The sequence below is a fragment of the Serratia sp. CY56464 genome (genome assembly GCF_052168435.1).
GTDB lineage: Bacteria > Pseudomonadota > Gammaproteobacteria > Enterobacterales > Enterobacteriaceae > Serratia > Serratia marcescens.
Map to the genome: position 1 here is coordinate 282,169 of NZ_JBJNMV010000003.1, position 56,365 is coordinate 338,533.

Consider the following 56,365-nt stretch of genomic DNA (forward strand, 5'->3'; position numbering starts at 1 on the left):
CGCCAGATCACCAGCATGGCGCCCAGCAGGCCGACGAACAGCAGCAGCAGCGGCAGCAGCATCAGGCCGGTCATCACCTGGCTTTCATAGCGTTTCACCAGAGGGATTTGGCTGAACGCGTAGCCGAGGCCGACCAGCGCGCAGACCCAGATCGCCGCGCTCAGCCAGTTGAACACCTGGAAGCGCGAGCTGTTGAGCCCGGAAATGCCGGCCATGGTCGGCAGCAGGGTGCGCACGAAACCGAGGAAGCGGCCGATCAGCAGCGCCGTCAGCCCGTGGCGGTTGAACAGGTTGTGCGCGCGCTGGTGGTACTGTGCCGGCAGTTGCAGCAGCCAGCTCTTCACCAGGCCGGTGTGGCCCAGCCAGCGGCCCTGGATATAGCTCAGCCAGCAGCCGAGGCCGGCGGCGGCGGTCAGTATCAGCAGAGTGGGGGCAAAGCCCATCACGCCTTTGGCGATCAGCGCGCCCGACAGCAGCAGCAGGCTGTCACCGGGAAGGAAGGAGGCGGGCAGCAGTCCGTTTTCCAAAAACAGAGTGGTGAAAAGTACGGCGTAAACCACCCAAATTACGCTTGGATCGGCGAGGGCGATGAAGTCCTGCTGCCAAAGCGCATGAATAATCTCTCGTAATACATCCATTTTATGTCCTGTTGCATGCCGGTTGCGCCCGGGGTCACGTTCTCCAGGATGCGGCGGTTACCGTATCTGACAGTTACCCGGTTAGTGTACCGCTAATAGCTTAAGCCGACATTAAACGAGACGAAGAAAATTATCGGAATCCGCCTTAGCGCACGCCGTTGAGGCGATCGAAGCCGGCCGCCAGATCGGCGATCAGGTCTTCGACGTTCTCCAGACCGATATGCAACCGCACCAGCGTGCCGGAAAAATCGACGCCGCCCGCCGGGCGGATCGCTTCCAGTTCTTCCGGCTGATTGGCCAGGATCAGCGACTCGAAGCCGCCCCAGGAGTAGGCCATGCTGAAGTGGCTGAAGTTGTCCAGGTAGGCGGCCAACTGCGCATCATCCAGCCGCTCTTTCAGCACGAAGGAGAACAGCCCGTTGCAGCCGCTGAAGTCGCGGCGATAGAACTCGTGGCCCTTGCAGCTGGGCAGGGCCGGGTGATTGACCGTCGCCACCTCCGGCCGTTCGGCCAGCCAGTTGGCGACCTCAATGCTGCTGCGTTCGTGCTGCTTCAGGCGCACGCTCAGGGTACGCAGGCCGCGGCTCGCCATGTAGGCGGTGTCGGCATCCACCATCTGCCCCATCAGATAGGAGTACTCGCGCAGTTGATCCCAACAGCGCGCGTTGGCGACGGCGGTGCCGAGCATGTAATCGGAATGGCCGATCAGGTATTTGGTGCCGGCCTGAATGGAGATATCGATGTCGAAATCCAACGCCTTGAACAGCACGCCCGCCGCCCAGGTATTGTCGATCATGATCACCACCTCCGGCGCCACGGCGCGAATGGACTGCACCATCGCCGGAATGTCCTGCACTTCCAGGGTGATGGAGCCGGGGGATTCCAGGAACACCACGCGGGTGTTGGGTTGGATCAACGTGGCGATATCGGCGCCGATCAGCGGATCGAAATAAGTGGTGCTGACGTTCATGCGGCCGAGGATATGGGTGCAGAAATCCTGGGTCGGTTCGTACGCCGAACCAGTGACCAGCAGGTGATCGCCGGCGCCGACGAACGACAGGATCGCATTGGCCACCGCCGCCGCGCCGCAGGGGTACAGCACGCAGCCGGCGCCGCCCTCCAGCTCCACCATCGCATCCTGCAGGGCGAAGTGGGTCAGGGTGCCGCGTCGGCCGTAAAACAGCTCGCCGTGGGCGCGTTGCGCGGTGGCGTGTTTTTTGGCAGCGACGGAGTCGAAGACCAAAGAAGAGGCGCGTTGCGTGACGGGATTGACGGAGCCCTGGGTGTAACGCTGGCTGCGGCCGGCGCCGATCAGCGTGGTTTCGATATGTTTTGACGTCATGGTACCTGGCTCACCTCTGGTTGCTCTGCACGTGCCCGTTTGCGATAGCCCTTACGTTAACATGAGTTAATATAGCCATCCAGACGTTTTAACTTCCAGATATAGAAACGGCTATAATTGTCTGTCGGGCGCGCATTTCTCGCCTCATCCTTCTGCCGTGGTGCGAGAGAGAAGCCCATTCATCGGTCAAGACGCCGTTCGGCAGCGCGGCGTTGTTGCGTCGTTGTGGGAGAAAAGTAACGAAATAACCCTATAAAAGGGGCAGTTGGCGGTGAACGGACGCAGATTGGCGCTTTATGGCGGGGCTGGCTAAAATTTTCTCGTTTATTTGGTAAATAATAATGAGAACTACTATCAATCCCCGGTTGGTTTGATATGATCGCACGCTGAATTATTCCTTAATTTTGATCGGTAATGGGTGGAGGCACAGCGTGAAAACGGCTGGCAAGAATTTAAATCAAGGATCGTTCGGCCAGGGCCGGGCGCAGTGGGGCAAGGCCTTCGGCCGCAGCCTGATGGCTTCTATGGTGCTGGTCGTGGGGCTGGCCGGCAGCGCGCAGGCCGCGCCGGCGAGCAATCCGGCCGTTGCCGAAAGCGTTGCGCCGACCACCGCGCCTGCACCTGCGGCAGCCGCCGCGCCGGAGAGCATCACGCCGGTGAATCCGGCGCCAACGATCCAGCCACCGGAAACCCGCGGCATGGACCTGTCCGTTTGGGGCATGTACCAGCACGCCGACGCGGTGGTGAAAGCGGTAATGATCGGCCTGGTGCTGGCCTCGATCGTGACCTGGACCATTCTGTTCTCCAAAGGCAGCGAACTGCTGCGCGCCAAGCGCCGTCTGCGCCGCGAGCAGTTGGCGCTGGCCGAAGCGCGCTCGCTGGATGAAGCCTCCGAGCTGGCGCAAAACTTCGCCCCGGAGAGCGTCAGCGCGGTATTGCTGAACGATGCGCAAAACGAGCTGGAGCTGTCTGCGGAATCCAACGACAACAACGGCATCAAAGAGCGCACCGGCTTCCGCCTCGAGCGCCGCGTGGCGGCCTACAGCCGCAACATGGGCCGCGGCAACGGCTTCCTCGCCACCATCGGCGCCATCTCGCCGTTCGTCGGCCTGTTCGGCACCGTGTGGGGCATCATGAACAGCTTCATCGGCATTGCCCATTCGCAGACCACCAACCTGGCGGTTGTGGCGCCGGGCATCGCGGAAGCGCTGCTGGCGACCGCGCTGGGCCTGGTGGCGGCGATCCCTGCCGTCGTTATCTACAACATCTTCGCCCGCGTCATCAGCGGCCATCGCGCCCAGGTGGGCGACGTGGCGGCGCAGGTCATGCTGCTGCAGGGCCGCGATCTGGATCTGGCCGCGACGGCGGAAGCCAAGCGCTCACAGCACGCGCACCAACTGCGGGCGGGGTGAGTCATGGCGATGCGCTTAAATGAAGATCTGGACGACAGCGGCGAACTGCATGAAATCAACGTGACGCCGTTTATCGACGTCATGTTGGTGCTGTTGATCATCTTTATGGTGGCCGCGCCGCTGGCAACGGTAGATATCCGCGTCGATCTGCCGGCTTCTTCCGCCAAGCCGCAGCCGCGGCCGGAAAAACCGGTGTTCCTGTCGGTGAAGGCCGACAAGCAGCTCTACGTCGGCGATCAGCCGGTGAATGCCGATCAGCTGACTTCGGTGCTGGATCAACGTACCCAGGCTAACAAAGAAACCACCATCTTCTTCCAGGCGGACAAGAGCGTGGACTATGAAACGCTGATGAGCGTGATGGACACCCTGCGTAAAGCCGGCTACCTGAAAGTGGGGCTGGTGGGCATGGAGGGCGCCGCCAAGTAGCGGCAGCAAAACGATAAAGGGCGCTCAGGCGCCCTTTTTTATTGATTCTGAGATATCACTCCCCGGCTAACAAAGCCCGGGAACCGGCATGACGCCAGTGGATACGGCCCGGCAGATAAAGCGCGCTCTGTTCCAGCGGCCGTTCGTCGATAAGCGCGGTGACTTGGTCGAAGCTATGTTGCGCCAGTGCCAGGCAGTCTTGCGCGACCGTGTCTATCTTCAGCGTCATGCAGTCGAACAGGTAGTGATCGTCGAAGCTGCACAGGTGAATGTCGCTCTCCATCAGCTGATGCTGAGTCAGATAACGCAATACGCCTTCCAGCAGGCCGCAGGCGGCGGTAAACAGCGCTTTAGGCGGACGCCCCAGCTGTGCGCACAGCTGAGCAAACATCTCATAACCTGAGCTGGGGTGATAGTTGCCGTTGATGATCCATTCCGGTTTGCATGTGATGCCGGCGCGCTCCAGGCCAAGCTGGAAGCCGGCGAGGCGATCGCGGGTCGGCGAAATGCGCGGCTGCCCGCCGAGAAAATAGATCTCATCCGGATGTTGGCGCGCGACCTTTTCCACCAGGTCAGCAGTCGAATTGACCGAATCGGTGATCACCAGCGGCAGTTCAGAGCCGGCGATCAGACGGTCCATCTGCACCACCGGCAGCCCGGCGTTGATCTTCTGGTATTCCGCGTCGTTCAACTGGCTGGAGGCGACGATCAAGCCATCCACCTGCCGCTGCACCAGACTGTTCACCGCCATCATCTCCTGCGCCGGGTTTTCATCGGTGCAGGCGATCAGCAGCTGCAGACCGGCTTCACGGCACAGCGTTTCCAGCTCGCGCGAAATCACCGCAAAGCCGTAGTTGGTCATCTCCGGCACCACCAGCCCCAGCGTGTGGCTGCGGTTGGAGCGCAAAGAGCGGGCGTGGATGCTGGGCTGATAATGGTGTTCGTGCGCCAGCGCCAGAACGCGATCGCGGGTGTCGTCGGACACCCGATATTCCTTGCTGCGGCCGTTCAGCACCAGGCTGGCGGTCGATTTCGACACCCCGGCCAGCGTGGCGATGTCACTGATGGTAATGCGTTTATTTTTTTTCACTGACGCCATCTGAAGTCATCGGAGGATGCGTCATTCTAGCATGCATGGCGTCAGCGGCCAGTATTCCAACGCCAGCGGCGCGCTCCCGCACAGCCGCAGTTGCGGCTCACCAGCCGGGAAGTAGCGCGCGCTCATCACCGCCTCGCCGCGGTTGATGAAAATTTCCACGCTGGAACGATCGAACAGCAGTTGCAGATGCGTGACCGAGCCGCGCCAGTAACGGTGCTCCGGCCGGCCGTCGGTCAGGGAAGTGCGCGTCAGCTGCAGCCTTTCGCCGTCCCAGTTCAGCGTCATCGCGTCGCCAAAGGTTGCGCTGAACGCGCCCTGCGGCGTCATTTGCAACTCCGCGGCCCCCAGCGCATAGGCGGGGGCGTCATCGGCGCGGCCTTGCCAGCCAGCTCGCTCACCGCGCAGCTGTTGCAGCTCGCGCGCCGGGCGCTGGTGGAGGCGGCCATGCCGCAGCGACAGCTCGCGCGGGCAGGTCATGGTGTGGATCCAGCCGTAACGGCGCGTCGGATGGGCTTCTTCATCTTGATCGGGCACGCCCATCCAGCCGAACAGCAGGCGGCGGCCATCTTCCGCCAGCGTCGTCTGCGGCGCGTAGAACTCGAAGCCGGCGTCCAGCTCGCGGAATTCGCCGTGGCTGAAGGCCGCCTGCCGGTAATCCAGCTTGCCGAGCAGATAGCCGGCCTGATAACGGTTGAGATAGCGTTCCGGCTGCGGCGCCAGCCCCTGCGGGCAGCAGATCAACACATCGGCGCCGTCCAGCGTGAACAGATCCGGGCACTCCCACATGTAGCCGAATTCCTCTAAGCCGTTCAGACCGGAACCGGCGATCTCGCCCAGCGATTGCCAGTCACGCAGATTGCTGGAACGAAACAGCAGCACCTTACCGCGATCCTGCAAGTCACGCGCGCCGAGCACCATGTACCAGTCATTTTGATGACGCCACACTTTCGGATCGCGTACGTGACCGCTGTAGCCCTCCGGCAGCGGCAGCACCGGCCCGAGCTTGCGGTATTCGCCCCGTTCGCTTTCCTGAGCCAGGCATTGGTAAGCGGTGCGTGAGCCGTCTGGGAATTTCACGTTGCCGGTGTAGATCAGCGTGATTTTGCCTTCCGCCGCCACCGCCGAGCCGGAGTAACAGCCGTGGCTGTCGTAACAGGCGCTGGGCGCCAGGGCGATTGGCTGGTGCTCCCAACGCAGCAAATCGGCCGACTGCCAGTGTCCCCAGCATTTGTTGCGATGATCGCAACCCAGCGGATTCCACTGATAAAACAGATGATAAACGCCGTTGTGCTGGATAAAGCCGTTGGGATCGTTCAGCAGGCCAACGCTGGGCGCCAGATGCCAGGCCGGGCGGTGCGGATCGCGCAGCGCGAGCGGCTGGCCGTTCATGACCGCCCGCATTGCCTGTTTGATTAAGCTGAGTTCTTCCATCATTGCGCGTCCGTTTTGTATTTCAGCAGCAGAGAGAGGACAAAGGCGCTGCCAAACGCGATCGCCAGACCGATGATATAGCTGACCAGAGAACTGGCCTGCACGATCGCCATGCCGGGGATCGCCGTCAGCCCGACCGCGTTCATGCCGACATGGTTGGCCACCACCCAGGCCCCGCCGAGCGCGCCGCCCGCCAGCGCCGCCAGAAACGGTTTCACGAAGCGCAGATTGATGCCGAACAGCGCCGCCTCGGTGATGCCGAGCATGGCGGAAAAGGCCGAAGGCACCGCAATGGCTTTGATTTTGGCGTCGCGGGTTTTGAAATAGACCGCCAGGCAGGCGCCGCCCTGAGCGATGTTGGCCATCGACCAGATCGGCAGCAGGAAGTTGACGCCGATAGTGGGGTTGCCGAGCAGCCCGGCCTCTACCGCGTGGAAACTGTGGTGGATGCCGGTAATGACGATAGCGGAATAGAGGCCGCCGAACAGCAACCCGGCGAACCACCCCGCATGAGCGATCAGCGTGCTGAGCACGAAGGAGATGCCGTCGCCCAGCGCACGGCCGGCGGGGCCGATAAACAGCAGGGCGACAAAGCCTGAGATCACCACCGTCAGGAACGGCGTCAGGATCAGATCGAGCGCGTTGGGGATCACCTTACGCAGACGTTTTTCCAACAGGCTCATGAACCACACCGTCAGCAGCACCGGAAATACCGTGCCCTGGTAGCCGATCATGGCGATGTCCAGACCGAAGAAATTCATGGTGTGGAACCCGCCGGCGACGCCCCAGGCATTGGTCAGCGCCGGATGCGTCAAAATGCCGCCGAGCGTGGCGCCCAGATAGGGATTGCCGCCGAATTCGCGTGCGGCGGTGAAACCGATCAGAATCGGCAGGATAATGAACGCCGCCGAGCTGAACATATCCAGCATGATGAACAGCGCGCTGTTGGCATCGGCCCAGCCGTAGGTTTTCACCATGCCGAGCAGCCCCATCAACAGGCCGGAAGCGACGATCGCCGGGATGATTGGCACGAAGATGTTCGACAGCAGGCGCGCGATGCGCTGCAGCGGGTTGAGCTTTTTCGCCGCGATATCGGCGGCTTCGGCCTTGCTGGATTCGCTGACGCCCGCCGCCTTGATGAATTCCGCATGCACCTTGTTGACCAGTCCGGTGCCGAAGATCACCTGGATCTGACCGGCGTTGCTGAAGCAGCCTTTAACGCCGTCCAGTTTGCCGATGGCCTCTTTGTCCACCTTGCTGTCGTCCACCAGCACCAGGCGCAGGCGCGTGGCGCAGTGGGCGGCGCTGGCGATGTTCTCTTTACCGCCGAGCAGCGGCAACAGCGCGTTGGCGGTTGCGGTAATGTCCATGTTGTCCCCTTGCTAAATAAAAATGCCGCCGCGCAGTTTGCGGCGCAGCGCCGTGAATCGATGTCAGAAGAAATACTTGAATCTGGCGCGCATGCCGTAACGCTGGTCGTTGTCGCCGTTGGCGATCTTGTTGGCGGCGTTGGCTTCCAGCAGCGACACATAGGCGCCTAAATACAGGTTGAAATTCTTCATATTCATAATGTTAGGTATCTGATACGACGCGTGAACGGTGTGGATGTCGTAGTTGCCCGGTTCGCTGAGCGGGTTGTGGATATCGGCGGCGATCCCGGCGGTATTGAACTCTTTGATATTGTTATGGGCATAGATATAACCCAGTTCGAAGCGCCGCCACAGCACGTTGACGCCGGCGGTGAAGTCTTGCTCGCCTGAGGCATCCAGATAGGCGGTGCTCAGGTTGGCCACCACGCCGTTATCCGGGTTGGCGGCGCTGTTGTTCCAACTCATCGTCATGCCGTAGCCGTTGCGCTTGGATTGGTCGACGAAGCGGCCCTGACTGTCCTGATAGCCGTAAGCGTTATTCACCACGTTGCTTTCCATCGCCGCCGCGATGCTGAAGGCGTCTTTCTTCCAGGCGATCACCGGGCGCAAATAGGCGACGTTTTTCTTATTTTCCAGCGCATTGCCGTGGTAGCTGTTGTCCTGGAACAGCGAGGTGCCGTCTTCCACCAGCGTGTTCAGTTCGAAATAGACATCCCCGGCGTATTTGCTCAGCATCAGGTTGCCGCCGCTGCTGCTGCGGCCGCGGCCTTCTTTCATCATGTAGATATAGCCGAAGCCGTCGGCGTACAGGTCGTTGGCGGTATTGCCGGAGTATTGAATGAAGGTGTCCTGATTCAGCGGGAACATGTCGTAGGCTTCGAAGCGGCCGATTTTGGTTTGCCAGTTCTTTTCATTGCCGAAGAAGAAAGCGGCGTCGTCCAGGTTCATTTTGCCGCTCATGTCCGCCAGCGGCTGGACGCTGAAGCCGGAGAAGTTGCCGTCCGGATTGCGGCGGTAGCCGTCCAGCCCGACCAGAATGCGGCCATTGATGTCCCAGCGCTCTTTGTTGCCGGGTTTCCAGTCCTTGTGGTCGCTGCCTTTCAGCGACGTCAGCTGGCCGCTGCGGCTGGCGCCGTCCAGATTGAACTCCACGTCGCCGTACAGTTTCAGATCGTTGAAACCGTTCAGTTTCAGCGCGCTGGTCGGAGAGGATTGCGTTTCAAGCGCGGCGGCGCGCTGCACGACCTGCGCGGTTTGCCTTTCGGTGCTGGCGGTGCGCAGTTCCAGCTGTTGCGCCCGGCGTTCCGCCGCGGTGGCGCGAGTTTCAGCCTGAGCGGCGCGCTGTTCCGCCTGCGCCAGGCGTTGTTCCAGCGCGTTGAGGCGCGCCTCGATGTCGCCGTCGCCGGAGGCTGCAGCGGCAGACGTGGAGAGGAAAAGCCCTGTTGTTATCGCCAAATAGCTGAGTTTTTTCATCATCGTCTATCATCCGGGAAGGGTTGTTATTATTTTTTGCTAAATTGCTAAACCGGTTTTTCATGGCGAAAGATAACGATCGAGGAGCGGACTGGCAATCAAGTTTGCTAACCCGATTCAGCTATTGTGATCGAGCGCGCAAATCGCGGGTTAAAAGACCACGGCGCCCAGGGGATCGCCGTGGATGCAGGGGATCAACGCAGAAAAGCGGCCAGCTCTTCGGCGTGAGGCAGGGCGGTCATGGCGCCCTTGGCTGTGGTGGCCAGCGCGCCGCAGGCCTGAGCCTGGGCGATAACCGCCGGCCATTGCGCGTCCTGCGGCAATGCGTGAAGGCGCGCCAGCGCCGCTAACAGCCCGGCGACAAACGCGTCGCCGGCGCCGGTGGTATCGACCGGCACGACCGACGGCGCGCGGAAATGGCGCAGGCGATGCCCATCGTGTACGCAGACGCCGTCGCCGCCCAGCGTCACCAGCAGCAGGCGCAGCGGATAGGTTTGCATCATCCAGCGGATGCCGTTCTCCACATCGTCAAGGTGGCTGATGAAAGCCAGCTCTTCGCGCGACAGTTTCACCACATCCGCCAGCAGCAGCGCCTTTTGCAGGCAGGGGCGCAGCGCTTCCGGCTGACGCCAGACCTCTTCGCGGATGTTGGGATCGAAACTGACCCGGCCGCCGACTGCCCGCATGCGTTCCATCGCCGTAAAGGCCGCGCTGCGGCTGGGCTCCTGCGACAGCGCGATGGAGCAGAGGTGCAGCCATTCGCCCCGTTGGAAAGCCGGCAGATCGTCGGGCTGCAAAAACAGATCGGCGCTGGGCTGCACCATAAACGTGAATGAGCGCTCACCGTGCTGATCGAGATCCACCACCACCGTGGAGGTGTGGTGTTCGGGATCCGGTCGCATATGACCGATATCCACCCCTTCATCGCTCAGCACCTGCTGCAGAAAGGCGCCGAAGCTGTCTTGCCCCACCCGGCCGATAAAGGCGCTGTCGCCGCCCAAGCGGGCGATACCCACCGCCACGTTCGCCGGCGCGCCGCCGGGGCATTTGAGATAACCGTTGGCATTTTCCGGCATCAGGTCGATCACGGCGTCGCCCAGCACCCATACGCGATTCATCATGCTTAATCCCTGTTTTTGTCGTTGTCAGATGGTGAGCTAAAATAGAAGAACCGGTTTAGCAAGGCAATGAAATAATCCTCAGAGCCGCTTGGTCAGTGAGGAAGATCAATCTTTCTGCTGGGCTTGGGGAAGAGGGAATCTGCCCCGCGAACCAGCGCGGGGCGAGATAGCGGGGCGTTTAGCCCAGCTTCGGATAGACGCCGGGACCGATTGGCAAGCCTAGCGCATACCAGACCAGCAGCAGCAAAATCCACACGCTGAAGAACACCACGGGATAGGGCAGGATCAGCACGTAATAGGTGCCGAGCTGCGCGTCTTTGCGGTAGCGCTGCAGGAAGCCGAGGAACAGCGGCAGGAACGGTGACATCGGCGCCAGCGGCAGCACTGCAGAGTCGGCGATGCGAAAGATCATCTGGGCGAACGCCGGGTGGAAACCGAGCAGCATAAACATCGGCACGAAGATCGGCGCCAAAATTGACCAGATCGCCGAGCCGCTGGCGATGAACATGCACAGGAAGGCGGAGAGGAACATCAGGCCGAGAAATGCCGGTGCGCCGCTCATGCCGGCGGCTTCCAGCATATCGGTCAGACCGACGGCCATAAACTTGCCCATGTTGCTCCAGTTAAAGAACGCCACGAACTGCGACAGCGGAAACACCATCACGATGAAACCCGCCATGCTTTTCATCGGATCGAGCAAGTGGTGGGGAATATCGTCCGGCCGCCGGATCTGTTTGGTGACTACGCCATAGGTAATGGCGACGGTGAAGAAGAACAGGATGATGATCGGCACAATACCCTTGATGAACGGGGAAGGGATCACCGAACCGGTGTTCGGGTCACGCAGCGGCGCGGCCTCCGGCACCACCAGAGCGGCGATGATGGCGATAAACACCAGCGCGGCGATGCCGCTCATCATCAGCCCCCGGTTCTGCAGCGGGGTCAGCGCTGCGATTTTGTCTTCGGCGCCGCCTTGCCACTTCGGCAGACGGGGCTCGATAAACTTGTCGGTGAGCAGCGCGCCGGCGATGGTCAGCACGATCACGGAGGTGGCCATAAAGTACCAGTTGTCTATCACGCTGACGTGAACCGCGCCATCCACCGCTTTGGTGGCTTCGGTGCTGATGCCGGAAAGCAATACGTCGGTGGTGACGATCAACAGATTGGCGGTAAAACCGGAGGCGACGCCGGCGATCGCCGCCAGCAGTCCGGCTATCGGGTGGCGACCCACCGCTACAAACATCAGCGCGCCGAGCGGCGGCATCACCACCAGCGCGGCGTCCGACGATATATGACTGAAGAAGGCGATAAACAGCACCATATAGCTGGCGTAGCGGGCGCTGACGCGCGAGGCCATTTTATACATCAGCGCCTGCAGCAGGCCGACCTTTTCCGCCAGGCCGGCGCCTATCACCAGCGCCAAAATAGCCCCCAGCGGCGCAAAACTGCTGAAATTATGGATGATATTGGGAAATATCCACTGCATGCCCGCCACGCTCATCAGGTTATTCACCTTGATGAGCTCGCCGGTGGCCGGATTTTTCACCGCCACATCGAGCCAGGAAAACAGCGCGGTGGCCAGCATAAGCACCAGGATCAAATAGACGAACAATAAAAACGGATTGGGGATCTTATTGCCGATGCGTTCCACCCAGTAAAAAACGCGTCCGGGGCTTTTATTGATTGGCGTTGTGGCCTCACTCATGATTTTACCCTCTGTGTTTGCTCTGTTGTGTGATTGTTATTATTTGATTTATTTATAATTATGCTCGGTGGCCCGGTGTTCCGGGCCCTGTCTGTTCATGCTATTTCAATGGAGATGGCTTCACCCCCTGCGGGATGGGGCAGCGGTACGGCTGTTCGGCGCGCCGGCGCTCAAACTCGCTGCGGCAGCGCGCCAGCAGGGCGCTGTCGCTCAGCAGATCGACGGCGGTCGCCGCCATCACCTTGCCGGCCAGGCACATGCCCTTATGGGCGATAGCGGTGCGGCCCTGCGCCACCAGTTGCCAGGTGTGCAGCGGAGTGCCGAGTGCGAAACAGGGGCTAAAGCATTGGGCGGTCGGCGCCACCCAGCTCACGTCGCCAACGTCGGTAGAGCCGTACAGCAGATCGTCGGATTCCACATAAGGAGCGACCTCGTCCATCAGCACCTTATCTCCCAGCAGTTGCACCCACTCGCGCCCGGCTGCACCGCCGGTGCGGGCAATGTTGAGTTTGGCGTTGCGCAGATCGTCGCGGCTCAGCGTCTGGCGGATTTCCTCGGCGAAGCGGCGTTCGGCGTCGCTGTACTCGGGCAGACCGAAATCACACAGGTTTTGATACATCGCGCGTTCAAGACTGCGGTTTGGCACATAGTTGGAGCAGGCCTTGTCGAAGCGCACTTCCATCTGGGTGTCAGTCATCAGCGCTGCGCCCTTGGCGATGTTAATCACCCGTTGGTAAATGTCCTGCGCCTGGTCGAGCTGCGGTGCGCGGATCAGGTACAACACCTCTGCGTCGGCCTGCACCACGTTGGGGGAGCTGCCGCCGGTGTGGGTGACCGCATAGTGCAGCCGCGCTTCTTGCACGATATGTTCGCGCAGGAAGTTGGCGCCGGTATTCATCAGCGTCACCGCGTCCAGCGCGCTGCGCCCCAGATGAGGCGAGTTGGCGGCATGGGCGGCGACGCCCTTGAAGTGAAACGCCGCCTGAATGTTGGCCAGCGTACTGGTGTTGAACATGCCGCTGAAGCCTTCCGGGTGCCAGGTGAGGGCGGCGTCGACGTCGTCGAACAGGCCTTCGCGCACCATAAAGGTTTTGCCGGAGCCCCCCTCTTCGCCCGGGCAGCCGTAGAAGCGCAGGGTGCCGGTCAGCCGGTTCTGCTGCATCCACGCCTTGGCGGCGAAGGCGCCCGCCAGCGCCGCGGTGCCCAGCAGATTGTGGCCGCAGCCATGGCCGTTGCCGTTTTCCACCAGCGGCTGCGGCGTGGCGCAACCGGACCGCTGGCTCAGCCCGGCCAGCGCGTCGTACTCGCCCAGCAGCGCGATAACCGGGTGACCGCTGCCGTAGCTGGCGATAAACGCCGTCTCGATGTCGCCCACGCCGCGCTCGACCGAGAAGCCTTCCTGTTCCAGCGCATCGGCCAGCAACGTGGCGGAATAGGTCTCGTTAAAGCGCGTTTCCGGATGGTCCCAAATCGCGTCGCTCAGCGCGCTGAAGCGGGACTGGCGTTGGTCAATGTAGTCGTCGATAAAAGCCTGCAGTTCTGAGTTGCTCATGCTCCGCTCCCGAATGTCGGCAGGTTCAGCGCCAGCGACGCCAGCGTTTTCACCGCCACCGCCATCACCTGTTCGTTGAAGTCGAATTTCTCGTTATGGTGTCCGGCGCTCAGCTCGGTGCCGAAAATGACATATGAGGCTTGGCCGCCGCGGGATTTCACCCGTTCCATCATGTAGGTGGCGTCTTCCGAACCCGCAGCCTGTTCGCGGCGATCGACCACCGAGGTCAGCTCGGTTATCTGCTGCGCCTGGCGACGGATGTAATCCACCCACGGTTGGGTCGGTTTGCTGCTCTGCGCCGCGCCCATCAGCGCGATGTCGCAGGCGACGCCGTGCATTTTGGCTGCGCCTTCGATGGCGTTCAGCGCCTGTTGATAGACGAACGCGTTGATCTCATTGGTGGCGCCGCGCGTCTCCACCTTCATAAACGCCCGATCGGCGATCACGTTGCGGCCGGTGCCGGCCTGCAGCACGCCGACATTGATGCGCGAGCTGCCTTCGCTGTGGCGCGGGATGGCGTAAAGCCCCAGCGCAGCCTGCGCCGCTGCCAGCAGCGCGTTGCGACCGTCTTCCGGCTTGGCGCCGGCGTGGGAGGCGACGCCGCGAAAGGTAACGTCCAGCTTGCTGGTGGCCATAAAGCTGTCGCTGCCGCACACCAGCTCGCCGGCCGGCACGCCGGTGCCGATATGCACCGCGGTGAAGAAATCGACGTCGTCCACCACGCCGGCCTCCACCATCGATTTTGCGCCGCGTGTGCCTTCTTCCGCCGGCTGGAAGATCAGTTTGACGGTGCCGCTAAGCTGGGACTCCAGGCTTTTGAACACGTGCGCCAGCCCCAGGCCGATGGTGGTATGGCCATCATGACCGCATGCATGCATCATGCCGCTGTTGCAAGAGGCGAACCCTTCACGGAACGGCAGGTGCTCGGGTTCCAGCAATTCGTTGAGATCGAGGGCGTCCATATCCACGCGGTAGGCGATAATCGGGCCGGGGCGGCCGGTATCGAGCGTTGCGACGATGCCGGCGAAGCCGCCGGAAAAGTGCGGCAACCATTTTTCCAACGCGCCCTGATTGCGGGCGCGCAGTTCCTGCGCCTCCAGCTCATCGGACGAGGGCAGTCCCATGCGCGCCTCTGCCTTGATGACCTCGCGGCCCAGCTGCAAACGATAACCCAGCCGATCGAGTTCTTCCGCCACCAGGGTGGCGGTGCGGAACTCAAACCAGCCGGATTCGGCATAGCGGTGGAAGTCGCGGCGCCAGGCCTGCAATTGCGGGTACAGATCGGCCACCAACATCGAAAGCGAATTAGTCATAGTGATATCTCATAAGTTATCGCGCGCTGGATCGCTCCAGGCAGCAGTTATGCTCTGAACTGAAATCAGACGGTGATGCTCTTGCAAGTAAAAAGGTGTATTTGGTTACTAACTGCCGTGAATGGCGCTTATTGGCGCAGAAAATGCGCTTAATTAAGCGAAATAAGAATTTGGTTATTTATTATGTTTTTTCCGAATGTACACAATGGAATCTGGCTAAATAAGATGCCAATATCTTGCTATTGATAAATAACGGTTATCGCCTTTCGCCTATGCCAGCCTCGATAAAATTGCACCAATTGCGTGCATTTGTGGACGTTAGCCGCCAGGGCAGCATCCGCGCCGCCAGCCGCACCTCTCGCCTTTCCCAGCCTGCACTGACCAAAGCCATTCAGGAGCTGGAAGAGGTGCTGGGCGCCAAGCTGTTTATTCGCCGCAGTCAGGGGGTGGTATTGACCGACTGCGGCGATAACTTTTTCCAGCATGCCAGCCTGATCCTCGAAGAGCTGCGGGTGGCGCAGGAAGACATTCAGCAGCGGCTGGGGTTGGCGGGCGGCACGGTGAATATCGGCGTTGGCGGCAGCATTGCGCGCACCGTGATGCCGCAGGTGGTCACCCAGTTTCACCGTGAGTATCCGAACGTGAAGGTGCGCATCGTCGAGGGGCAACTGGTGTCGATGATCCCAGAACTGCGCCAGGGCGAGCTGGATTTTACCGTCAATACCTATTACCCCAGCAGCCTCGACAACGAGCTGCAGTATGAACGGCTGATGGAAAAAGAGTATCGGGTGGTGGTGCGCAAAGGGCATCCGATGGAGGGGGCGACCTCGCTGAAACAGCTGCAGCACTGCGACTGGACCATGCCGACGCCGAAAGGCAGTTATTACCGGCTATTGCACGATCTGTTCGGGGACTTGGGCATGGCGCCATCGATCAGCGTGACCTGTGAGACCTTTATGGCCTGTACCAGCCTGGTGGCGCAGAGCGATTTTGTCAGCATTCTGTCGGTGGACGTGATTTCGGATCCGATTCTGGGCAAGCATTTGGTGCCGCTTGAGCTGGAAGAGCGTCTGCCGAAAGCGACGTTTTATCTTATCCAACGGAAGGACACCACCTTGACGCCGATGGGCGCGCACCTGGCGCGCCTGTTTCGTCTTTATTGTCGGTGATACCGAAGCCCCATCGGGGGCCTGGGTATCAGAAAGCGATCGACCCCTGCACGAAGAAGGTGCGCGGTTCGCCGACGTACTTGCCGAAGTTATTGTCGTTGGAGCGGGTGAAGTAGCGCTGATCGAACAGGTTTTTCACCCCGGCGCCCAGCGTCAGGTTCGACAGCTGCGGCCCGAAGTTATATTCCCCGCGCATATTCCACACCATGTAACCGGCGATGTTGCCGAACTGGCCATCGGCGCTTTCCTGCGTGATGTACTCCGGCCCGGTGCCCGGCGAATGCTGTTTCGACTGCGCATAACCGTCCAGATTCCATACCCAGCTGCCGGTGGCGTAACGCGTACCGACGGTATAGACCTGGCGCGAGTAGAACGGCAGATCTTTACCGGCGAAGTCGCCCTTGTCGGTGCTGGCCTTGGTGTAGGTATAGCTGGTGTAGACGCTGGCGCCGTCGAGCGCCCGATTCAGCTCGCTGAGATCGTAGCTGAGCGCCAGCTCGATGCCTTTGTGCTTGGTGGCGCCCATGTTGGTCCAGCCCACGTCGTTGCTGATGTACTGCAGCTGGTTATCGAAGTCGATGTAGAACAGCGTGGCCTCGGCCTTAACCACGGTGTCGTCGTAGCGGGTGCCGAACTCATAGGTGCGCGCTTTTTCCGCCGTCAGCCCCGGCGCCGGCTGGTTGCCGTTGCCGCCTTTGGTCAGTTGGAAATACTGCATGCTGCCGAACGAGGTGTTGGCGTTGGCGAACAGTTTCCAGGCGTCGGACAAGTGGTACATCACGTTCAATGACGGCAGCGGCTCGCTGTAGCTTTTCTCGCGGCTGATGTTGTTGAACGAATCGTCCACGTGGGTGCGAATGCTTTCATAACGCAGGCCCGGCGTGACCGTCCAGTTGCCGACGTTAATGGTGTCGTCGATATAGAACGCGTTGGCTGCGGTGCCGCCAGAGGTGTGCTGGTAATAGTCCGGGGTCTCCGGCGTCGAGCCGATATTCGCCGGGTTATACCAGGCCGAACGAGACGCCTTTTCATCCATGGTTTCATTCAGGTAGCGGTAACCGAGGGTGATCTCGTGCGCCATATCCCAGAAACGGAAGACCTGCGAGTAACTTGGTTCGATCGCCCAGGTTGAATAGTGGCGCGGATAGGAAACCATGCGCCGCTGGCCCGCGTTTTTGCCGGTGCCTTCCGATTCGATGTTGCTGCCGCGGTAGCTGTCGGTGAAGTAGGTCAACACTTCGAACTGTTTGTCGTCTTCCTGATGTTTGTACTTGAACGACATATCCTTGCGGCGGCCTTCGAACTGGTCCCACGGCCGCGTGGACTGGAACGGGTTCTGCGCGTATTGCGCGCTGCTCAGCCCGCCCGGCATGCCGGCTTTGGCGTCGTAGTAGTGGAAATTGGCCAACAGTTCGTCGCGATCGGTAAACGCATAACGCGTTTTCAGCATGAAATCGTCGATGTCGGTGTTGTCGTTGTTGTCGCGGTAGCCCTGGCCGTGCAGGCCGGAATAGAGCAGTTCGGCGCCGAGGCCGTTGTCTGCGGTGCCGCCCACGGAGGCGCTGGTCAGGGTCTTCAGGCCGCCGTGGCTGGCGCCCTGGGTTTGTACGCTGGCGGTGCCGCCAAACGTTTTGGGAATGTCTCGGGTAACGAAGTTGATCACGCCGCCGACGTTCTGCGGCCCGTAGCGCACCGCGCCGCCGCCGCGCACAACGTCCACCGATTGCAGATTACCGATAGACAGCGGAGCCATCGACAGCTGCGGCTGGCCGTAAGGCGCGACCGCCAGCGGGACGCCGTCCATCAGAATGGTGGAGCGTGGAGAAAGGCGCGAAGTCAGGCCGCGCACGCCGACGTTGAGCGAGATGTCGCTGCCGCCGGTGCCGTTGCTGTCGCGCACTTGCACGCCGGGTACGCCGCGCAGGCTATCGGCGATGGTTTGGTCGCCCTGTTCGTGCATTTGCTGCTGGGTGACGATGGAACGCGCGCCCGGATGGTTGAGCAGCACCGAACTGGTATCAGGGTTGTCCAGCCAGTTGCCGACGACGGTCACGGTGTCGGTATCGTTCTGAGATGAGTTATCAGTAGCAAGGACAGGGAATGCGATGGCGATGGAAGCCGTCAGCAGAGAAAGCCGAAAAAGAGGTGACATAATAATGCCTTAAGAGTTTCAGACCCGGATGTATTTTTTTAGAAAAGACAATCTTAATGATAATTATTGGCAAGTAAATAAAATTGTTACGGGATAGTTAAGTAGGCAACTAAATAATGACTGCGGGAAACAGGGCCCGGCTGGCGGGCCCTGGCGGGGGTTATTGTGGCGTAAGCCAGAAGACGCCGCTGTAATCCAGCGCGGTGAATTTCCGGTGCACCATTTCGATATCCGCTTGCGGATCAATATCTTTAAACAGCGCCGGGTGCAGGAATTTGGCGATCGCCTCAACCGCGATAAAGTTGAGCGGCGTGTCGTAAAATTGATGATAAATCGCCATCACGCGTTTTTCTTTCACCGCTTTCAGCACGTTAATGCCGGTGCGATCCAGCAGGTGCGCCAGTTTCTTTTGGCTGGTGGCCATATCGGTGGCGTAACCCAGCGGCACCGCCAGCGTGCCGCGATGGCCGCGGCTCCAGTCGGCGCCGGTCAGCAGATAGAAATCCGGGTTGCTGCTGATCACCTGTTCGACGTTTACTTCACCGCCCATGTCTGAAAACAGCGTGCTGCCGATATTGTTGCCGCCGGCGGTATCGATGAACTGCCCGAAACTGCCTTTGCCGAAGGTGTTGCAGCACTGTTCGCCTTTGATGCCGGCGCTGCGCTCGATGAAGACGCTGGGGCGCTGTTCCGGTTTCAGCGTGGCGACCCGCTGCCGCACCAGCTCGAGGCGCTGCTGATAGAGACGGATGAAGGCGTCGGCATTGGGCTGCTCGTCAAATACTTTACCCAACAGCGCCATGCTGGCGATGGTGTTGGTCAGCGGCTGTTGGCGAAAATCGATGATCAGCACCGGGATGCCGACTTTTTCCAGCTGGGTCAGCACGCCGCTGTCTTTCAATTTGCTCAGCAGGCCAATGTCGAAAATGATCAGATCCGGTTGACGCACCACCGCGCTTTCCACGCTGAAATCACTGGTGTAGGGGTTGTCGAAGGTGGGGATCTGCATGACCTGCGGGAATTTTTTCGCGTAGGCTTCAACCAGATCCGGCGCTTTGACCTTCAGCGAGTTGTCCCAGGCGATGATGTTTTTCAGCGGCTCCTGCGGATGCAGAATATTCAGCGCCAGCAACGCGCGGGCATCGGCCAGGATAACGCGTTTTGCCGGTTGCGGCAGGGTGACCTGGCGGCCGGCGACATCGGTGACGACGATCGGCGCGGCTTGAGCGGCGCCGGCCAACAGTAAAACGCAGGCGGCCAACCAGCGGCCGGCTTTGGCGATAAGAACAGCGGGCATGAAGATCCTTGGGTAATCGGCGAAGAACGAGAAGGCAATGATAAGCGATATCCTTTCGATTTTTGAACTCCCACAGTGCCGATAGTTACTCATGGCCCATCAGCGGGTCGCTGACGCTGTGTTCGCCATCTTCCAGCCGCCCCGCCAGACGACGCAGCCAGCCCCCGGCGCTGTGCAGCGTAATATCGTACCAACCGCCGCTGGCGCGGGCGTCAAATGCTTGCTGGTGGCTGCCGCCCGCAGGCAGCGTGACAGGCCACGGGCCTTGCTGCGTGTAAGGGCAGCGTTCGAGGGTGATCGCTATCGCTTCGGTGCCCGGGTTATTCAACTGCAGCAGCAGGTTGCGGCCCGTCGGGCGCAAACGCACCTCAGGCTGCGGCCGGCTCAGGGCACCTCGCAGTTCACGATGAAAGCCGTTGGGGCCGAGCAGCCACAGATGGTACTCATTTTCCGCCCGCCAGTCGTCGCTGACCGCCTTGCCGGCCTCGACGGTATAGCGGCGCGGGATTTGCGTCAGGTCTCGCCGATCGTAGACGTGAAACACCGCCCCTTGCTCGCCGGTATTGAACAGGTTCAGCGTCACGCGGTGCTGCTCGGTCGCGACGCTGGCCTCGACGTGCAACTGATAGGGCAGTGCGCGAGAAGGGCGCGCCAGGCGGCGTTGGTGTGGCAAACGCTGGCGGGCGGGCGGCGGCAGCGGCACCTGCGGCAGCTGTTCCTGACGCTGGCGCAGGCCGTCGGCGGCGTGGCGGCTGGTGGCGGGCAGGCTCGGCAATGCTTCGCCGTTAGGATCGACAAAGTTGAATGCCGAAGTGAGATCGCCGCACACCGCGCGGCGCCAGGCGCTGATGTTGGGTTCATGCACCTGAAAGCGCTTTTCCAAAAATTGCAGCACCGAGGTGTGATCGAAAACCTGCGAATTGACCCAGCCGCCGCGGCTCCAGGGCGACAGCACCAGCATCGGCACCCGCGGGCCGGGGCCGTAGATGCGGCCGTCCGGCGGCGGCTGGTCTTGCGAGCCGGGCGGCGCCACGTGCTGGAAGATCTCGGTATCGAACGGCACCGTCGATTTACCGGCGAAGCTGCCGTCTTCGCGCAGCGACGGCGCGGAAGGCGAAGGCATATGATCGAAAAAGCCGTCGTTTTCGTCGTAGTTGACCAGCAGCACGGTTTTACTCCACACCTCCGGGTTGTCGGTCAGCGCGTTGAGGATCTCTTGCGTGAACCAGCCGCCCTGCACCGGGCTGGAGGGATCGGGATGTTCCGAATAGGCCGCCGGCGCGATGATCCAACTGACCTGCGGCAGTTTGCCCTGCTGCACGTCGGTGCGGAATCCGGCCAGCATGGCGTCCAGGTCGTTGCCGTCGGCGGCCGGCAGGGTGTTGCCGTTGCCTTTGTACAGCGGCGCGGTCGCGTTGAGCTCGTCGCGATAAGGCACGAAGGCGTTGAAGTCTTTTGGCGGCCGAGCCGGGTTGCCCACTTGAATGCTGGCGGCGCGGTATTGGCGAAAGCCCGCCAGAGGGTTGTCGGTAAAGTTGTCCGGCAGGAATTGATACACCTTCCAACTGACGCCGCTCGCCTCCAGCCGTTCCGGATAGGTGGTCCACTGGTAGCCGATGTCCGCCGGGCCGGGGCTGTCCCATTCGTTGACCACTACCGCCACGTTGGCGGCGGACGGGCCGTTGGTGCCGGTCCAGTGGAACAGCCGGTTGGTGTTGGTGCCGGCGTGGATGGAACAGTGATAGGCATCGCACAGGGTGAAAGCGTTGGCCAGCGCGAACTGGAACGGCAGCTCTTGCTGACGGTAGTAGCCCATCGAGGCCGGCGTTTTGTAGGTGGGCCAGGCGCTCATGCGGCCGTGATCCCAGGCGGCTTGCTCATCCACCCACGAGTGTGGCGTGCCGGTGACGCGCTGGGCGTTGCCGCGTTTGCTGTCCAGATGGTAGGGCAGCACCAGCCGTTCGGCACCCTGTTGCTGCCAGACGAGGCGATCGCCGGGCAGTGGGATGGTAAAGCGATCGCTGAAGCCGCGCACGCCCGGCAGGGTGCCGAAGTAGTGATCGAAAGAGCGGTTTTCCTGCATCAGGATCACCACGTGTTCGACGTCGCGCAGGGTGCCGGTGCGGTTGTTGGCGGGAATGGCCTGCGCTTTGCGAATCGAGGCGGGCAACAGCGATAATGCCGATCCGATGGCGGCAGCCCGCAGGATATCTCTGCGTGAAAGGTCAGGCATGCGTCGTTAATCTCCGTCAGTGTGCTTTGAAGATAGCCGCTGACGACGATAATGGCGAAAAATAACAGGGAGATGAAAGCGAGGGAAACAATGCTCCCTGGCGGGAGCATTGGGGGGTAACGCTTACTGCCTGATCAGGCGGCCGAGCGCCGGCGCCGTCTCGAAATCGCTGCGGAAGGGGTTGATGTCCAGGCCGCCGCGGCGGGTGTAACGCGCGAACACGCTGAGTTTTTCCGGGCGGCAGCTCTGCTTGATGTCGTTGAAAATGCGCTCGACGCACTGCTCGTGGAATTCGTTGTGCTGGCGGAAGGAGATCAGGTAGCGCAGCAGGCTTTCGCGATCGATTTGGCGGCCTTCATAGCGGATAACCACGCTGCCCCAGTCCGGCTGGTTAGTGACCAGGCAGTTGGATTTCAGCAGATTGGAAGACAGCGTCTCCGCCACGCGTTCCCCTTGATCGGCCGCGCCGCTCAGGTATTCCGGCTTGAAGGCGAAGTCGTCGATCGCGATATCCAGATCGTCGATGTTGATGCCCGGCAGGCGATCGATTTGCGCCGGGTAACCTTCCAGCCCCGGATAGAGTTTGACGGTGACCTGGCCGTTGGCCGCCTGCGACAGATCCTTCTGCATGGCGGCGCTCACCTGTTCCACGCTGTCGAAGCGCGTTTGGTTGAAGCTGTTGAGATACAGCTTGAACGATTTGGATTCGATCAGGTTGGAAGAAGAGTGCGGGAAGGTAAATTCGCCGATGCCCACCACCGGTTTGCCCTTGCCGTTGAGCCACGACAGCTCGAAGGCGGTCCAGAGATCAAAGCCGCTGAATGGCAGCTGCCGCTCGTCCACGCCGATTAGATCGCGGCCGCGCGCGCGCGGCAGGGCTTCGAGCAATGCGGGAGCATATTGATCCGGATAATCGGAGTTCGCGCCAAGATGGGTGATCTTATCTTGCTTTTGGATATGCATATTCATTGCCCTTTGCTTGTTCGGTATTGATGTAGCGGTTAAACAGACTGCGGGTGGCGTAGATCGGCCCGACGCCCAGCAGGGCGTAAACCACCTTGATCAGGAACTGCGACAGGATCATGGTCTTGATGATGTCCCAGCTCAGCACGTTGTAAAACGCCAGCGTACAGAACACCACGCTGTCGATGGCCGACGCCACTACGGTACTGGTGATCACGCGCACAAACAGGTAACGGGAGTTGGTCAACTCTTTGATTTTGCAAAGCAGATAGGAATTGACGTTCTCGGAAATCAGATAGGCCGCCGACGAGGCCACCAGCACCGCCATGATGCTGTGCACGATGCCGTTGTAGGTCTCGCTGTACTCCCACTGCGGAATGCTCGGCACCAGCGTTGTCACCCAGACTCCCAGAACGAAGGTCAGGTTGGCGATAAACGAGATGATGATGGTGCGCCGAGCCAACCGCAACCCATAGAATTCGTTAAGGATGTCCACCAGAATGAACGTGAGCGGGTAAATGAAGATCGCCGGCGGCGTGATGAGATTCAGTACCGGGATTTGGATCGGTTTGACGCCGCACAGCGTTGAGAAAATATAAATCACGCTGAGCGCCACGGTAATAATCAGATAGGCGTACCAGGAGCGTTCGTGGCGATCGCTGAGCTCGTAGGCGGTTTTTTGTTGGTTATCGCCATAGAGTTTGCGGTACAGCGCCTGCAGCTCGTGCCGGCTCAGATCTTCTGATATTTCGCTGTCGGCCAGCTCATTCAGCCCCATGGTAATGGTTTTGCCGGTGGCCAATACCATGACATTGGCCGCGATGGTGCCATGCCGGGTGAAGCCCAACAGCTTGAACTTCTGATTCGGTTCCATTTATAACCTTTCTCCAACGATGTAACCCAGGAATTGCACGGTGTCCTGAGGGCGTTTGTCCATGCTTTCGCTGTCTTTGTCTTCAACCACAAAGAAGCCGCTTTTTCCCGAGTGATACAGCAAAGGCGAATCGCAAATCAGTACCGGCGGGCGTTTGATGATGATGACCTCGCCGGGAATAAATGACCCTTTAATTTCGGTCTCTATTTTCATTGCCAACATGTTCGACTCATCGCCGAAGAAATAAGTCAAAGGGAACTCAGTGACCAACTGCCCGATCTTGCGCTGCGAGACGGCCAGATAGCGCGACTGCGGGATCACCGGAATGGCGGAAGGGTTCTTGTTGCCTTCGGTGGACAGCGTTTCGTTAAGCAGCTCCAGCTTTTCCAGATCGTAATCTTCGATCTCTTCACAGGAGACACCGAAGAAATCGGAGATCCGATTCACGGTGGATTGCTGAACGTTGTTCACTCTTCCGTCAAGAATTTTGTAGAGGGTAGTGCGCGTCAGGCCGCTGCGATTGGAAAAGGAAGCCTTGGTTTCACCGCGGGTACGCATCAGATATTCAATATTTTTAATGATGTTGATTTTGCGCTGTGCGTTGGTGGTTTTCATTGGCTGTCCTTACAAACATTACGCAGGCTTCACTATATCTTACGCATTGGCGTTGTCCAGATAAAAAGGCGCGGACGGGCGGGTAACGAACTGATTATTAGTGGTAATTATTGTTTATCGTCAGCCGTTTAGCGCAGTGATGTCAGCGGGGGTAGCCTGCTTCCTCTGCGAGAAAGATAAAGCCGTGCAAATCAATTGATTAGGTTTTACTTATGGAAAAGTGAACACAAAAGCCGGTTTTATGTTTACTTTTATGTTGACCAAAGCCGATTTCATGGGCTACTGTTCATGCAAGCTGAAGCTTTTCTTTACGATCAAAATACGGAAGCCGACAGTTTTTATAATAAAAAGCTCAGAGGGGGCATTGCCACACTCTGAGCATAAATGGATAGCTTGCTACCGACACCAGGGACCCTAACCACCACGGCCGCTTGTCTGCGCGATCGGCCCCTTCTTTTGCATTGAATCCCCTTTTCGAGCGTCAAACACTCCCCCGGGACCTGGAGGAGTGCATTACCGCGTTCACGAAAATCAGAGCGATTTCTGTGATGCCAGCGGTTTTTGCGCCCGGCTGAAGACCAGTTTAAGCACCCAATACAGCAGGCTGGCAGCGACCAGGGAATTGATGGTCGGTACGCCCCATTCGGTCGCCAGGCCGACGGCGCCGCCGGCGATGCTGGCGACGATCGCCGCCCAGCCGATAGTTGGCGTTTCGTTCGGCAACTGGCCGGTACGGCGGCTCTCATCCAGGATCTTGCGATGGCTGCGCAGCAGATAATAGTCCACCAGCATGATGCCGATAATCGGCGGGAAGACCACGCCAAGCACCGTCAGGAAGTCGACAAAGCGGTCAAGAATGCCCAGCACCGACAGCGTGGTGCCCAGAATACCGATCACCAGCGTAGTGTAGGTGTACTTCAGCTTCTTGCCGGTGATGCCTTCCACCGCGTTGACGATGCCCAGCGAAGAAGAGTACAGGTTGAGATCGTTGACGCGCAGGGTGGAGAACACCACCACCAGCAAACCGGCGCCGCCGGCCGCTTGCGACATGATGGTGACCACATCCGCGGTGCCCAGGGTTTTGGCGATCAGGATCGCCAGGCCGTTCACCACGAACTCGCCGGCGATGATGGTGAAGAGCGTGACGCCGAGCACGTGCTTGCCGTTTTTGGAGTAACGGGTCAGATCGGGGGTCATCAGGCTGGCCACGATGGCGCCGCCGACGACGATGGTGATGCCGGCGCTGATGGTCAGCGGTTCACCCGGCGGCGCCAGCTGGATGATCTCCTGCAGGTTATGGCCGGAAAGCGCGGTCACCGAAATATAGGCCACCAGCATGATGAACATCGGCACCGCGATACGGGCGGCGATGCGCAGCGCCTTGAAGCCGAATGCCACCAGGATGGTCAACAGCGTGCCCGAGAGCCCGGCGGCCAGGCCAAAGCCCAGCTTATTGCCGAGCGCGAAGTCGAGCGATTTGGCGAAAATGGCGTTCTGAATGCCGAACCAACCCAGCAGGCTGACGGCAACCACCACGCCGATCAGCACCGAGCCCAGACGGCCGAAACCGCACCAGCGCGCCAGCAGGCTGCCGGAAATGCCTTCGCGCATGCCTGCCAGCCCCAGGCCGAAGGTCACCACGCCGAAGATCAGGCTGCCGACGAAAATGGCGGTGAAGGCGTCGATCAGCGTCATGGAGTTGCCGAGCACGGCGCCGAGCATGAACTGGTCCAGCGCGGTCAGCATGCCCATATGCACGATGGCCACGCTTAAAAACGAAACTCGTTTATCTTGCGGCACCCGGGTGAGCGGATAATCTTCGATCTTTATCACGGTGAGATCTTCCTTGCGGTTCAAATAAACTGAATGCCTTTGGTTATCAGGCGATCGGGAATGTAGTTATCCAGATTGGCGTATTTGCAGTATTCCTCAAATTGCTGCTGAGTATGCACGTTGGCCTTCTGGTAAATGTTATAAATGCGGTTTTCGATGGTCTTATTGCTGACATTATAGATTTTGGCGATCTCTTTCACCGTAAATCGTTGCAGCATAAGGAAAATGACATCGAGTTCGGCACGGGTGAACAGCTCGTTATTGACTTCGGTGGTCAACACGCTGGGTTTTTGCTGGTTGATGTACTTCAACGGCGACAGGCTGTTCATCGGCTTGGCGTTCCAGATCACGCCAATCACCTGTTTGTCATCGTTGTACACCGGCAGCTTTTCGCTGATAAACGGCGTCAGGCTGTCTTTGCCGTACCAGTAGTGCGTTTCTATGACCGTGACCCGATCGCGCGCCGCTTCGGTCATCTTGTCATGTTCGATAAAGTCGGCGGCGGAGTCGGCCCAGTCGGCGGGGAACTCGTGGTCATATTTGCCGGCGACGTCGAAATTCAGCGGCGTATTGGTATAGAGATAAGCGGCGCGGTTCATATAGAGGTGGCGGGACAGGTGATCTTTGATGCCCCAGGGTTCGCTCAGGTGCTCCATCATGGTGATGAGGCCCTTAAAATAAGATTCATTATTTTTATGCGATGAACCCATACCCACCTCTGTGCCGCTCAGGCCGCGTTACAGGCTTTTAGCCAGATAATGGCGGGTGTGGCGATGCGCATAGTCGCCCAGTTCGCCGTAGACCCGGTAGCCCAGTTTTTCGTAGAAGCCTCTGGCCTGGAAATCGAAGGTATCGACATAGGCCATATGGCAACCGCGCTTGCGGGCTTCTTCTTCGGCCAGCTCCATCAATTGGCGGCCGTACCCGCTTTTGCGGCATTGATCGCCAACCCACAGATACTGCACTTCCAGGCCGCCCCACCAGGTGCGCGCGACCAGGCCGCCGACGATCTGCTGGCTGTCGTCGGTAACGGTCAGGAACAGCGGGTGAATGTCTACGGGCTGGGTTTTATGATTGTGCGCCCAAAGGCTGTCGATAACGAACTCTTCATCCTGCGGGTTGGGTTTGTCGGTGATATTAATATTCATTTTTAATATAATTCCCTGATTTAATTATTCAAAACTGAACTAGGCGCTTTCGCCCCAACCGCTTCTAATATCACTTTCGTTAATGTATTTCAAGGGTGGTTTTCACCCTTTTCCACCTGGTGAGCGGGCGCTTATGATAGGCGCCACAGGGAGAAGAAAATAGTGAAACAGGCGGTATTAAAACGCTGAAATGCCCTGCTTACACCATCTTTTCCTACTTGCGCCTCACCAGGGCCCCACCGGGAAAACTGCAGTACTGTATGGCTCCACCGGATAGAGCAAGCTCACTTGCCGACGGGGGAGCCACTTTGTTTTTTGACGCGCTCGCCCGCGGCCACCGTTCTCTGTCTCAGATATTAAACACTCTTCTTATCAGAAGATATGCGCCGCAGATGAAAATGTGGCCGATACCTTCTGAGCCGCGGATTCAGTCTTCTGCGATGACGCTGTCCAGCGCCGGCTCGATGGTCGCGCCCAGCATGGCGCCGTGCCCTAAGGTGGGCCATTCCCGATAGCCGACGGTGAAACCGTCGAGCTGCGCCAGCTGTTCGGCCAGCAAATGCGTTGCGTCCGCCGGCAGAGCGGGGCTCTTCACGCCGGGCGGGGCCGCGCGATCGCGTTCCGCCAGGCCAACCCACAGTTGCAGCCTTACCGCCGGCGTCGCGCGCCGTTCCGTCCTCTGCTGCGCTTCTTGCAGGATCATGCCATTGCCCCACCACAGCGAGGGTTCCACGGCGATATAGCGCTGAAAGGCGGCGGGATGGGTAAACAACGTGTGCAGAACGAAGAGCCCGCCGTAAGAGTGCCCCCACAGCGTCTGCCGCTGCGGATCGACCGCCAGTCTGGCGGCGATCGCCGGTTTGATCCGAGTTTCAATCAATTGCAGGAACGCATCCGCGCCCCCGCCGGACCGCGGCGGTGTCTTCATGCCTGCCGGCAGAGGGAGCGTATAGTCGTAGGCGCGGCCGGCGGCATCGATGCGCAGATCGTTGTCATAGCCGATCATGACCAGCACCGGCGGCCGCTTCGCCGCTGCCAATTTGGCCAGTAAGGCGGCGTTTAACTCCATCAGCACCGCGTTGCCGTCAAGGAAATAAATCGTTGGATAGCCGTCCGGCTCAGGCGCCCGATGCGGTTGGGCGATGCGAACGCGATAATGCCGTCGGCCATCGGCGGAGGTGAAGCGCAGGTCGCTGAAACGGTAATCCGCAGAATCGCTTTCGGCTACGGTAGCGCCGATCTTGCGTTCCAAATCGGGCCTGGCCAGCACGGAGCCCGGTAGCCAAAGGCCGATGGCGAGCGCCAGAAGCGCAGAGATAAAATGCCGGTTGGACAAAAACATGCGGGTTAACACCTTCGGAAAAAGGCCGATAGTAGCATCCGTTCGCGCCCGGCAAAAACCTAGCTTTAGGGCGGACATTCCGGCCGCGAATGGCGACCAAAACCCGGAAGAGGGTCGCCAGTTGCTTTGCCGGGTTAATAGCAACTCATTGTTATTATTGGTAAGTCAGGAATAAGCGAGATTGCAATTAATTAGAAATGGTTATGATTTTTATGGTGCGAGGAATGGCGAAGGGAGGGGGAAATACACGGTTATCAACGATTTTTAGCAAAAAAAGCCCTATAAAATAGGGCAAAGACACACAACAACACCAGGGAAACTTTCCGGTATCTTATATTATAGCTTCCTATACATATAGAACATTTTATTATAAATATGTAAGTGATTCTTATTGATTATTTAATGCCATTATTTTTCAAATGGTTATGTGGTCCGGCTGAGGCATTGCTCTTGGGTCGGCTGCGGGCTATCAGGGATGGGGGGCGGGGCTTTTCTGTAACGGCGGCATGAACAAGCGAGGTCATTGGCCCGATCACCCTCAGGGCAATACCGGCCGGCAGGCTGCGAACATGCCGGCCGGTATTCCTCCTCGCGCTGGATACTGCGCCGCACGATCTTCTCTGCGGGCGTCCGGTGAAAATCAGTGCTGTTGCAGCGTCAGCATCTTGCCAAGCAAAATATCGGTCGGCGGCAAAATATCCGTATCCAACCCGGCGGAGGGGGTAAAAGTCAGCTCGCCAAAAATGATCTGGCCTTGCGAGATGTAGAAATCAACGCGAACAAACTCAAAGGGCGCCGACAAGCGAGTGGCGTACTCAAACAGTTCATCATATCCCTCAGGTTTCACGAAAGCGTTTATCTCCTCCTGGCTCAATGCCAGGCAGTCCTCGCTATAGCAAAGGAACTTGAACTCTTTGTCGAAGAAGTAATATTTTGGCGTCCCGGTATCCCTGCCGACGCACAGTAAGGTGCAGTAAGGCACACCGCGGAAACAATAGATTTTATAGTCTTCAGGCCCGTGACCATTGGCCGATTCGATATATTTTTCCCCAATGATCTTTTTTTGTATCCCTTTGTAGTTGAGTTCTACATAGGTTTTCCAGTAATCGTCTTTCATCCACCCATCGATCAGATGAGAGGCGCTTTTAATGTTCAACGATTGCTTATTTTGGCAAATTAAATTATATCCTGAACCGTGGTTTCCCTTGATGACAAATTTATCAGGCAGCGTTTCCCACGGTATTTCCTGCACTGAATCACAGGAAAAATACAACTCATTAAGAATCTCTTCACATCCCTTTTCTTTGATGTACTCTCTCACCGCATATTTATCTGCACATTGAGTCACTAATGCGTTATTACTGTAGTCATTCAACTTAAGATGATTTATCTTTTCATTCCAGGTTGAGGGGGACTGTAAATTCAGCGGTTTGCCAAATGCCCTTTTGTATATCAATCTGGCCTTGAATTCGGGGGCTAATACGGCCAGCTGATTCAGAATAAACTTCTTGAATTGTCTCTTCATATACGTAATTCCATCAAAGCATAATGACAATGATTAAGACGTTCTTGTATTTAAAACGCGGGCGGCACGCTTTCACTGCGCCATTGAATGGCTGTCGGCGTTGTTCCCAGATCAAATGGCTTGTGCTCTAACGCCCGATTAAGAATGCGGGCCGATCGCCAGGCCATCAGGCTCAGCTGAGGATCGGCAATGCCGTGATTATGCATACTGGCGTTCATCGCAAATAAGCAGTTCTCCGCTGGGCCTTCCCACTCAAAGGTAAAGTCAGGGGCTATGCGGTATTCGCCGTCCGCAGTCTTCAACAACCGGTGGGCCAAAGGCTCAAGGAACTCAGGCGTCGCCGATTGATAACCGGTGGCAAAGATCACCACGTCCGCCTTGAAGGTTTCCTGGCCGTGATCGAGATGATGACGCGTTTCGAGCTGGTAGGCGTTATCCAGCGTGTGTTTCACGGCCGTCAGCGAACGGCTGGGCAGCAGGCGCACCCATAATTTCTCGCGCAGGACGTCGAAGCGGTGGTACATGGCGCGATAAATCGCCAGCAGCGACTCACTGGTGATGCCATCTGAGGTCATCTTTTGTTCGGCCAGCATATGCCGCTTGGCCGCGCTGTCCAGTGAGTAAAAGCTCTCGACGTAATCGGGCGTGAAGTATTCGTTGGCAAAAGCAGCCTCATCGAGCGCATTGTAGTTGTTGCGGCGCGATATCCAGTCGAGCTGCTCCGGCTGGCCCCATTCCCCTTTAAAAATATTCAGGAACAGATCTGCGCCGCTCTGGCCGCCGCCGACGATCGCCACGCGTTTCCCGGTCAGATCGGGGTTGCGCAGCATCATTTCGCTGGCGTGGAAACAGCGATCGCTTTGCGTCGTCACGCAATCCGGCAACTTTATTTTCTTGCCTATACCTATGCTGACGTGTTTGGCGTGGAAGACCTTATTCGAGGTGGTCACCACGAACTGGCGCTGCCGATCGTCAAATTCGACCCGCTGAACGTCTTGATTGAATGCCAATGATCCCATCCCGGCGGCGGCCCAGGTAAGGTAATCGGCGAACTCTTCGCGCGATGCGGTGCGCTGCTCCGTCGTCAGGAAACGATAAAATTTTCTGTTTTTCACCAGATAGTTGAGAAAGCTGTAGCGATTGGTTGGGGCAACCGCACTCACTAAATCTTTTAAGAAGTTGGTCTGCATACTGCAATCCGCCAGGATCATCCCTGGATGCCAGGAGAAGTGAGGCTTGCGTTCAAGGAATTGTCCCGTAAATCCCTCTATTTCACTTCCTAAGGCTGCCAGGCTAAGATTCGATGGGCCAAGGCCAATACCGATGATATCCAAACGCTGATTCATTAATAAGCTCCAGTATAATGAGAATAATACCCAGAAATACGGCTGCAGATAGGGTGGCTTATAGCAACCAGGCTGCCTTTTTCTTATAAGTAAGCTTCACGAATTAAATGTAATTAAACGGTGTACGGGCCAAAATGCCGCATTTTTAAATGCCCGTTGAGAATTCGGTAGCGCATCAGGTAAAGGCTACAGGCGTATTTCTTTCCATGAAAATCCCTATGAAGGTTTGCGCGTGTATTTAATGAATATTCCTAAGTAAAAATCCGATGCCGCCTGATTCATCAAGCCATGAAAACGGCCACCAGGGAGGATGTCCACCGTATGAGTTCTTATCTGCTTTTCTGGTGTATATGCCATTGCATTGCCGGGATCGGTGTATTCGTTGCTTAGAATAGCCTTAAAATAGGCGCGGGGAAGGTGAAATAACGTGATATTAGAGGCAGGATGCTTTTTGCAAAGATGAAATCGGAAGTGAAATTATGAAATTTGTGCGTTGTGAGGTGGTTTTTATCATTTAATTCAACGTGTTATTTTGTTTTTTGCGGCAGAGTATCACACTCTTTCACTGAGGTGATACGCACGCTTCTGTACCTTTATCTCCTCTTGTTGCCCCCCCGAACGGCAATATTTTACCCCGAGTTGCATCACCCTAATGGGCGCGGATGGTTCGCGTTAACTACCGGGGTCAGGATTCGTTTAATTAATGCCGGACAAAGGCTGGCCGGAGAGGGCGCTTGCTCGAGCCGAGTGTGAAAAAACCTGGCCACGCTGGCGCAACGATCGCGTCCGATCCGGCAATCTGCCTTGTCATCATCATTGACCATTCTTACCGACAATAAAAATCTTTTGGTCAGCTCGGGGCATTTTTGCGCGCTGGACAGAATGACAACCGTTGCGCCAAAACCGTGAAGACCTGCCAGGTTGATCAATCACGGGAGCTTCAAATTGCTGAGGTAGTCATACTGGGCTTGCGAAATGTCCAGTTCCCCATCGCTGAAAAAGACTTTTATAAACATATCGCCCTGGCCGACGATATCGACACGTTGGTAGGTTCCCGTCACAAAACGGCGCACGATAGCCTGAATGGCAGCGGTATGATTAGCAGGAACTGCATTGTTATCCGTGACTTTCTGTTCAAAAGTAATAGGGTGCTCTGCCTGAGGGTCGGGACTGTATTGTGCGCGTTTGGCTGCGCTTTCGAACTTGAAATCATTAAAGGCGTTGTGGGTGGAGTTAAACATATCGGCAAGGTTTTTGATATGCGCCGCCATCTGATTCACGACCATGGTTTTATTGGTCACGAAGCGTTTACCCAAATAAGTGCCAGTCACTACCGCGAGCTGGGCGGCATTTCTGCCTAAAATGCTGCCTACGCCAGAACCGGCCCCCGTCCATAATCCCGCGATCAAAACCAGTCCGGCTCCGCCGACGGTACTCGATGCGATATTCTCAAAATGCTGAACACGTGCCCCCATTTGCCATGAGGTTCCGGGAAAAGAGACATTAATGCGGTTATCCAGGTGATTAATTCTTCCGCCTGGTCGTTGTCCTGACTCAATATTATTGGCTGTCAGCCGGCGGTTGTTTTCATCTTTGAGTTCGCCCAGCGTAAACGCGATCTGTCCGGTCTCCGTTTTTGTTAATCGAAAGACTTCTTCTGGTGACAGAGACCTGACGAGGATCAGAGCCTCATTTAAAATCTCACGGGTCAAAAAGTTGGCTGACACCCGATTATTCGATTCGTGTTGCGATGTCAGAGCTAAAATTTCATGTGACTTAGGAAATGCCATAATCCCCCCGCCATTACGATATGCACCGTAATGTGATTAGCTTTCTTTATTTTGCTTAATATCCCAGCCCATCTGCACCGAAGCTCCTTTATTGCCTTGCTTCGCTTGCTCCCAATATTCCATCGATACTTTACCGGCCTGAAAAGAGTATTCAATGCCTAGCGTGGAACCGTGCTCGACACCGATGAAGTCGGTATGAGTCACTAATACATCTTCCAGGGTAATACGGGTATATTCCACTTCCTGCCCACCGGCTTTGCAAAGCGACAACTGCACTTTGGCGAGGTGTTTACCGGCCGAGCAGTATTTCAATAAGGCAGGTGTCGCTTTATCTATCAGAGCCTGTACGGTCAGATCGCGAAAATTTACTTTACCCGCACCGCCGCCGCCGCCAACGGCCATATTGCCAGGCTGCCGTGCGCCCCAGTTAAAGGAAAAGACATCGATCCATTGCTTGTGATTCGCATTTTTCGATTCGCCATTAATGCCTTCAACTTTTAAAAACATATCCATTGCCATGATTTTATCACCCGATCATTAACGTATTGTTAGGTGCCCGAATGCGCTTAGCTCTCTTTATTCTGCTTGATATCCCAACCAGATTTGCTTTCCGCGCCTTTAGTGCCGCTGCTGCCTTGTTCCCAGTAACTCATGGTGACTTTTGACGCCTGGAAGGCGTAATCAACCAGGATCGCATCATTTTGACCGACACCGTTAAAATCGGTTTGCGTCACCAGCACGTCTTCGAGAACGATTTTGGAATATTCCACCTGGTTGCCGCCCGCTTTGCAGACGGAAAGCTCGATTTTCGCGACATGTTTTCCACTGGAACAATATTTAAGAATGGCGGGCGTAGATTTGTCGATAAGCGCTTGAATACGGAGGTCTTGGTAATTCACTTTCCCGGAACCGCCCCCACCGCCGACAGCCATATTTCCTGGCTGTGAAGCCCCCCAGTTAAACGAAAGTACGTCGGTCCATCCTTTATGATTGCTGTCTTGGGACTCACCCGTCATTCCTTCAACTTTCATATACATATCAATTGCCATTGTCGTCGGATTCTCCATTATTTCGCGTTGGTAGCGGAATAGGTTAAAAATGTCTTATCAATGGGTAAAATTCAGCATAGCCTTATATGAATGAATTAACAGCAATGTTGTTTTTATTCGGAATGTTCCTAGTTTTAATCCAATATGTTGTGATTTAACAAAGTGATACCGTTATAGGTTCGTGGCTATATTCCATCACCGAATGACAATAAAACACTCGATAAACGGAGAATAGGCGTGCGCTCGTTTGACGCTTGGGTGGTCGGGGATTGGGGGGCGGGCCTTTCGTGAAAGTGGCATCTGTAATGCGAAATTGCACATCCATCGGATGATGCGGTGGCGCTTGAGCGCTGGCCCGCAGGGTGAGGTCTTCAGACCGAATAATCGAACGCAGTTCGATGGAGAGTCCGTACCTCAGAAAGCGAAAAACCCGCCATAGGCTGGTTCTTCTGAATATGGTGCCCGGACTCGGACAACCGGCGCTGGCGCCGTGTTGAACAGCGCTTGAGCGCTGGCCCGCAGGGTGAGGTCTTCAGACCGAATAATCGAACGCAGTTCGATGGAGAGTCCGTATCCCAGAAAGCGAAAAACCCGCCATAGGCGGGTTCTTCTGAAGATGGTGCCCGGACTCGGACAACCGGCACTGGCGCCGTGTTGAACAGCGCTTGAGCGCTGGCCTGCAGGGTGAGGTCTTCAGACCGAATAATCGAACGCAGTTCGATGGAGAGTCCGTACCTCAGAAAGCGAAAAACCCGCCATAGGCGGGTTCTTCTGAATATGGTGCCCGGACTCGGAATCGAACCAAGGACACGGGGATTTTCAATCCCCTGCTCTACCGACTGAGCTATCCGGGCAACGGGGCGCATTAAACCGTATTGGCCGGATGGCGTCAATCGCTTTCTGTCACAAAGCCGATCGGTTGCTCTATTTTCAGGCAGCGAGCCCGGAGGGGCGGGGGACGGGGGGATATCCTCATTCAATAAATATGCATATAAAACGTGTATTTATACCACTCCAGAACGCGCCATTTATTATTTTTCAATTAAATAACAATGGATTATGTCTTGGTCAACGGACGTTCAATCAAGACTATTCTCGCTTGAACCCCGCAACGAATCATGCAATCATTGCGCAAATTTTAGCACTCTCCGTTCGCTAACGGTGTTCCCGCTTCTTATAAGCCAGAGGGTTATTGGCATGACTGGTTTTGTTGCTCAAGCGCTGCTGCGCACCAGACATCTGACGCCGCCACCGTTCCGCCGTTGTTTCCTCCGCACGTCATCCGCCCGAATACGCCTGACGCTCGCTGTTAGGCATGCGTAAAGCCAGCGCTGCGGCCCTGATTTTACTGATGCCTGTCGGACGCTGCCAAGACCAGTTCCCCCGATAGCCGCCTGATGATCCCCGATCATGAGCCGGTCACGCACGCCGCTTATGCTGCCGTGCCCGGGTATCGCTTTTACCGGGATAACCGCGTTATCTCATTACCGTGCCGGTGGCACACCCTCATCCTTCACCGTTTGAGAGTCAGCATGATGAAAGAATTGAAAATCGCGACCAGCGCCAGCCTGGTCGCCACCATTGAGACGCTGCGCCAGATCGTGCGCGTAGAGCAGACGGACTACACCGACGTGGCGGCGGTGGTGGTGTCGGTCGCCGACGTGAACGCCGGCATTCTGGCGCGTTTGCAGGCGACGGGGTTCGACATTCCGACCTTCGTGGCGGTGGAAGGGGACGAGCATCTCTCGCCGGACTATCTGCCGTTTGTCAGTGGGGTTTTCGCGCTGCTGGCCGGCGCCAGCAAGCCGTTCTACATGGCGCAGCTGGAGGCCGCCGCCGACGCCTATGAGCAGGCGCTGCTGCCGCCGTTCTTCAAAACGCTGAAGACCTACGTCGAGATGGAAAACTCGACATTCGCCTGCCCAGGGCATCAGGGCGGCGAGTTCTTCCGCAAACACCCGGCCGGCCGGCAGTTTTTTGATTTCTACGGCGAGACCCTGTTCCGTTCCGATATGTGCAACGCCGACGTCAAGTTGGGCGATCTGCTGATCCACGAAGGCTCGGCCAAGGATGCGCAAAAGCACGCGGCGCGGGTGTTCAACGCCGATAAAACCTACTTCGTGCTCAACGGCACCTCGGCGGCCAACAAGGTGGTGACCAACGCGCTGCTGACCCGCGGCGATCTGGTACTGTTCGATCGCAACAACCACAAATCCAACCACCACGGGGCGCTGATCCAGGCCGGCGCCACGCCGATCTATCTGGAAACCGCCCGCAACCCGTTCGGCTTTATCGGCGGCATCGATGCGCACTGCTTCGACGAACGCTATCTGCGCGAGCAGATCCGCGAGGTGGCGCCGGAGAAAGCCGCGGCGGCGCGGCCGTTCCGGCTGGCGATCATTCAGCTCGGCACTTACGACGGCACGATTTACAACGCTCGCCAGGTGATCGACACCATCGGCCACCTGTGCGACTACATCCTGTTCGACTCCGCCTGGGTGGGCTACGAAGGCTTTATTCCGATGCTGAAAGAGTGCTCGCCGCTGCTGCTGGAGCTGGACGAGCACGATCCGGGTATCTTCGTCACCCAGTCGGTGCATAAACAGCAGGCGGGGTTCTCGCAGACCTCGCAGATCCACAAGAAAGACGACCACATCAAAGGGCAAAAGCGCCACTGCAACCACAAGCACCTGAACAACGCATTCATGCTGCATGCGTCGACCAGCCCGTTCTATCCGCTGTTCGCCGCGCTGGACGTCAACGCCAAGATGCACGCCGGCGCCGCCGGGCGCCGCATGTGGATGGACTGCGTCAAGCTGGGCATCGAGACGCGCAAACAGCTGCTCACGCGCTGCTCGCAGCTGAAGCCGTTTATTCCGCTGCAGGTGGCGGGCAAAGACTGGCAGGATTACGATACCGATCTGATCGCCAACGACGCGCGCTTCTTCACCTTCGTGCCGGGGGAGACGTGGCACGGCTTTGAAGGCTATGCCCAGGACCAGTATCTGGTGGATCCGTGCAAGTTGCTGCTGACCACGCCGGGCATCGACGCTTCGACCGGCCAATACACCGAGTTCGGCGTGCCGGCCACCATTCTGGCCAACTTCCTGCGCGAGAACGGCATCGTGCCGGAGAAGTGCGATCTCAACTCGATCCTGTTCCTGCTGACCCCGGCGGAGAACCCGGCCAAGATGGAACAACTGGTGGAGATGCTGGTGCAGTTCGAACGTTATGTCGAAGAGGATGCGCCGCTGAGCGTGGTGCTGCCGACGGTGTACCGCAAGAACGAGCAGCGTTACCGCGGCTACAGCATTCGCCGGCTGTGTCAGGAGATGCACGATCTGTACGTCAGCTTTGACGTCAAGCAGCTGCAAAAGGAGATGTTCCGTCAGGATCATTTCCCGTCGGTGGTGATGAACCCGCAGGACGCCAACGTGGAGTTTATCCGCGACAACGTCGAGCTGGTGCCGATCGGCCAGGCGGAAGGGCGCATTGCGGCGGAGGGGGCCCTGCCGTACCCGCCGGGCGTACTGTGCGTGGTGCCGGGCGAAGTGTGGGGCGGCGCGGTGCAGCGCTACTTCCTGGCGCTGGAGGAGGGCATCAACCGCCTGCCGGGCTTCTCGCCGGAGCTGCAGGGGGTCTACATCGAGAAAAAAGATCACGGCTGGAAGCGCATCTTCGGCTATATGATCAAGCCATGAAAAAAGGGCCGGTTCGCACCGGCCCTTCTTCCATCCACGCGGGAAGCGCTACTTCCTGCGGTAGCTCTTCTGCGCGGTATTCACTTTCACCAGATAGCGGCGCGACTCGGCGGCCGGGTGCTTGGTGGTCAGCGTTTGGTACACGTCGCCCGGCTGCATGCCGTTGATGATGCCCACCGCGCGCGTCCTGTCGCTGGAGAACACCCGCAGCACGCTGCCGGCGCCGCCGTTGTAGGCGGTGATCACCGCATAGCGGCGCGAGGTCGGGTTCTGAATGCCGCCCAGGTAGTTGTTTTGCAGGATCGCCAGGTAGGCGGTGCCGGTGTCGATGTTGTTCTCCGGATCGAACAGGTAGCTGCGGCTCGGGGTGCCCCATTTGCCGCGCATCTGGAACACATCCTTACCGGCGGTGTGCTGCACCACCTGCATCAGGCCCAGCGCATCCGAACCGCTCACCGCATAGGGGTTGAAGCTCGATTCGGTCTGCATGATTGCCAGGATCAGCGATTCGTCCACGCCGTATTTTTCCGACGCCTTGCGCACCATCGGCAGATATTTGTGCGCACGTTTGTCCAGGTGGTTCGGCACCAGCTGGATGGTGACCGAGTAGATGACGTGCAGGCCGGAGGTGCGTTTTTGCAGCTTGGTCTGCAGCAGGTAATCGGCGAAGTGCGCCGCGCGCCATTCCCAGCGGATCGGCGCGCCTTTGTTATCCAGCACCTGGCCGTACAGGAACGGCTCTTTGCTGATCTGGATATCGTTGGCGTCGGAATAGAGATCGATGGAGCCCGGATCGTCACCCATCAGCAGCGTGCTGATGATCGCCTGGCGCAGGTGCGCGGCCGGATCGGTGGTGGCGATGGTCTCGATGGTGATGGCGCCGGTGTCGAAGTTGATGTGGCTGCGGGTTTGGTATTGGTCGGTATATTTGACGTAGTCTTTCGGCCCGGCGATCAGAACTTCGTTCAGACCCCAGATGTTCTCGATGTTGTGAGCGAATTGCCCCATCAGAATGTCGAAGCCGTTGGTGTCTTTGATCCAGGCTTCGTTGATTTCTTCACTTTTTTTGCCGGAACAGGAGATCAGCAAAGGCGCTATTACGAGCAAAGCTAAAATTTTCTTCATCTTAAAGCCGTTTGGAAGAAGTATAAGAGGATTGAAGCGGGCCAGCGCCTGGCCCCAACAGCGTTATTCGCTTGGCGGCGTATAGCCTTCGATGTGCACGTCGTGCCCTTCGAACAGGAACTTGATCATTTCCTCTTCCAGCAGTTTGCGGTCATCCACGTTCATCATGTTCAGCTTCTTCTCGTTGATCAGCATGGTCTGCTTCTTCATCCACTCGCCCCAGGCTTCCTTGGAGATCTCGTTGTAGATGCGCTTGCCGACGTCGCCGGGATAAAGCTGGAAGTCCTGGCCTTCGGCGTCGCGCTGCAGGAAAGTACAAAAAATGGTGCGGCTCATGCTAATTCCTCGTCGATGGCGCTATCGCCATATAAGTTTTGTTGGATCGGGGGCTGCTTCGCCAGCTGTTGCAACAGGCGATCCACCGGCGCTGCCAGCCCGACCGACGGCGGCTGCGCTAAGTTATACCAGAGACCCGCGCCCTCATCCATGCCGCTGCCCGCCGCGTCGAGCGACAGCCACATCGGCACGATATCGAGATGGAAATGGCTGAACGTGTGGCGAAATGCGGTCAGCTGTTCCAGGCGCTTGCCTTTCAGACCGCGCTGCTGCAGCCAGAGTTCCAAATCCACGCGCGCGCTAAACTGCGGGAAGCAGAACAGGCCGCCCCACAGGCCCACCGCCGGGCGCTGTTCCAGCCACACGCGGTCGCCGTGCTGCAGCAATAAGAAGTAGGCGGTTTTTTCCGGCAGGGTCTGTTTGGGTTTCTTGCCGGGGTAGTTGGCCCAGCTGTGGTTGGCGTAAGACAGACAGCCGACGTTGAGCGGGCAGAGTTCACACTTGGGCTTGGAACGAGTGCAGACCATGGCGCCCAGATCCATCATCGCCTGGTTGAACTGGCCGACGCCCTGCGCCGGGGTGACCTCTTCGCTGATTTTCCACAGCCGGTTTTCGACCTCTTTTTTGCCCGGCCAGCCTTCCACCGCGTAGCAGCGGGCCAGCACGCGTTTCACGTTGCCGTCGAGGATCGGATAGTGTTGGCCCAGCGCCAACGACAGCACCGCGCCGGCGGTGGAACGGCCGACGCCCGGTAAATCGGCGATTTCCGCGAAGGTTGTCGGGAACTCGCCGCCGTGCTGTGCGACAATGGTCTGCGCCGCTTTGTGCAGGTTGCGGGCGCGGGCGTAATAGCCGAGGCCGGTCCACAGATGCAGCACTTCGTCCAGCGGGGCTTCCGCCAGCGCGCGCACGTTGGGAAAACGGGCCATAAAGCGCTGAAAATAAGGAATGACGGTGGCAACCTGGGTCTGTTGCAACATCACCTCGGAGAGCCATACTTGATAGGCGGTTTTTTCCAGCTGCCACGGTAGGGTTTTGCGGCCGTAGCGCTGATACCAGTCAAGCACCACCTGTGCGAATTGTTGTGCTTGCATCATGAGCAGCGTCGTTATCCGGCAGAAAATGAAGCGAGATTGCAGCATAGAGTCATGGTGCTGTAAACCGGAACTTTCCGACGCCGCACGGCGGGTACAGAAGATGAACACTTGCTAAACCAATGTATCTTTGCATAATGCGCGTTTCCCTAATTGGCAGCCAAACAGACAGAAAGCACTATGATTAATGACGTCATCTCCCCGGAATTTGATGAGAACGGCCGCGCGATGCGCCGTATCCGCAGTTTTGTTCGCCGCCAGGGGCGGCTGACCAAAGGCCAGCAGCACGCGCTGGAGAACTATTGGCCGGTGATGGGCGTGGAGTATCAGGCTGAGGCTGTCGATCTCGCCGCGCTGTTCGGCCGCGAAGCGCCGACGGTGCTGGAGATCGGTTTTGGCATGGGCGCCTCGCTGGTGACCATGGCGGGCAACAATCCGCAGCAGAACTTTTTAGGGATCGAAGTGCACTCGCCGGGCGTGGGCGCCTGCCTGGCCGACGCCCACGAGGCGAAGCTGAGCAACCTGCGCGTGATGTGCCACGATGCGGTTGAAGTGCTGGAAAACATGATCCCGGACGGCTCGCTGGACATGGTGCAGCTGTTCTTCCCCGATCCGTGGCACAAGGCGCGCCACAATAAGCGCCGCATCGTGCAAACGCCGTTTGTCGAACTGGTGCTGCGCAAGCTGAAGACCGGCGGGGTCTTCCACATGGCCACCGATTGGCAACCTTATGCGGAACATATGTTAGAGGTTATGAACGGGGTCGCAGGCTACCGTAATCTTTCCAGCGATAATGATTACGTGCCGCGTCCGGATTCGCGCCCACTGACGAAATTTGAATTACGCGGCCAGCGCCTGGGACATGGCGTTTGGGACTTGATGTTTGAGAGGAAAGAATAATGGCTAAGAACCGCAGTCGTCGTTTACGTAAAAAGTTGCACATTGAAGAATTTCAGGAGCTGGGTTTCTCCGTAGCCTGGCGCTTCGCCGAAGGCACGTCGGTGGAAGACATCGACAGCACGCTGGATACCTTCATCGATGAAGTGATCGAGCCGAACGGCCTGGCGTTTGACGGCAGCGGCTACCTGCAATGGGAAGGTCTGATCTGCCTGCAGAAGATCGGCCACTGCACCGACGAGCATCGCGAACTGGTGAAAAACTGGCTGGAAGCGCGCAAACTGACCGATGTTAAGGTCAGCGATCTGTTCGATATCTGGTGGGATTGATCGCGGCTGCCCGATGAGCGCGGCTTCGCGCCGCTTATTTCCCCCTAAATAATTGGATTCGCATCACGGCGGCAAGAGGGTGATTCCCCAGGAGCTTACTTCAGTAAGTGACTGGGGTGAGCGCTCGCAGCCAACACAGATGCGGATTCAAGTATGACGGGGATGGATTTAAGGTGCCTTAACGGCGCCTTTGTTTTGCCCGGAGTGTGACCGAGGTGGTAACAACATTGGATAACGCGTTGCTGGAAGAGATCCTGCAACAGGTGCGCCCGCTGATTGGCCAGGGGAAAGTGGCCGACTACATCCCGGCATTGGCGGAAGTGCCCGCCGATCGGCTGGCGATCGCCGTGTGTACGGTGGATGGCGAACTGTTCCAGGCCGGCGACGCCGCGGAGCGCTTCTCCATCCAGTCGATCTCCAAAGTGCTGAGCCTGACGCTGGCGCTGACGCGCTATCAGGAGCCTGAGATCTGGCGGCGCGTCGGCAAAGAGCCTTCCGGCCTGCCGTTCAATTCGCTGCTGCAGCTGGAGATGGAGCAGGGCAAACCGCGCAATCCGTTTATCAACCCCGGCGCGCTGGTGGTGTGCGACATGCTGCAAACCCGGCTCAGCGCACCCAAACAGCGCATGCTGGAGGTGGTGCGTCAGCTGGCCGGTGAAGACGACCTGGCCTATGACCTGCGGGTGGCGCGCTCCGAGTTCGAACACTCCGATCGCAATGCGGCCATCGCCTATCTGATGAAGTCGTTCGGCAACTTCGAAAACGACGTCATCACCGTGCTGCAAACCTATTTCCACTACTGCGCGTTGCGCATGAGCTGCGTGGAACTGGCGCGCAGCTTCGTCTATCTGGCCAATCACGGCCGCGATCTCAGCGGCGAGGCGGTGATCAGCCCGCTGCAGGCCCGGCAGATCAACGCCCTGATGATGACCAGCGGCATGTACGACGGCGCCGGCGAGTTCGCCTATCGGGTGGGGATGCCGGGCAAGTCCGGCGTGGGCGGCGGTATCGTGGCCATCGTGCCGGACGAGCTGTCGATCGTCGTCTGGTCGCCGGAACTGGATGCTTCCGGCAACTCGCTGGCGGGAACTGCGGCGCTGGAACTGTTGTCTCAACGTATCGGTCGTTCGATTTTTTAATCCCAGTCTGGATGGGAGTCAGGAGAAGCTATGTTGAAGAAAACCGGGTTAGCCTTACTGCTGCTGGCGGCGACTGCCGCGCAGGCCCACGCCGAGTACCAATGCAGCGTTAAACCCCAGGACGATGTGATCATCAGCCCGCAGAGCGTGCAGGTGAAAGGCGCCAGCGGCGACCTGCAAATATCGCCGGATGGCGACGTGATCCGCAACGGCCAGGCGCTGAGCCTGAACGACAGCCAGCGGCAGAAAGCCTTCAGTTACCAGAGCGCCTTGCGCAAGCAACTGCCGTGGATCGACGACGGCGCGCAGAAACACCTGGAGAAAGCCCGCGCAGCGCTGGATAAAGTGATCGTTAAAGAGCTGGGCAGCAGCAGCAACGTGCGCAACCGGCTGACCACCCTGAACGGCCAACTGAAACAGCAGATGAACCGCATCATCGAGCACCGCAGCGACGGCCTGACCTTCCACCACCAGGCGATTGACCAGGTGGAACAGGATGGCCGCAACATCGTGCAGCAGAGCATGGGCGGCGTGCTGCAGGACAGCCTGAACGAAATGGGCGTCAAACAGGCCGCCAACAGCGGCGGTAACCCGCTGCAGGCGATCATGGGCAATCTGGGCGGCTTGCAGAAGGCGATCCAGAACGAATGGAACAATCAGGAGCAGGACTTCCAGAACTTCGGTCATGACGTGTGCAACCGCGTCACCGCACTGGAAACCCAGCGCAAGGATCTGCTTAAAGCGTTGAAGTAACGGATAGATATCGCATATCCATATCAGAGACGCTGAGGCGAAGCGAAATTCTGGTTGATACCTATCAGGCATTGTTTTTAGAGGCTTGGCATGCGTATTTCGGCTAAACGCGTCAGCTTTGACGATGCGACGATGTGGGTCGAACTGAGCGACGCCCGAATTATTGGCGTGCCACTGGCCTGGTTTCCGCGTTTGTTGAATGCGACGCAAGAACAGCGGGCGGGGTATGAGCTCAGCGCTCGCGGTATCCATTGGGATGCGTTGGACGAGGATGTTTCCGTTGAGGGATTGCTGAAGGGGCGACGTGACGTACCGCCCTCATAATGCCGCCTGAACATGAAAAAAAGCGCTGATCATTCAGCGCTTTTTTTTTACTCGTCGTCCGCCAGGAACAGTTCCAGCAGCGAGTTGAGGAACAGCTTGCCCTTCTCGGTAATTTGCCAATGCTCCGCGGTTTCTTCCAAATAGCCTTTGGCCAGCGCTTCGTCCAGCTGCGGGCGAATAACGCTTTCCGCCAGCCCGGTGTAGTTGACGAAGTCGGCGCGCGGCGCGGCTTCCAGCAGGCGGAAGCGGTTCATGAAGAACTCGAACGGCCGATCCGCCGCCGCCACCTCATGCTGCTTGTCCATGTAGTCGCCGCGCATAAAGCCGCGCGGGTGCTTGGTCTTGGCGGTGCGCAGGATGCGTCCGTCGCTGAAGGTCACCTTGCCGTGCGCGCCGCAGCCGATCCCCAGATAGTCGCCGAAGCGCCAGTAGTTGAGATTGTGCTGGCATTGGTAGCCCGGCTTGGCGTAGGCCGAGGTTTCATACTGCTGGTATCCGGCGGCGCTCAGCAGCTGGTGGCCGCGCTCGAAAATGTCCCATAGCGCGTCGTCGTCCGGCAAGACCGGCGGGCGTGAGCTGAACAGGGTGTTCGGCTCGATGGTCAGCTGATACCACGACAGGTGCGGCGGATTGAGGGCGATCGCCTGGCGCAGATCGTCCAGCGCCTCTTCCAGCGACTGATCCGGCAGGCCGTGCATCAGATCGAGGTTGAAGCTGCGCAGGCCAAGGCCGGTCGCCAGCGTCGCCGCGCGTTTGGCTTCTTCCGGGCCGTGGATGCGCCCCAGACGGTTCAACTTCTCGGCGCTGAAGCTTTGCACCCCGATGGAGATGCGGTTGACGCCGGCGCGCTGGTAGCCGCTGAAACGATCGGCTTCCACGGTGCCGGGGTTAGCCTCCATGGTGATTTCGGCGTCGTCGGCGACGCGAATGCGCGCCCGCACCCCGTCCAGCAAGGCCTGCATCGCCTCGGCGCTCAGCAGGCTGGGGGTGCCGCCGCCGATAAAGATAGTGCTGATTTCCCGGCCGCCGGCCAGCGGCAGGTCGGCATCCAGATCCGCCAACAGATGATCGACATACTCCTGATGCGGCACGTCACCCTTCAGCGCATGGGAGTTGAAGTCGCAGTACGGGCATTTCTGCACGCACCACGGGATATGGATGTAGAGACTCAGCGGGGGCAGCTTAAGCATTGCGCATGGCTTCCAACATCAGCTTCAGCGCCTTGCCGCGGTGCGAAATCGCCCGCTTCTCGTCGCGGCTTAGCTCGGCGGCGGTGCGGCCCAGCTCCGGCACGTAGAAGACAGGGTCGTAACCGAAGCCGCCTTCACCGGCGGCCTGCTCAGTGATTTCGCCGGCCCAACTGCCGTGGAACACCAGCGGCGTCGGGTCTGCCGCATGGCGCAGATAGACCAGCACGCAATGGAATTGCGCGCCGCGCCGGCCCGGCGCCACGTCTTTCAACGCCGCCAGCAGCTTGTCGAGGTTTTGCCGATCGTCGGCATCTTCGCCGGCATAGCGTGCGGAGTAGATGCCCGGCGCGCCGCCCAGCGCGTCCACTGCCAGACCGGAGTCGTCGGCGATCGCCGGCAGGCCGGTGACCTGTGCCGCATGGCGCGCTTTCAGGATGGCGTTTTCGATAAACGTCAGGCCAGTTTCTTCGGCGGATTCCACGCCCAGATCGGTTTGCGCGACCACGTCCAGGCCGAAATCGGCCAACAGGTCGGCAAGTTCGCGCACTTTGCCCGGGTTACCGGTGGCAAGAACGACTTTTTGCATAAGTGACTACCTTGAAAATTATTCGATGATACTCTGCGTATCTGAAGCCGCAGCCTCGTTGGCTGCACGCTCTCACCCCAGTCACTGGAGTGACCCAGCTCCTGGGGACTCAAGCCCTTGCCGCCTTGCTGCGGCTCCAGCTACTTTGTGTATAGCGCCGCGACCACGGCGGGGATCTGTTGCGGATTCACGATGCGTAACTGTTTATGCCGCCCCAGTTCGCCTTTCTCGATGGTGACGTTGCTTTTCGCCACTTTGAACTGCTTGGCGATAAACTTGATCAGATGGGCGTTGGCTTGGCCGTCGACCGGCGGGGCGGTGATGGCGACTTTTAGTTCGTCGCCATGCAAGCCGATAATTTGGTCGCGGCTGGCTTTCGGCTGAATATATAGCCTGATCGTCAGCCCGTCCAGCACCGGAGTGACCGCACTCACAGCAGGAACCAGATCTCGCCGAACAGATCCATGCCCAGGTAGTTGATCAGATAGAGGATCAGGATCACTACCATGGCGGAAAAGTCGATGCCCCCCATCGCCGGGATGATGCGACGGATCGGCGCCATCAAGGGTTCGGTCAGTTGGTACATCACGTAGTCGATCGGGCTGCGGCCCTGGCTGATCCAGCTCATCAGCGCACGAATGATCATCACCCAGAAGATCAGGTAGCCGGCGGACTTCACCAGCGAGATCAGGCCGAACAGCAGGTTATACGGGCTGAGCGACATCGCGCCGCCCTGAATCAGCAGCAGCAGCGGGTACTTGATGGTCATCAGCAGGAACGCCAGCAGCAGCGAAGCGCTGTCGATAGGCCCCAGTGACGGGATGATGCGGCGCAGTGGGCCGACCACCGGCTGGGTGATCTTCACCACAAACTGTGAGAACGGGTTGTAAAAATCGGTGCGCGCCCACTGCATCCAAATGCGCAGCAACAGCACCATCACGTACAGATCAATAACGGTCTTGACCAGGAAAGTCAGCGTTAGCATGAAGTGGTCCTTCTCCTTAACTCGCGGTTATTTAAAATAATTTTTCCATCTCTTGGGCGCGGGAAACGGCGGCCTGCATCGCTTGCCCCACGGTTTCCGGCAGTTGGCGTTCGTTGAACACCCGCAGCGCTTCGGCGGTGGTGCCGCCTTTGGAGGTCACCTGTTCGCGCAGCGTGCCCAGCGGCGTATCCGGGTTGGCTTCCACCAATGCGGCGGCGCCGGAAGCGGCCTGTTGCACCAGATCGCGCGCGGTCTGGCTGTCGAAGCCCATGCGCTCGGCCTCTTTTTGCATCGCCTCCATAAACAGGAAGAAATAGGCCGGAGCGCTGCCCGCGGCGGCGATCACGCCGTTGATGCCATTTTCGTCATCGACCCAGCAAACTTTACCGACCGACGCCATTAAATCGCCGGTGTAATCGCGATCCCGCTGGCTGACCTGCGCCGGCGCGTACAGCCCGCTCATGCCCTTGCCGACCAGCGACGGAGTGTTGGGCATGATGCGCACGATGTCCAGCTTGTCGCCGAGCAGTTGATAGAAACGGCTGACCTGAATGCCGGCGGCGATCGACAGCACCAGCTTGCCGCTGAAATCGACCTGTTCGCGCAGCGGCTGACACACGTCGGCCATCATCTGCGGTTTGACCGCCAGCACCACCACCTCGGCTTCACGCGCGCAGGCGACGTTGTCGCCGCTGCTGACGATGCCGTAGTCCGCCGCCAGCGCGTCACGGTTTTTCGCCGAAGGGGCGCAGACGCTGATGGATTTGGCCGGATAGCCGCCCGCCACCAGGCCGGCGATGATTGCACGCGCCATGTTGCCGGCGCCGATAAAGGTAATCTTGCGATGTTGCATCAAATCCCTCGTCTGTGTGTCAGGCCTGCGAGTAGTCGCGGGCGCCAAAAATTGCGGTGCCGATGCGCACCAGGGTGCTGCCTGCGGCAATCGCCGCCGCCATATCGTCCGTCATGCCCATCGACAGCGTATCGACCTGCGGATAACGCTGGCGCAGGGCGAGAAAGGCGTCGTTCATCCGGTTGAATACCGCCAGCTGCCGCTGATAATCCGCTTCCGGCGCCGGGATGGCCATCAGGCCGCGCAGCGTCAGGTTCGGCAGTGCGGCGATCGCGTCGGCCAGCGCCGGCAGCTCGCTTAACGCGATGCCGGATTTGCTCTGCTCATCGCTGATGTTGATTTGAATCAGCACGTTGAGCGGCGGCAGGTCGGCCGGGCGCTGATCGCTCAGGCGCTGGGCGATGCGCAGCCGATCCACGGTATGACACCAGGCGAAATGTTCCGCCACCAGCCGACTCTTATTGGATTGCAGCGGGCCGATAAAGTGCCACACCAACTCGCCGCCCTGCGGCGACTCGGCGAAATGCCGGATCTTGTCTACCCCTTCCTGCACGTAGTTCTCGCCGAAGGCGCGCTGGCCAGCGGCGATGGCTTCTTCGATCGCCGCCACAGGTTTGGTTTTGCTGACTGCAAGCAGGGCAACTTCTTCTGGCGCCCGCGCGCAATTTCGCGCGGCGGCCGCGATGCGGTTTCTGACATCCTGCAGGTTCTGTTGGATAGTGCTCATTATTGACCCGGGAGAGTGATATGGATATCGATGAATTCGTGGCCCTTAGTGTAAAGCATAATGCTTCCGATCTGCACCTTTGTGCCGGTCATCCGCCGATGTTGCGCATCGACGGTGAACTGCAGCCGCTGGCGGCGGCGCCAACGCTGACGGCGCAAGGCGTGCAGGCCCTCTGCGACGGATTGCTGAATGCGCAGCAGCGCGAGAGCCTGCGGCGGCTGGGGCAGGTCGATCTGGCGTTGCACAGGCCGGGCGGGGAGCGGTTGCGCGCCAACGTTTTTCAACAAAGCGCGGGGATTTCTCTCGCGTTGCGGCGTATCGCCGGGCAATCGCCTTCGCTTGCCGAGCTGGCGGCGCCGGTCATCGTCCCGGCGCTGCTGCGGCGCGACGACGGGCTTATCCTGGTCACCGGCGCCACCGGCAGCGGCAAGTCCACCACGCTGGCGGCGATGATCGACGAGATCAACCGGCACCAGCAGCGGCATATTTTGACGCTGGAAGATCCGATCGAGTTCCTGCACCGCAGCCGGCGATCGCTGATCCAGCAGCGGGAGATCGGCCGCGACAGCCACAGCTTCGATGCGGCGTTGCGCGCCGCGCTGCGCGAAGATCCGGATGTGATCCTGCTGGGCGAGCTGCGCGATACCGCCACCATCCGGCTGGCGCTCACTGCGGCGGAGACCGGCCACCTGGTGCTGGCGACGCTGCATACCCGCAGCGCGCCGCAGGCGGTAGAACGGCTGGTGGACGTGTTTCCCGCGGAAGAGAAACCCTATGTGCGCGCCCAGCTGGCCGGCAGCCTGCAGGCGGTGATCGCGCAAAAGCTGATGAGGCGCCCCGGCGGCGGACGCGTGGCGATCTTTGAAGTGCTGACGGCGACGGCGGCGGTCAGCAACCTGATCCGCGAAGGGAAAACGCATCAGTTGGCGAGCGTGTTGCAAACCGGCGCGCAGTCCGGCATGCAAACCTTTGAGCAAGGTTTGCAGCAGCGGATCGACGCCGGCGTGTTGGGGGAGTGCGCGGGGGAAAGGGCGGGCGTTTAGCCCAGCTGCCGTTCGAACCAGCTTTCGAGGATCACCACCGCGGAGGCGGAATCCACGCTGCCTTTATCAAGGGCGCGGAAGCCGCCGCGATCGAACAGGTTGGCGCGCGCTTCCACGGTGCTCAGGCGCTCGTCATGCAGATCGATCTGGATGCCGAAGCGGCCGTGCAGGCGGTTGGCGAACTTGCGCGCCTGGGCGGTAACGGGCTGTTCGGTGCCGTCCATGTTCAGCGGCAGGCCGACCACCACCAAATCCGGTTGCCACTCCTTCAGCAGCTTTTCGATTTTCAGCCAGTCCGGCGAGCCGTCCTGCGCTTTGAAAGCCGGCAAGGCGCGGGCGCTGCCGGTCAACTCCTGGCCGACGGCCGCGCCGATGCTTTTGGTGCCGAAGTCGAAGGCGATAATGGTGCGGTTGCTCATCAGGCATGTCCTGCGTGGTTGGCGATGCTGCGAATGTCGATACCCAAAAGGTTCCCCGCCTCGCGCCAGCGGCTGGCGATCGGCGTGCGGAACAAAATGTCGGTGTTGGCTTCGATGGTCAGCCAGGCGTTTTCCAATACTTCCTGCTCCAACTGGCCCTTTTCCCAACCCGCATAACCCAGCGCCACCAGCACGTCGTCCGGTTGCTCTGGCGTGCCGAGCGTTTCCAGCACGTCTTTCGAGGTGGTGATCATGGTGTTGGGCGAAATTTGAATGCTGGCGCCGAAGCCGTGGCGCGGCGTATGCAGGATAAACCCGCGATCGTCCGCCAGGGGGCCGCCGGCGAACACCGGCTTGTCCAGGCTGATGGCCGGATCGCGCGCAGGCGGCATGATCTTCAGCTTGCTCAGCACCGTGGCTACCGTGAACTGCTCCACCGGTTTATTGATCACCAAACCCATGGCGCCTTCTTCATTGTGCTCGCAAATGTAAATCACCGAGCGCTTGAAGCGAGGATCCTGCAGCGTTGGCATGGCGATCAGAAAATGGTGCTGTAAATTCATGGCGTTAGTATAAGGTAATCAATGGGTGAGAAAATAAACAGCCGCCAGTATGCGGCTATACCCGCCGCCTTTCAAGCCGTTGCCGAAAGGCGCGCTTTGGCGGGCGCGATACGGGATAGCGGGCGGCATGCCGCCCGCATGACGCATTACTTCGCCGCCAGGCGCTTTTCAATCGCGTCCATCAGCATGCCGGTAATCGAAATCGGGAATGCCGCCTCAATCTCGCGTGCGCAGGTTGGGCTGGTCACGTTGATCTCGGTCAGGCGATCGCCGATCACGTCCAGGCCGACGAAGATCAGCCCTTTCTCTTTCAGCGTCGGGGCGACGGCGCGGGCGATTTTCCAGTCGCTTTCGCTCAGCGGGCGCGCTTCGCCGCGGCCGCCGGCCGCCAGGTTGCCGCGGGTCTCACCCTGCGCCGGAATGCGCGCCAGGCAGTAAGGCACCGGCTCGCCGTCCACCACCAGGATGCGTTTGTCGCCGTCCTTGATCGCCGGCAGGAAGTTCTGCGCCATGCAGAAACGGCTGCCGTGTTCGGTCAGGGTTTCGATGATCACCGACAGGTTAGGATCGTCCTGCTTCACGCGGAAGATAGATGCGCCGCCCATGCCGTCCAGCGGTTTCAGGATGATGTCGCCGTGCTGCTGGTGGAATTTGCGGATGTGCGCGGCGCTGCGGCTGACCAGCGTATCCGGCGTCAGTTCCGAGAACCAGGCGGTGAACAGCTTCTCGTTGCAGTCGCGCAGACTTTGCGGCTTGTTGACCACCAGCGTGCCTTTAACTTCGGCGCGTTCCAGAATGTAGGTCGCATAGATGTATTCGGTATCGAACGGCGGATCCTTGCGCATCAGGATCACGTCCAGTTCGTGCAGCGCCAGATCCTGCTCGGCGCCGAAGCTGAACCAGCTCTCCTTGTCTTCCTTCACGCTCAGCAGGCGGGTGCGCGCGCGCCCGTCACCGGCGTGCAGATAGAGATCGTTCATCTCCATGTAGTGCAATTCGTAACCGCGGCGCTGCGCTTCGAGCAGCATGGCGAAGCTGGTGTCTTTCTTGATGTTGATGGAATCGATAGGATCCATCACGATGCCGAGCTTAATCATCTTTTCTCCTTTAACCCAGGTCGCCGAAGCGGACCTGCAGAGCGGTAATGGCGGTGAGCGCTGTGGTTTCGGTACGCAGAACGCGTGGTCCCAGCAGAATATCAGTAAATCCGTGGTCGGTGGTCATGGCGATTTCGTCGGCGGACAAACCGCCTTCCGGGCCGATCAGCAGGCGAACATGATCCACCGGCTGCGGCAGCGTGTTGATGCTGTGGCTGGCGCGCGGGTGCAGGTTGAGTTTCAGGCTGCCGTCCTGCTCGGCGCACCAGGCTTCCAGCGACATCGCCTCGCGGATTTCGGGAATGCGGTTGCGGCCGCACTGTTCGCAGGCGGCGATGGCAATCTTTTGCCATTGCTGGATTTTCTTCGCCAGACGCTCGCCGTCCAACTTCACGCCGCAGCGCTCGGAAAACAGCGGGGTGATGACGTTGACGCCCAGCTCGATGGATTTCTGGATGGTGAACTCCATCTTCTCGCCGCGCGAGATCACCTGGCCCAGGTGCAGGTTGAGCGGCGATTCGATGTCATCCACGCGGCCGTCGCCGAGGCGCACCAGCACGCTCTTTTTGTCCACCCGGACTATCTCGGCGTCGAACACCTGGTTGCTGCCGTCGAACAGCTGCAGCGCCTGCCCGGCGCTCATGCGCAGCACGCGCCCGACGTGGTTGGCGGCGTCCTCGCTGAGGGCGATCTCCGCCCGGTCGGTCAACGGCTGCGGATGGTAAATGCGGGGTATGCGCATGGGTAGTCTGATCCTGACGAAACGGCGCCGCGGGTTGGCGGCGCCATGAAAGATAAAGGCTATAGTAGGTTAGCTTTTCCGCTGCTGACAAGCCTGTTGAATATAGGGGTTGTGGTTGCCCTGCACCTTGGCGATACGTGCTTCGCGCTGACATTCCCATTGGCTCACCGGATATTGCCGGTTCCACACCTCGAACAGCTGGGTTTGCTGGCGTGACAGCCGCAGCTGGTAGCGATCGCGCATGTAGAAGTAGGTGCGGGCAATGGCGCCGCGCGCGCGGGCGGGCGGCTCCGCCTGTTTATTCTTGAAATCCACCTTCATCGGGCATTGCCCGTACTGGCCCGCGCCGCCGTTCCATTGGCTGTACATGAAGTTGTTGCGGTCGCCGTTCACTTCGCCGATCGCCGGCTGCAGGTTGTGCAGATCGGTTTCGATCTGGCGATAGGTGGCGTCTTTGTTGCAGTTCTTGCGCCCGCCGTCCTGCCAGCACTGCAGCTGGTGGCCGAACTGCCAGGCCGGCACCACGTGTTCCCACTCGATACGCTGCGCGCGTTGGGCGTTTTTACGCACCTGATAGCCGCAGCCGGCGAGATCTGGGATGCCCTTCTTGCCTTGCCAGTCGATGCGGCAGCCGCAGTAAAAACTGCCCGGCGCATCCTGGTTAATCTTGGCCGCCGCCGCCTTAGCCTGAGAAAAATTATTGATGCCGTGCGCCTGTACGGCGCCTGCGGCGAAAACCGCCATAAACAAAATTCTGCGAAGCATATTCCAAAACAGCTCAAAATTGGAAAAGCAGGCAGGGTAACGGAACTTGCCGGCAGTGGCAAATGGCGATATTTGCTTGTTTTAACGTATAAATCGTTTAACTAAAGGTTCTCGCTAGCAAGAAATTTCAGTTTTTCGCCGCACCGGCGGCAGCGGTATTCGCTTTCGCCGCGCAGCACGCGGTTATGGCGGCGAATGGTGAGCTGGTGCTGTCCGCAGCCGCAGCGGTAGGGGAAGGTTTTGCTTTGCACCGAGGCGGTTTCGAAACGGTGAGTGCGGCTGGCGGGGGTCAGCAGTACGCTTTCCATCATCCAGCGCCATTCGCGGCCGTGCGGCGCCACCCGGCCGAATTGGCGAAACACCAGCAGGTGCGCCAGCTCGTGCGGCACCACTTCATCGATAAACGGCTGTTGGTTTTCCAGCAGCAGCACCGGGTTCAGACGGATTTCCCAGCTTTGCAGCCAGGCGGTGCCCGCGCTGGTGCCGCGTTGCTGATAGACGATGCTGGGTTCGGGGAACTCGACGGCAAAATGCCGGCGTGCCAACTGCAGCTTTTCTCGCAGGCAGCGCATCACCGCTTGTTGCAGCGCGATGGGGATTCTTGGTTTGTTCATTGCGGCCTAGCTTAAGCAATGGCGCGGCGGCTGACAATATGCCCCGGCCTAAATCCGCATCCGACGCTTTCTTGGCGTTGTGCGCCGGTTTTTCGCCACATTGATAAGACGATCGCCGTCGATGGATTGTAATCAATGTGTTAACTGCGGGATAATAAAGCGTGCATGATGAGCCTGTACCCGCAGTTCTCACCGGACAAGGTTGAAACGCCGCCTGTGGTAATCCCTTACGCAAAGAGCGGTTATTTTGCGATTTGGCGCAATAACTGACTGATTAAAAATACGTAAGGTGGAGGCAGTTTTTTGACAAGGCGCCGCCTCGCGCGCCGCAAGTGTGAATTTAACGCAGCTGATGTTGCAAGTGAGAGATCAATGTCGAATAAACCGTTCCACTATCAAGATCCGTTCCCGCTGAAGAAAGACGATACCGAATATTATCTGCTGAGCCGCGACCACGTTTCCGTGAGCGAGTTTGAAGGCCAGGAAATACTGAAAGTTGCCCCTGAAGCGTTAACCCTGCTTGCCCAGCATGCGTTCCACGACGCCTCGTTCATGCTGCGCCCGGCGCACCAACAGCAGGTGGCCGATATCCTCGACGATCCGGACGCCAGCGAAAACGACAAGTACGTTGCGCTGCAATTTCTGCGTAACTCAGAAATCGCCGCCAAGGGTATTTTACCGACCTGCCAGGACACCGGCACGGCGATCATCGTCGGCAAAAAGGGCCAGCGCGTCTGGACCGGCGGCGGCGATGAAGAAGCGCTGTCGCGCGGAGTCTACAACACCTACATCGAAGAGAACCTGCGCTATTCGCAGAACGCCGCGCTGGATATGTATAAAGAGGTCAATACCGGCAGCAACCTGCCGGCGCAGATCGATCTCTACAGCGTGGACGGCGAAGAGTACAAATTCCTGTGCATCGCCAAGGGCGGCGGCTCCGCCAACAAAACCTATCTGTACCAGGAAACCAAGGCGCTGCTGTCGCCGGGCAAACTGAAAAACTACCTGGTCGACAAGATGCGCACGTTGGGCACCGCGGCTTGCCCGCCGTATCACGTGGCGTTCGTCATCGGCGGCACCTCGGCGGAAGCGACGCTGAAAACCGTCAAGCTGGCCTCGACCAAGTATTACGATGGCCTGCCGACCGAAGGCAACGAGCATGGCCAGGCGTTCCGCGATCTGGAACTCGAAGCGGAATTGCTGCAAGAAGCGCAAAACCTGGGGCTGGGCGCGCAATTCGGCGGCAAATACTTCGCGCACGATATCCGCGTGGTGCGCCTGCCGCGCCACGGCGCCTCCTGCCCGGTCGGTATGGGCGTCTCCTGCTCGGCGGATCGCAACATCAAAGGCAAGATCAACCGCGATGGCATCTGGCTGGAAAAACTGGAGCACAATCCGGGTAAATTCATTCCTCAGGAGCTGCGCCAGGCCGGGGAGGGCGAAGCGATCAAGGTCGATCTCAACCGCCCGATGGCCGAGATCCTCAAACAGTTGTCGCAGTACCCGGTTTCCACCCGCCTGTCGCTGAGCGGCACCATCATCGTCGGCCGCGATATCGCGCACGCCAAGCTGAAAGAGCGTCTGGATCGCGGTGAAGGCCTGCCGCAGTACGTCAAGGATCACCCGATTTACTACGCCGGCCCGGCCAAAACGCCGGAAGGCTACGCGTCCGGTTCCTTGGGGCCGACCACCGCCGGACGTATGGATTCCTACGTCGATCTGCTGCAATCTCACGGCGGCAGCATGATCATGCTGGCGAAAGGCAACCGCAGCCAGCAGGTGACGGATGCCTGCCACAAGCACGGCGGCTTCTACCTCGGCAGCATCGGCGGCCCGGCGGCGGTGCTGGCGCAGCAGAGCATCAAGAGCCTGGAGTGCGTGGAGTACCCTGAGCTGGGCATGGAAGCGATCTGGAAAATTGAAGTGGAAGATTTCCCGGCGTTTATCCTAGTGGATGACAAAGGCAATGACTTCTTCCAGAAGATCCAGGCCGGTCAGTGCGCCAGCTGTCTGAAATAATCGCTGCCCCCTCCACCGCCCGCGGGCGGTGGAGGGGATTGTGTAAAGTCCTGTAGCTTGCTGGACGTCGAGTTTTAACCTGTATACCCTACGCGAATAGCACTAAAATTCGACTAATGGAATATCGGCAACATAAGGTTCGGCAAGCACATGGGCACGCAGGAAAGTCACATCAGGGAGTTACTGGTCTGGATTGAAGATAACCTGACCAATCCGCTGTCGTTGGATATCGTTTCCGCCAAGTCAGGCTATACGAAATGGTACCTGCAGCGCATGTTCAAGAAGCAGACCGGATTATCGTTAGCTTCCTACATTCGCGCTCGCCGCCTCTACATCGCCGCCTTCGCCTTGCGTTTCACGCAGAAGAGCATCCTCGATATTTCGGTTGAATATCAATTCGATAATCAGCAGACATTCTCGCGCTGTTTCAAGAAACATTTCGCCGAATCGCCTAGCGTTTATCGTCATGCCCGCAAACAGGACTTCAGCAATCTGGTGCGTTCGCTGGCGGCCAGCCAGCCCGGCGATATTCAGGTCGAACGCGTCAGCATCGCCAGAGGGCAATACGCCTTTCAGGGCAAACAGTACGCTTATCACCTGGATATCGAAAAGTTGGACAAGTCGCATCTGCCGCAGCGCAGCGCGCTGCGGGCGCAGTTCTACACCTTGTTGGGCGAGCGTCCGGCGCAGACCTATTCGTTTACCCAACTGGTGCCGGACGGCGAGCGGGTCAGGGTCGACTATACCCTGGGCGTGACGGCGGACTATCCGCTGCGTGAAGGCGTGGCGCTGGAGCCGCTGCCGGAGGTCCACGGCGAGTTTTGCCGTTTTCGCTATTCCGGCAAG

Annotated in this window: 52 protein-coding genes and 1 tRNA gene (2 of these 53 running past the window's edge); 12 read left to right on the forward strand and 41 right to left on the reverse strand. The window is 58.8% G+C overall.

Annotated features, from left to right (window positions below):
* Both ACJ8KE_RS17520 and metC read right to left on the reverse strand, forming a co-directional pair.
* A protein-coding gene (locus ACJ8KE_RS17520) for a DedA family protein (protein ID WP_004937300.1) crosses the window boundary here: on the reverse strand, positions 1 to 638 show its 5' portion. It extends 25 nt beyond the left edge of the window; only the first 638 of its 663 coding nucleotides appear in the window; its start codon is at positions 636 to 638; its stop codon lies off the left edge, out of view.
* 145 nt (positions 639 to 783) lie between these two features.
* Positions 784 to 1,980 (reverse strand): cystathionine beta-lyase, encoded by a 1,197-nt coding sequence (metC, locus tag ACJ8KE_RS17525; RefSeq protein WP_306376953.1) that lies wholly within the window; start codon positions 1,978 to 1,980, stop codon positions 784 to 786.
* A gap of 431 nt (positions 1,981 to 2,411) precedes the next feature.
* Between metC and exbB the strand changes: the two genes are divergently transcribed.
* Together exbB and exbD are read left to right on the forward strand one after the other, a co-directional pair.
* Positions 2,412 to 3,392, forward strand: a complete 981-nt coding sequence (gene exbB / locus ACJ8KE_RS17530) for a tol-pal system-associated acyl-CoA thioesterase (protein WP_072270933.1) — start codon at positions 2,412 to 2,414, stop codon at positions 3,390 to 3,392.
* Positions 3,393 to 3,395: 3 nt separating this feature from the next.
* On the forward strand, positions 3,396 to 3,818 hold the full coding sequence (exbD, locus tag ACJ8KE_RS17535; RefSeq protein WP_004937307.1) for a TonB system transport protein ExbD: 423 nt from the start codon (positions 3,396 to 3,398) through the stop codon (positions 3,816 to 3,818).
* 55 nt (positions 3,819 to 3,873) lie between these two features.
* On the opposite strand, the gene ACJ8KE_RS17540 is transcribed toward exbD, so the two are convergent.
* From ACJ8KE_RS17540 to ACJ8KE_RS17575, 8 genes are all read right to left on the reverse strand, one after another.
* A complete protein-coding gene (locus ACJ8KE_RS17540; protein ID WP_016930122.1) occupies positions 3,874 to 4,917 on the reverse strand; it encodes a LacI family DNA-binding transcriptional regulator in 1,044 nt (347 codons plus the stop codon).
* Positions 4,918 to 4,938: 21 nt separating this feature from the next.
* Positions 4,939 to 6,348, reverse strand: coding sequence for a sucrose-6-phosphate hydrolase (locus ACJ8KE_RS17545; protein WP_110147606.1), 1,410 nt, complete (start codon positions 6,346 to 6,348; stop codon positions 4,939 to 4,941).
* Complete coding sequence (locus tag ACJ8KE_RS17550) at positions 6,348 to 7,718, reverse strand: sucrose-specific PTS transporter subunit IIBC (RefSeq protein ID WP_033639379.1); 1,371 nt, start codon at positions 7,716 to 7,718, stop codon at positions 6,348 to 6,350. The genes ACJ8KE_RS17545 and ACJ8KE_RS17550 overlap by 1 nt, the downstream gene beginning before the upstream one ends.
* 63 nt (positions 7,719 to 7,781) lie before the next feature.
* Positions 7,782 to 9,191 carry a carbohydrate porin gene (locus ACJ8KE_RS17555; protein WP_442517331.1) on the reverse strand — a complete coding sequence of 470 codons (1,410 nt, stop codon included), beginning with the start codon at positions 9,189 to 9,191 and terminating at the stop codon, positions 7,782 to 7,784.
* A gap of 194 nt (positions 9,192 to 9,385) precedes the next feature.
* Positions 9,386 to 10,312 (reverse strand): aminoimidazole riboside kinase, encoded by a 927-nt coding sequence (locus ACJ8KE_RS17560; protein ID WP_079450162.1) that lies wholly within the window; start codon positions 10,310 to 10,312, stop codon positions 9,386 to 9,388.
* Between the two features lie 178 nt (positions 10,313 to 10,490).
* A complete protein-coding gene (gene abgT / locus ACJ8KE_RS17565; protein WP_028127596.1) occupies positions 10,491 to 12,017 on the reverse strand; it encodes a p-aminobenzoyl-glutamate transporter in 1,527 nt (508 codons plus the stop codon).
* Between the two features lie 100 nt (positions 12,018 to 12,117).
* On the reverse strand, positions 12,118 to 13,569 hold the full coding sequence (locus ACJ8KE_RS17570; protein WP_079450163.1) for a M20 family metallopeptidase: 1,452 nt from the start codon (positions 13,567 to 13,569) through the stop codon (positions 12,118 to 12,120).
* Positions 13,566 to 14,882 (reverse strand): M20 family metallo-hydrolase, encoded by a 1,317-nt coding sequence (locus tag ACJ8KE_RS17575; RefSeq protein WP_048796751.1) that lies wholly within the window; start codon positions 14,880 to 14,882, stop codon positions 13,566 to 13,568. Before ACJ8KE_RS17575 ends, ACJ8KE_RS17570 begins: the two co-directional genes overlap by 4 nt.
* 272 nt (positions 14,883 to 15,154) lie before the next feature.
* Between ACJ8KE_RS17575 and ACJ8KE_RS17580 the strand changes: the two genes are divergently transcribed.
* Positions 15,155 to 16,051, forward strand: a complete 897-nt coding sequence (locus ACJ8KE_RS17580) for a LysR family transcriptional regulator (RefSeq protein WP_015379061.1) — start codon at positions 15,155 to 15,157, stop codon at positions 16,049 to 16,051.
* Between the two features lie 28 nt (positions 16,052 to 16,079).
* Here ACJ8KE_RS17580 and ACJ8KE_RS17585 read toward each other — a convergent pair whose 3' ends face one another.
* The 16 genes from ACJ8KE_RS17585 to ACJ8KE_RS17660 form a co-directional block, all read right to left on the reverse strand.
* Positions 16,080 to 18,203 carry a TonB-dependent receptor family protein gene (locus ACJ8KE_RS17585; RefSeq protein ID WP_028127597.1) on the reverse strand — a complete coding sequence of 708 codons (2,124 nt, stop codon included), beginning with the start codon at positions 18,201 to 18,203 and terminating at the stop codon, positions 16,080 to 16,082.
* A 160-nt stretch (positions 18,204 to 18,363) separates the two neighbouring features.
* Positions 18,364 to 19,500, reverse strand: coding sequence for an ABC transporter substrate-binding protein (locus ACJ8KE_RS17590; RefSeq protein WP_049299862.1), 1,137 nt, complete (start codon positions 19,498 to 19,500; stop codon positions 18,364 to 18,366).
* An 85-nt stretch (positions 19,501 to 19,585) separates the two neighbouring features.
* Complete coding sequence (locus tag ACJ8KE_RS17595) at positions 19,586 to 21,733, reverse strand: phosphocholine-specific phospholipase C (RefSeq protein ID WP_442517329.1); 2,148 nt, start codon at positions 21,731 to 21,733, stop codon at positions 19,586 to 19,588.
* Positions 21,734 to 21,856: 123 nt separating this feature from the next.
* Complete coding sequence (gene queF / locus ACJ8KE_RS17600) at positions 21,857 to 22,696, reverse strand: NADPH-dependent 7-cyano-7-deazaguanine reductase QueF (RefSeq protein ID WP_049299937.1); 840 nt, start codon at positions 22,694 to 22,696, stop codon at positions 21,857 to 21,859.
* Positions 22,674 to 23,570 carry a queuosine precursor transporter gene (locus tag ACJ8KE_RS17605; protein WP_004937338.1) on the reverse strand — a complete coding sequence of 299 codons (897 nt, stop codon included), beginning with the start codon at positions 23,568 to 23,570 and terminating at the stop codon, positions 22,674 to 22,676. Before ACJ8KE_RS17605 ends, queF begins: the two co-directional genes overlap by 23 nt.
* Positions 23,571 to 24,185 (reverse strand): helix-turn-helix domain-containing protein, encoded by a 615-nt coding sequence (locus ACJ8KE_RS17610; RefSeq protein ID WP_016930109.1) that lies wholly within the window; start codon positions 24,183 to 24,185, stop codon positions 23,571 to 23,573. It lies immediately after the preceding gene.
* Positions 24,186 to 24,716: 531 nt separating this feature from the next.
* Positions 24,717 to 26,018 carry a cytosine permease gene (locus tag ACJ8KE_RS17615; RefSeq protein ID WP_028127599.1) on the reverse strand — a complete coding sequence of 434 codons (1,302 nt, stop codon included), beginning with the start codon at positions 26,016 to 26,018 and terminating at the stop codon, positions 24,717 to 24,719.
* A gap of 20 nt (positions 26,019 to 26,038) precedes the next feature.
* A complete protein-coding gene (locus ACJ8KE_RS17620; protein WP_004937346.1) occupies positions 26,039 to 26,728 on the reverse strand; it encodes a helix-turn-helix transcriptional regulator in 690 nt (229 codons plus the stop codon).
* A 27-nt stretch (positions 26,729 to 26,755) separates the two neighbouring features.
* A complete protein-coding gene (locus ACJ8KE_RS17625; protein ID WP_016930107.1) occupies positions 26,756 to 27,166 on the reverse strand; it encodes a GNAT family N-acetyltransferase in 411 nt (136 codons plus the stop codon).
* 427 nt (positions 27,167 to 27,593) lie between these two features.
* Positions 27,594 to 28,508, reverse strand: a complete 915-nt coding sequence (locus tag ACJ8KE_RS17630; protein WP_306376950.1) for an alpha/beta hydrolase — start codon at positions 28,506 to 28,508, stop codon at positions 27,594 to 27,596.
* 640 nt (positions 28,509 to 29,148) lie between these two features.
* Complete coding sequence (locus ACJ8KE_RS17635) at positions 29,149 to 30,033, reverse strand: ATP-grasp fold amidoligase family protein (RefSeq protein ID WP_016930105.1); 885 nt, start codon at positions 30,031 to 30,033, stop codon at positions 29,149 to 29,151.
* A 50-nt stretch (positions 30,034 to 30,083) separates the two neighbouring features.
* The gene (locus tag ACJ8KE_RS17640) at positions 30,084 to 31,379 is read right to left on the reverse strand and encodes a lysine N(6)-hydroxylase/L-ornithine N(5)-oxygenase family protein (RefSeq protein WP_028127600.1); all 1,296 of its coding nucleotides are present in this window, start codon (positions 31,377 to 31,379) and stop codon (positions 30,084 to 30,086) included.
* A 929-nt stretch (positions 31,380 to 32,308) separates the two neighbouring features.
* Positions 32,309 to 33,169 carry a hypothetical protein gene (locus tag ACJ8KE_RS17645; protein ID WP_228009761.1) on the reverse strand — a complete coding sequence of 287 codons (861 nt, stop codon included), beginning with the start codon at positions 33,167 to 33,169 and terminating at the stop codon, positions 32,309 to 32,311.
* A 36-nt stretch (positions 33,170 to 33,205) separates the two neighbouring features.
* Positions 33,206 to 33,688: an Hcp family type VI secretion system effector gene (locus ACJ8KE_RS17650; RefSeq protein ID WP_025304261.1), complete on the reverse strand. Its 483-nt coding sequence runs from the start codon at positions 33,686 to 33,688 to the stop codon at positions 33,206 to 33,208.
* A 47-nt stretch (positions 33,689 to 33,735) separates the two neighbouring features.
* Entirely contained in the window at positions 33,736 to 34,218 is a 483-nt protein-coding gene (locus ACJ8KE_RS17655; RefSeq protein ID WP_004937362.1) for an Hcp family type VI secretion system effector, read from the reverse strand.
* Between the two features lie 778 nt (positions 34,219 to 34,996).
* A tRNA-Phe gene (locus ACJ8KE_RS17660) sits at positions 34,997 to 35,072 on the reverse strand.
* 681 nt (positions 35,073 to 35,753) lie between these two features.
* Here ACJ8KE_RS17660 and speF point away from each other — a divergent pair.
* Positions 35,754 to 37,919, forward strand: a complete 2,166-nt coding sequence (speF, locus tag ACJ8KE_RS17665) for an ornithine decarboxylase SpeF (protein WP_079451832.1) — start codon at positions 35,754 to 35,756, stop codon at positions 37,917 to 37,919.
* Between the two features lie 48 nt (positions 37,920 to 37,967).
* Here the strand turns inward: speF and mltC are convergent, their stop codons facing one another.
* The 3 genes from mltC to mutY all read right to left on the reverse strand — a co-directional run bounded on the left by mltC (position 37,968) and on the right by mutY (position 40,477).
* Positions 37,968 to 39,044 carry a membrane-bound lytic murein transglycosylase MltC gene (mltC, locus tag ACJ8KE_RS17670; RefSeq protein ID WP_004937402.1) on the reverse strand — a complete coding sequence of 359 codons (1,077 nt, stop codon included), beginning with the start codon at positions 39,042 to 39,044 and terminating at the stop codon, positions 37,968 to 37,970.
* Between the two features lie 63 nt (positions 39,045 to 39,107).
* Positions 39,108 to 39,380 carry an oxidative damage protection protein gene (locus ACJ8KE_RS17675; protein WP_004937404.1) on the reverse strand — a complete coding sequence of 91 codons (273 nt, stop codon included), beginning with the start codon at positions 39,378 to 39,380 and terminating at the stop codon, positions 39,108 to 39,110.
* Entirely contained in the window at positions 39,377 to 40,477 is a 1,101-nt protein-coding gene (mutY, locus tag ACJ8KE_RS17680) for an A/G-specific adenine glycosylase (protein WP_004937408.1), read from the reverse strand. Before mutY ends, ACJ8KE_RS17675 begins: the two co-directional genes overlap by 4 nt.
* A gap of 177 nt (positions 40,478 to 40,654) precedes the next feature.
* On the opposite strand from mutY, the gene trmB reads away from it, so the two are divergent.
* From trmB to ACJ8KE_RS17705, 5 genes are all read left to right on the forward strand, one after another.
* The gene (gene trmB, locus ACJ8KE_RS17685; RefSeq protein WP_016930097.1) at positions 40,655 to 41,374 is read left to right on the forward strand and encodes a tRNA (guanosine(46)-N7)-methyltransferase TrmB; all 720 of its coding nucleotides are present in this window, start codon (positions 40,655 to 40,657) and stop codon (positions 41,372 to 41,374) included.
* Positions 41,374 to 41,700 carry a YggL family protein gene (locus ACJ8KE_RS17690; RefSeq protein WP_004937412.1) on the forward strand — a complete coding sequence of 109 codons (327 nt, stop codon included), beginning with the start codon at positions 41,374 to 41,376 and terminating at the stop codon, positions 41,698 to 41,700. Before trmB ends, ACJ8KE_RS17690 begins: the two co-directional genes overlap by 1 nt.
* A 215-nt stretch (positions 41,701 to 41,915) precedes the next feature.
* The gene (glsB, locus tag ACJ8KE_RS17695; protein ID WP_004937414.1) at positions 41,916 to 42,839 is read left to right on the forward strand and encodes a glutaminase B; all 924 of its coding nucleotides are present in this window, start codon (positions 41,916 to 41,918) and stop codon (positions 42,837 to 42,839) included.
* A 30-nt stretch (positions 42,840 to 42,869) separates the two neighbouring features.
* A complete protein-coding gene (locus ACJ8KE_RS17700) occupies positions 42,870 to 43,592 on the forward strand; it encodes a DUF2884 domain-containing protein (RefSeq protein ID WP_234213169.1) in 723 nt (240 codons plus the stop codon).
* Positions 43,593 to 43,682: 90 nt separating this feature from the next.
* Positions 43,683 to 43,916: a DUF2442 domain-containing protein gene (locus ACJ8KE_RS17705; protein ID WP_370530994.1), complete on the forward strand. Its 234-nt coding sequence runs from the start codon at positions 43,683 to 43,685 to the stop codon at positions 43,914 to 43,916.
* Between the two features lie 47 nt (positions 43,917 to 43,963).
* Here ACJ8KE_RS17705 and hemW read toward each other — a convergent pair whose 3' ends face one another.
* The 6 genes from hemW to ACJ8KE_RS17735 all read right to left on the reverse strand — a co-directional run bounded on the left by hemW (position 43,964) and on the right by ACJ8KE_RS17735 (position 48,257).
* Positions 43,964 to 45,106, reverse strand: a complete 1,143-nt coding sequence (hemW, locus tag ACJ8KE_RS17710) for a radical SAM family heme chaperone HemW (protein ID WP_048796774.1) — start codon at positions 45,104 to 45,106, stop codon at positions 43,964 to 43,966.
* Positions 45,099 to 45,692, reverse strand: coding sequence for an XTP/dITP diphosphatase (locus tag ACJ8KE_RS17715; protein ID WP_016930092.1), 594 nt, complete (start codon positions 45,690 to 45,692; stop codon positions 45,099 to 45,101). Before ACJ8KE_RS17715 ends, hemW begins: the two co-directional genes overlap by 8 nt.
* 140 nt (positions 45,693 to 45,832) lie before the next feature.
* Positions 45,833 to 46,126, reverse strand: coding sequence for a DUF167 family protein YggU (gene yggU, locus ACJ8KE_RS17720; RefSeq protein ID WP_117287303.1), 294 nt, complete (start codon positions 46,124 to 46,126; stop codon positions 45,833 to 45,835).
* The gene (locus ACJ8KE_RS17725; RefSeq protein ID WP_016930090.1) at positions 46,123 to 46,677 is read right to left on the reverse strand and encodes a YggT family protein; all 555 of its coding nucleotides are present in this window, start codon (positions 46,675 to 46,677) and stop codon (positions 46,123 to 46,125) included. The genes yggU and ACJ8KE_RS17725 overlap by 4 nt, the downstream gene beginning before the upstream one ends.
* 31 nt (positions 46,678 to 46,708) lie before the next feature.
* Positions 46,709 to 47,530 (reverse strand): pyrroline-5-carboxylate reductase, encoded by an 822-nt coding sequence (proC, locus tag ACJ8KE_RS17730; protein WP_079450221.1) that lies wholly within the window; start codon positions 47,528 to 47,530, stop codon positions 46,709 to 46,711.
* A 19-nt stretch (positions 47,531 to 47,549) separates the two neighbouring features.
* Positions 47,550 to 48,257, reverse strand: a complete 708-nt coding sequence (locus tag ACJ8KE_RS17735; RefSeq protein WP_123867896.1) for a YggS family pyridoxal phosphate-dependent enzyme — start codon at positions 48,255 to 48,257, stop codon at positions 47,550 to 47,552.
* Positions 48,258 to 48,277: 20 nt separating this feature from the next.
* On the opposite strand from ACJ8KE_RS17735, the gene ACJ8KE_RS17740 reads away from it, so the two are divergent.
* Positions 48,278 to 49,300 (forward strand): type IV pilus twitching motility protein PilT, encoded by a 1,023-nt coding sequence (locus ACJ8KE_RS17740; protein WP_123867895.1) that lies wholly within the window; start codon positions 48,278 to 48,280, stop codon positions 49,298 to 49,300.
* Here the strand turns inward: ACJ8KE_RS17740 and ruvX are convergent.
* From ruvX to ACJ8KE_RS17770, 6 genes are all read right to left on the reverse strand, one after another.
* Positions 49,297 to 49,719: a Holliday junction resolvase RuvX gene (ruvX, locus tag ACJ8KE_RS17745; protein WP_015379046.1), complete on the reverse strand. Its 423-nt coding sequence runs from the start codon at positions 49,717 to 49,719 to the stop codon at positions 49,297 to 49,299. The genes ACJ8KE_RS17740 and ruvX overlap by 4 nt on opposite strands.
* Entirely contained in the window at positions 49,719 to 50,282 is a 564-nt protein-coding gene (locus ACJ8KE_RS17750; RefSeq protein WP_004937452.1) for a YqgE/AlgH family protein, read from the reverse strand. The genes ruvX and ACJ8KE_RS17750 overlap by 1 nt, the downstream gene beginning before the upstream one ends.
* A gap of 146 nt (positions 50,283 to 50,428) precedes the next feature.
* Entirely contained in the window at positions 50,429 to 51,379 is a 951-nt protein-coding gene (gshB, locus tag ACJ8KE_RS17755; protein WP_016930084.1) for a glutathione synthase, read from the reverse strand.
* Between the two features lie 10 nt (positions 51,380 to 51,389).
* The gene (gene rsmE, locus ACJ8KE_RS17760) at positions 51,390 to 52,121 is read right to left on the reverse strand and encodes a 16S rRNA (uracil(1498)-N(3))-methyltransferase (RefSeq protein WP_049300547.1); all 732 of its coding nucleotides are present in this window, start codon (positions 52,119 to 52,121) and stop codon (positions 51,390 to 51,392) included.
* A gap of 69 nt (positions 52,122 to 52,190) precedes the next feature.
* Positions 52,191 to 52,886: a deoxyribonuclease I gene (endA, locus tag ACJ8KE_RS17765; protein WP_025304243.1), complete on the reverse strand. Its 696-nt coding sequence runs from the start codon at positions 52,884 to 52,886 to the stop codon at positions 52,191 to 52,193.
* Positions 52,887 to 52,987: 101 nt separating this feature from the next.
* Entirely contained in the window at positions 52,988 to 53,500 is a 513-nt protein-coding gene (locus ACJ8KE_RS17770; RefSeq protein ID WP_016930082.1) for a SprT family zinc-dependent metalloprotease, read from the reverse strand.
* Positions 53,501 to 53,872: 372 nt separating this feature from the next.
* Here ACJ8KE_RS17770 and fumA point away from each other — a divergent pair, with 372 nt between their 5' ends.
* Both fumA and ACJ8KE_RS17780 read left to right on the forward strand, forming a co-directional pair.
* Positions 53,873 to 55,519: a class I fumarate hydratase FumA gene (gene fumA / locus ACJ8KE_RS17775; protein ID WP_016930081.1), complete on the forward strand. Its 1,647-nt coding sequence runs from the start codon at positions 53,873 to 53,875 to the stop codon at positions 55,517 to 55,519.
* Between the two features lie 150 nt (positions 55,520 to 55,669).
* Positions 55,670 to 56,365, forward strand: the 5' portion of a protein-coding gene (locus tag ACJ8KE_RS17780) for a helix-turn-helix domain-containing protein (protein WP_016930080.1). It continues 171 nt past the right edge of the window; only the first 696 of its 867 coding nucleotides appear in the window; it begins with the start codon at positions 55,670 to 55,672; the stop codon falls past the right edge of the window.

What these genes read in the sequence shown, in the direction of transcription:
- metC (WP_306376953.1), bottom strand. Translation starts at nt 1,980, where the DNA reads ATGACGTCAAAACATATCGAAACCACGCTGATCGGCGCCGGCCGCAGC.
- exbD (WP_004937307.1), top strand. Translation starts at nt 3,396, where the DNA reads ATGGCGATGCGCTTAAATGAAGATCTGGACGACAGCGGCGAACTGCAT.
- ACJ8KE_RS17540 (WP_016930122.1), bottom strand. Translation starts at nt 4,917, where the DNA reads ATGGCGTCAGTGAAAAAAAATAAACGCATTACCATCAGTGACATCGCC.
- ACJ8KE_RS17545 (WP_110147606.1), bottom strand. Translation starts at nt 6,348, where the DNA reads ATGGAAGAACTCAGCTTAATCAAACAGGCAATGCGGGCGGTCATGAAC.
- ACJ8KE_RS17550 (WP_033639379.1), bottom strand. Translation starts at nt 7,718, where the DNA reads ATGGACATTACCGCAACCGCCAACGCGCTGTTGCCGCTGCTCGGCGGT.
- ACJ8KE_RS17555 (WP_442517331.1), bottom strand. Translation starts at nt 9,191, where the DNA reads ATGAAAAAACTCAGCTATTTGGCGATAACAACAGGGCTTTTCCTCTCC.
- ACJ8KE_RS17560 (WP_079450162.1), bottom strand. Translation starts at nt 10,312, where the DNA reads ATGATGAATCGCGTATGGGTGCTGGGCGACGCCGTGATCGACCTGATG.
- abgT (WP_028127596.1), bottom strand. Translation starts at nt 12,017, where the DNA reads ATGAGTGAGGCCACAACGCCAATCAATAAAAGCCCCGGACGCGTTTTT.
- ACJ8KE_RS17570 (WP_079450163.1), bottom strand. Translation starts at nt 13,569, where the DNA reads ATGAGCAACTCAGAACTGCAGGCTTTTATCGACGACTACATTGACCAA.
- ACJ8KE_RS17575 (WP_048796751.1), bottom strand. Translation starts at nt 14,882, where the DNA reads ATGACTAATTCGCTTTCGATGTTGGTGGCCGATCTGTACCCGCAATTG.
- ACJ8KE_RS17580 (WP_015379061.1), top strand. Translation starts at nt 15,155, where the DNA reads ATGCCAGCCTCGATAAAATTGCACCAATTGCGTGCATTTGTGGACGTT.
- ACJ8KE_RS17585 (WP_028127597.1), bottom strand. Translation starts at nt 18,203, where the DNA reads ATGTCACCTCTTTTTCGGCTTTCTCTGCTGACGGCTTCCATCGCCATC.
- ACJ8KE_RS17590 (WP_049299862.1), bottom strand. Translation starts at nt 19,500, where the DNA reads ATGCCCGCTGTTCTTATCGCCAAAGCCGGCCGCTGGTTGGCCGCCTGC.
- ACJ8KE_RS17595 (WP_442517329.1), bottom strand. Translation starts at nt 21,733, where the DNA reads ATGCCTGACCTTTCACGCAGAGATATCCTGCGGGCTGCCGCCATCGGA.
- queF (WP_049299937.1), bottom strand. Translation starts at nt 22,696, where the DNA reads ATGCATATCCAAAAGCAAGATAAGATCACCCATCTTGGCGCGAACTCC.
- ACJ8KE_RS17605 (WP_004937338.1), bottom strand. Translation starts at nt 23,570, where the DNA reads ATGGAACCGAATCAGAAGTTCAAGCTGTTGGGCTTCACCCGGCATGGC.
- ACJ8KE_RS17610 (WP_016930109.1), bottom strand. Translation starts at nt 24,185, where the DNA reads ATGAAAACCACCAACGCACAGCGCAAAATCAACATCATTAAAAATATT.
- ACJ8KE_RS17620 (WP_004937346.1), bottom strand. Translation starts at nt 26,728, where the DNA reads ATGGGTTCATCGCATAAAAATAATGAATCTTATTTTAAGGGCCTCATC.
- ACJ8KE_RS17625 (WP_016930107.1), bottom strand. Translation starts at nt 27,166, where the DNA reads ATGAATATTAATATCACCGACAAACCCAACCCGCAGGATGAAGAGTTC.
- ACJ8KE_RS17630 (WP_306376950.1), bottom strand. Translation starts at nt 28,508, where the DNA reads ATGTTTTTGTCCAACCGGCATTTTATCTCTGCGCTTCTGGCGCTCGCC.
- ACJ8KE_RS17635 (WP_016930105.1), bottom strand. Translation starts at nt 30,033, where the DNA reads ATGAAGAGACAATTCAAGAAGTTTATTCTGAATCAGCTGGCCGTATTA.
- ACJ8KE_RS17640 (WP_028127600.1), bottom strand. Translation starts at nt 31,379, where the DNA reads ATGAATCAGCGTTTGGATATCATCGGTATTGGCCTTGGCCCATCGAAT.
- ACJ8KE_RS17645 (WP_228009761.1), bottom strand. Translation starts at nt 33,169, where the DNA reads ATGGCATTTCCTAAGTCACATGAAATTTTAGCTCTGACATCGCAACAC.
- ACJ8KE_RS17650 (WP_025304261.1), bottom strand. Translation starts at nt 33,688, where the DNA reads ATGGCAATGGATATGTTTTTAAAAGTTGAAGGCATTAATGGCGAATCG.
- ACJ8KE_RS17655 (WP_004937362.1), bottom strand. Translation starts at nt 34,218, where the DNA reads ATGGCAATTGATATGTATATGAAAGTTGAAGGAATGACGGGTGAGTCC.
- speF (WP_079451832.1), top strand. Translation starts at nt 35,754, where the DNA reads ATGAAAGAATTGAAAATCGCGACCAGCGCCAGCCTGGTCGCCACCATT.
- mltC (WP_004937402.1), bottom strand. Translation starts at nt 39,044, where the DNA reads ATGAAGAAAATTTTAGCTTTGCTCGTAATAGCGCCTTTGCTGATCTCC.
- ACJ8KE_RS17675 (WP_004937404.1), bottom strand. Translation starts at nt 39,380, where the DNA reads ATGAGCCGCACCATTTTTTGTACTTTCCTGCAGCGCGACGCCGAAGGC.
- mutY (WP_004937408.1), bottom strand. Translation starts at nt 40,477, where the DNA reads ATGATGCAAGCACAACAATTCGCACAGGTGGTGCTTGACTGGTATCAG.
- trmB (WP_016930097.1), top strand. Translation starts at nt 40,655, where the DNA reads ATGATTAATGACGTCATCTCCCCGGAATTTGATGAGAACGGCCGCGCG.
- ACJ8KE_RS17690 (WP_004937412.1), top strand. Translation starts at nt 41,374, where the DNA reads ATGGCTAAGAACCGCAGTCGTCGTTTACGTAAAAAGTTGCACATTGAA.
- ACJ8KE_RS17700 (WP_234213169.1), top strand. Translation starts at nt 42,870, where the DNA reads ATGTTGAAGAAAACCGGGTTAGCCTTACTGCTGCTGGCGGCGACTGCC.
- ACJ8KE_RS17705 (WP_370530994.1), top strand. Translation starts at nt 43,683, where the DNA reads ATGCGTATTTCGGCTAAACGCGTCAGCTTTGACGATGCGACGATGTGG.
- hemW (WP_048796774.1), bottom strand. Translation starts at nt 45,106, where the DNA reads ATGCTTAAGCTGCCCCCGCTGAGTCTCTACATCCATATCCCGTGGTGC.
- ACJ8KE_RS17715 (WP_016930092.1), bottom strand. Translation starts at nt 45,692, where the DNA reads ATGCAAAAAGTCGTTCTTGCCACCGGTAACCCGGGCAAAGTGCGCGAA.
- ACJ8KE_RS17725 (WP_016930090.1), bottom strand. Translation starts at nt 46,677, where the DNA reads ATGCTAACGCTGACTTTCCTGGTCAAGACCGTTATTGATCTGTACGTG.
- proC (WP_079450221.1), bottom strand. Translation starts at nt 47,530, where the DNA reads ATGCAACATCGCAAGATTACCTTTATCGGCGCCGGCAACATGGCGCGT.
- ACJ8KE_RS17735 (WP_123867896.1), bottom strand. Translation starts at nt 48,257, where the DNA reads ATGAGCACTATCCAACAGAACCTGCAGGATGTCAGAAACCGCATCGCG.
- ACJ8KE_RS17740 (WP_123867895.1), top strand. Translation starts at nt 48,278, where the DNA reads ATGGATATCGATGAATTCGTGGCCCTTAGTGTAAAGCATAATGCTTCC.
- ruvX (WP_015379046.1), bottom strand. Translation starts at nt 49,719, where the DNA reads ATGAGCAACCGCACCATTATCGCCTTCGACTTCGGCACCAAAAGCATC.
- ACJ8KE_RS17750 (WP_004937452.1), bottom strand. Translation starts at nt 50,282, where the DNA reads ATGAATTTACAGCACCATTTTCTGATCGCCATGCCAACGCTGCAGGAT.
- gshB (WP_016930084.1), bottom strand. Translation starts at nt 51,379, where the DNA reads ATGATTAAGCTCGGCATCGTGATGGATCCTATCGATTCCATCAACATC.
- rsmE (WP_049300547.1), bottom strand. Translation starts at nt 52,121, where the DNA reads ATGCGCATACCCCGCATTTACCATCCGCAGCCGTTGACCGACCGGGCG.
- endA (WP_025304243.1), bottom strand. Translation starts at nt 52,886, where the DNA reads ATGCTTCGCAGAATTTTGTTTATGGCGGTTTTCGCCGCAGGCGCCGTA.
- ACJ8KE_RS17770 (WP_016930082.1), bottom strand. Translation starts at nt 53,500, where the DNA reads ATGAACAAACCAAGAATCCCCATCGCGCTGCAACAAGCGGTGATGCGC.
- fumA (WP_016930081.1), top strand. Translation starts at nt 53,873, where the DNA reads ATGTCGAATAAACCGTTCCACTATCAAGATCCGTTCCCGCTGAAGAAA.